The following is a 56,155-nucleotide window of genomic DNA, read 5'->3' as shown; positions in this document are numbered from 1 at the left end:
GTCAGCACGAACGGGTAGTTGCCGCCGATCGTGAACGTGGTGAACTGCTCCGGCTCGCCCACGTGCACGCAGTACGGCCGGCCCGAGACGTCGATCGCCGCGTGGGCCAGGGTTTCGTCCATCGGGATCCAGGCGTCGCCGAACCGGCGGATCCCGCTCTTGTCGCCCAGGGCCTGGCGGATCGCCTGCCCCAGCACGATCGCCGTGTCCTCCACCGTGTGGTGGGCGTCGATGTGGACGTCGCCGGTGGCCTCGACCTTCAGGTCCAGCGAGCCGTGGACGCCGAACGCCGTCAGCATGTGGTCGTAGAACGGGACGCCGGTCGAGATGTCGACCTCGCCCGTTCCGTCGAGGTCCAGCTGCACGAAGATCGAGGACTCCTTGGTGGTCCGTTCGACCTTGCCGATGCGGGTCATCGCGAGACTTCCTTAACCGCGTTGGGGGGTCCAGGGGGGCTTGCCCCCCGGCTGGGGTCTGGGGCTTGGCCCCAGGGGACAGAAGCCTCGAGGAAGGCGTCGTTCTCTTCCGGGGTGCCGATGCTCACGCGCAGGTGACCGGGGATGCCCGGGTCGCGGATCAGCACCCCGCGGTCCAAATAGGACTGCCAAGCGGCCGACGGCGTCGCGAACCGTCCGAAGAGGACGAAGTTGGAGTCGCTCGGGACCGGGTCGTACCCCAACCCCGCCAGCGCTTCCACGACCCGGTCGCGTTCCGCGGCCAGCTTGTGCACGCTGTCCAACGTGGCGTCCGCGTGGCGCAGGGCCGCCCGTGCCGCCGCCTGCGTCAGCCGCGACAGGTGGTACGGCAGGCGCACCAGCTGCAGCGCGTCGACCACCGCCGGCGCCGCCGCCAGGTAGCCGAGCCGGCCACCGGCGAAGGCGAACGCCTTGCTCATCGTGCGCGAGACGATCAGCCGCGACGGGTAGTCCGCCAGCAGCTCGACCGCGCTCGGCTGCGACGAGAACTCCGCGTACGCCTCGTCGACCACGACGATTCCGGTGGCCGCGTCGAGCAGCACCCGCAGCTCGGACAGCGGGATCGAACCACCCGTCGGGTTGTTCGGGCTCGTCACGAACACGACGTCCGGACGCCGTTCCGCGATGACCGCGGCCGCCGCGGCCGTGTCCAGGGTGAAGTCGGCGCGGCGCGGCGCCGGGATCCACTCGGTGCGGGTGCCGGAGGCGATGATCGGGTGCATCGAGTACGACGGCTCGAAGCCGAGCGCGCGGCGCCCGGGCCCGCCGAACGCCTGCAGGATCTGCTGCAGCACCTCGTTGGACCCGTTCGCCGCCCAGACGTTCGCCTCCGACAGCACCACCCGCGTCGACACGCTCAGGTAGTCCGCCAGGTCCTGGCGCAGCGCCACCGCGTCCCGGTCCGGGTAGCGGTGCAGCTCGGCGGCCTCGAGACGAACCGCCTCCGCCACGTCCGCGACGAGCTCGGGCGGCGGCGGGTACGGGTTCTCGTTCGTGTTGAGCCGGATCGGGACGTCCAGCTGCGGCGCACCGTACGGCGATTTGCCGCGCAGGTCTTCGCGCAGCGGCAGCTGGTCCAGGGTGACCTCTTCGCCGATCGTCATCGGATCGCACCTCCGAAGCGCGCGGTGACGGCCTCGCCGTGCGCGGGCAGGTCCTCGGCGTCGGCCAGCGCGACGACCCGGCCGGCGACCTCGCGCAGCGCGTCCTCGGTGTAGTCCACGACGTGGATGCCCTTGAGGAAGCTCTGCACGGACAGGCCCGAGGAGTGGCGGGCGAACCCGCCGGTGGGCAGCACGTGGTTGGACCCGGCGCAGTAGTCGCCGAGCGACACCGGGGCGTACGCGCCGACGAAGATCGCGCCCGCGTTGCGGATCCGGGCGGCGACCGCGCGCGCGTCCGCCGTCTGGATCTCCAGGTGCTCGGCCGCGTAGGCGTCGACGACCCGGACGCCGTCGTCCACTGTGGACACCAGAATGACGCCGGACTGCTTACCGCCCAGCGCTTCGGCAACCCGCGAAGCGTGCTTCGTCGCCGCGACGCGGTTCAGCAGTTCGTGGTCGACGGCGTCGGCCAGCTCCGCCGACGTCGTCACCAGGACGCTCGCCGCCAGTGGGTCGTGCTCGGCCTGGCTGATCAGGTCCGCGGCGACGTGCACCGGGTCGGCCGTCTCGTCGGCGAGGATGGCGATCTCGGTCGGCCCGGCCTCGGCGTCGATGCCGATCAGGCCGCGCAGGAGCCGCTTGGCCGCGGTGAGGTAGATGTTGCCGGGGCCGGTGACGACGTCGACCGGGGTCAGCTCGGCGCCGTCGGTGTCCGTGCCGCCGTACGCCAGCAGCGCGACGGCCTGCGCGCCGCCGGCCGCCCACACCTCGTCGACGCCGAGCAGCTCGGCCGCGGCGAGGATGGTCGGGTGCGGCAGCCCGCCGAACGCGGCCTGCGGCGGCGAGCAGACGACCAGTGAGCCGACGCCGGCGATCTGCGCCGGGACGACGTTCATCACCACCGTCGAGGGGTACACGGCCAGCCCTCCCGGCGCGTACAGCCCGACGCGCTCGACCGGCACCCACTTCTCGGTGACCGTGCCGCCCTCGACGACGGTGGTCGTGACGTCGGTGCGGACCTGCTCGGCGTGCACCTTCCGGGCGCGGGTGATCGACTCCTCGAGCGCGGCGCGGACGGCCGGGTCCAGCTCCCGCAGGGCCTGCGTCAGCTCGGGGCGCGGCACGCGCACGGCAGCCGGGCGGACCTTGTCGAACTTCTCGGTGTACTCGAGGACGGCTTCGACACCGCGGTCGCGGACCGCCTCGACCACCGGGCGCACGTGATGCAGCGCCGCGTCCACGTCGTATTCGGCGCGAGGGAGCGTGGCGCGCAGTTCGGCGGCGGTCGGGACCTGCCCGCGCAGGTCGGTGCGGTTCAACATGCCCTCAAGGGTACGAGGTCACACTGGGACGCCCGTCGGCGATACTCCCCGGTGACGGCCGATCCCAGCATGCAGGAGGCAGCGGTGGCGCGAATCGCGTTGTGCCAGGTCAACTCGGGTGACGATCCGGAGGCGAACCTGAAGCTGATTCGCTCCGGCGTCGAGGCGGCGGCCGCCGACGGCGCGCGGATCGTCGTGTTCCCCGAGGCGGCCATGGCGCGGTTCGGCCGGCCGCTGGACGCGATCGCGGAGCCCCTCGACGGCCCGTGGGCCTCGGCGGTGGCTTCGGTGGCCGCCGAGCACGACGTGGTCGTCGTCGCCGGGATGTTCACCCCGGCGGAGGACGGACGGGTCCGCAACACGCTGCTGATCACCGGCGGCGGGCACCACCGCGGCTACGACAAGATCCACCTCTACGACGCGTTCGGGTTCGCCGAGTCCGCCACGGTGGCGCCCGGCACCACGGCGACGACGTTCGAGCTGGACGGCGTCGTCTACGGCGTCGCGACCTGCTACGACGTGCGCTTCCCGGAACTGTTCCGCGCGCTCGCCGACGACGGCGCCGACGTCGTCCTGCTGCCGGCGTCGTGGGGCGCGGGCGAGGGCAAGCGCGACCAGTGGGAGGTCCTGGTGCGCGCGCGGGCGCTGGATTCGGGCTGCTGGGTGCTGGGCTGCGGCCAGGCCGACCCCGCGGCGACGGGCGTCACGGTCAACCCGAAGGCGCCGACCGGGATCGGGTACTCGCTGGTCGCGGACGGCTTCGGCCGGGTGGTCGCCGCCGCGGGCGCGGGCGCGGAGACGCTGCTGGTGGACGTGGACCCGGCGGTGTCGGCCCAGGCCCGCGCCGCCACGGGAGCCCTGGCCAACCGCCGCCTCTAGCGTCGGGTCCGGGCTAGCGGAGCAGGCCCTCGCGGATGGCGACGCGGACGAAGCCCGCGCGTCGCCGTTCGCCGGTCTTGTCGCGGATGCGGTCCAGGTACGAGCGGACCGTGCGGACGCTGATGTTGAGGATCTCCGCCACGTCGACGTCCCGCTCCCCCGCCGCCACCAGGCGCAGGACCTGCTTTTCCCGCTCCGACAACACGATCTTCGGGCCCGCGTGCCGCTCCTCGCTGTCCTGGATGATCATCCCGGCCAGCGTCGGCGACACGTACGCGTTGTCGTCGGCGATCGTGCGGATCGCGCGCAGCAGCTCGTCGCCGTCGACGTCCTTGGACAGGAAGCCCTTCGCGCCCGCCTGCATCGCGCCGAGCACCTCCGGCTGTTCCGCGTGCGCGGACACCACCAGCACCTTGTGCCCCATCTGCCCCACCTCCAGGACCGCGGCCGCGTCCTGGACACCGCGCAGCTTGAGGTCGAGGACGACGACGCTGCCCGCCGGCTGGTCCTGGACCGCGAACCGGGCCACCGAGTCGGCGACCGCGCCGAGCTCGATGTCCGGTGCCTCGGTGAGCACGCGGGTCAGCGCGTACCGGTAGAGCGGGTGGTCCTCGATCACGCCCACGGAGATGCGCCGCGCCGACTCGCTCATTTGCGGCCGCCGCGCCGGGGGCCCGCGCCGCCGATCAGGCCGCGGCGGATGGCCTCCTTGACCAGCCCCGGCCGCCGCCGTTCACCGGTCTTGTCGCGGATCCGGTCGAGGTAGCCGCGGACCGTCCGGACGCCGATGCCGAGGATCAGCGCGATGTCGACGTCCCGCTCCCCCGCCGCCACCAGCCGCAGCACCTGCTCCTCACGCGGCGACAGCTCGGCTTCGGCCGACACCGCGGGCCGGTCGGCGTTGTCCTTCATGATCATCCCGGCGACCACGGCCGAGACGTACGCGCCGCCGCCGGCGACCGTCTTGATCGCGATCAGCAGCTCGTCGGCGTCGACGTCCTTCGACAGGAACCCGCGCGCCCCCGCCGCGATCGCGCCGAGCACCACCTCCGGCTCGGCCTGTGCGGAGACCACGAGCACGTGGTGCCCGAGCTCGCACACCTCCAGCACGGCCGCCGCCCCCGCGACCCCGGGCAGTCCCAGGTCGAGCAGGACCACGCTGCCCGGCGGCTGCCGGTGCACGTGGAACCGGGCGACCGAGTCGACGACCGCCCCGAGCTCGACGAAGTCGGCCTCGGCCAGCACACGTTCCACGGAGACGCGGTACAGCGGGTGGTCTTCGATGACCGCGACCCGGACCCGCCCCTGGTCCAGCTCACCCTCGGTCGGACGCTCTTCTGTCATGTGCACGACTTTCACCCCGTTCCACCCGACGGAGCCGGCCGCCCGGCCGTGGCCGGGTCCAGCGCGGGGCCCGTCGGCACCAATGCCAGCAAACTACCTGCGATCGGCGGCTTGGCGACGCTTCCGTAGCCGAGCGAGGCCAGGGACTGCGCGTTCACCACCGGGTACTTCCGGCCGGTGTCGGTCACCAGGTAGGTCGTGACCGAACCGGCTTCGACGACGACCGCCCCACCCGAAGGGGGGACGTAAACCTCGTCCGCCACCCTTGCTTCGGTCCGGGTGGCGACCTGGATGGCCTTGGCGCCGGCGGGAAGCGGGAATTCGGCCGAAACGAGCAGCCGGCTGCCCTGAACGCACAGCGCCACGGCGTTCCCGGTGATCGGCGCCTTGCCGGGAATGCGGTCGGGGAAGGCGGCCGGATCGGCGCCGCCGGTCCGCGGCGCGGCGACCTTCGCCACGGCGGCGACGTCGGCCGCGCGGACCTGCACCGGCGCGGGCGGGCCCGGGTAGGCGGCGGCGTTGGCCTCCGTCGTCACCAGCAGGCTCGCCTCGGTCTGCCCGACCGGCTCGAGCCCGCCGACGCGGACCAGGTAGTACGACGTGGCGGTGCCGGGCGCGGCCATCGCGTCGACGACGGCGAGGACCTCGCCGACGCGGGTGCCGCGGCCGCCCACCGCCGGTCCCGCATCGCCGGCGCCGGCGACCGGCAGCGCGGTGAGGTCGCGCCCGGCCGGGACGGTGTCGATCCAGCGCGAGGACACCGCGATCGTCGGGTAGCTGTCGAACTGCAGCGCGGTGGCGGCTTCGTCGCTCAGCTTGTAGCGCCGCCCGCCGGCCAGCAGGAACCGGTCGCCCTGCGGCAGCCGGACGATCACGCCCTGGTCCCGCGGCAGTTCGACGCCGGAGGCGGGCGCGGCCAGCAGCACCGCGGTGCGCGGCTCGGCCGACGCGGGCGCGTCCTGGGTGGTCCGGCTGCAGCTCGTCCAGGGAACGCTCACGAGCGCGTTCGACGCCGGCAGCGAGTCGGGCGCGCCGGGGATGCCGATCTGGGTGCCGCGGCCGGCCTTGCCGAGGTTCTCCGGCGACACGGACACGGTCGCGTCGCCGTTGCCGCCGGCCAGCAGCCGCGCGGAGGCGTAGTTGAGCACCGGGTGCAGCACGCCGTCGGCGCCGAGCACGAACCGCGCGCCGGTGCCCTCCTCGACGATCACCTTGCCGCCGGTCAGCCAGTCCTTGCCGCCGGAGGGGTTCAGCAGCCCGATGATGCCGAAGACGGCGGTGACTCCGACGGCGGCCACGATCCCGAGCACCGTGCCCAGCACGAGCCGCCGGCTGGGCGAGACGGGGTGGTTGGCGTCGGCGGCGACGAGGGCGGAGACGAGCCTGCGGCGGAGGAACTGGTACGCCTGGATCTGGTCCCGCTGCGTCCACACGCTGCTGTGCCCCCGGCTGTGTGCGTCAACCCTCCGAGCCGCCGATGCTAGGCACCGGACTCCGGGTGCGGCGAGGGTAATTTTTACGCCCACGCCGCATCTGGGGAGGCAGTAGCGTCGGGGCCCGGGGAAAGGGGAGCCCGTGTCCGTCGATACCGCCGTCCACCTGGCACCGTCCCGGCCCGCGGCCACGCCGCTGCCCTGGCTGCTGCCGATCCGCCCGCTGCAGGCCGCGGTGTGGGAGCTCGCCGCCATCGCCGTCCTGCTCGCCTGGCTGGTCGACGGCGTCGCCCAGCCGGTCCGGCTCGGCGTCAGCGTCGGCGCGGGTCTGGTCGTGCTGCTGACTTCGGTGCGCTTCGCCGGACGGCACCCGGCGGGCTGGGCGCTGACGTGGACCGCGTTCCGCCTGCGCCGCCACGACACCCGCCGCGACAGCCCGGACCCGCTGCTGGCCGTGGCCGGCCCGGTGAAGGTGCGCCAGCACGTCGACCGCGCGGGCAACCGCTTCGGCGTCGCGGAGATCGACGGCGGCTGGAGCGCGCTGATCCGGCTGACGCCGGGACCGGGCGCGCCGGGACCGCTGGTCGACGCCCTGCGTTCGGCGTATGCGCGCGCGGACATCCCGCTGGCGTCGGCCCAGCTGCTGACGTGGGCGATCCCGCGGGGCGAGCAGGTGCTGCGGGTGCGGTGGCTGGCGGTCCGGTACCGGCCGGACCTGGCCCCGATCGCGGCCCTGGCCCGCGGCGGGGGTGAGCTGGGGGCGTTGCGGAGCACGGCGTCGGCTGCGTTGAGCCTGATGGGCGTGCTGGCCGAGGCCGGGTACCAGAGCACGGTGCTGGAGGCCGGGGAGCTGGCGAAGGAGCTTCGGGTGGCGCTGGGCGTCCAGGGGCCCGCATCGGGTGCGCCCGAGGGGTGGAAATCGTGGGTGTGGGGCGATTCCAGGCAGGTGTGCTTCGCGCCGCGATCGCCGCGGGTGCTGGATTTGGCGGTCCCGGGCGCGGCGTTCACGGCGACGTCGTACACGCTGACGCGGACCGCGGGCGGGCGCGAGAAGGCCGAGGTGACGGTCCGGGTGGGGGCGCGGGCGGGTGCCGCGGTGCCGGTGCCGCCCGGGGTGGTTCCGCTGCACGGGCGGCATGGGGCCGGCGTGCGCCGGACCCTGCCGCTCGCGCTGGACGGCTGAGGTCAGCCGATGACGAACGTCCGGATGCTCCGGGCGGGCAGCTGAGCGTTGAACGCTCCGTTCGAGACGGCAATGTCGGTGTACCGCGCGAGGTTCGCACTCGCGCTCGTCAGCCAGGTCTGCGCGGTCGCGGAACCGGTGTCCCGGATCGTGAACGCGAGGTCGGCCGCCGCGGTGTTCTTGTTGATCGCGACGATGACGACCTGGGCGCCGTTCTTGAACGCCGAGATGTAGACGTTCGACTGCGGGTTCGCGGTCGCGGTGATCCGCTGGTGGCCGGGGCGGACCCACTTCGCGAAGTGCGCCATGCAGGCGCCGCGCTTGCTGATCTGGCCGTCCTCGCGCATCGGGCCGTACGAGCGGCGGATGTACCACCACACGTAGGTCTGGAACCGGCCGTCCACCAGCGCGCGGTGCATGTGCTCGCCCACGTCCAGCGCCTGCGGCCAGAGGTCGGCCGAGTCCGTGCTGTTCGGGTAGTAGACCTCGGTCATCCACAGCTCCTTGCCCGCGCCCTTCTGCTGGAACAGCGGGTAGGGCAGGTTCGCGAACGAGGTGCCGTAGAGGTGCGTGCCGATGATGTCCACATTGGCCAGTGCGGTGGCGTCGTCGAGAATCGGGTCGGACATCGCCTTGCGGTACTGGAACGACTCGGGCGCGATGACCCGGGTGGTCAGCGAGCCGGCGTTCTCGCGCAGGAACCTGACGATCTCGGCGGGGGTCCACGCCGTCCACGCCGACGCGTAGTCCGGCTCGTTCTGGACCGAGATCCCGTACAGGTTCACGCCGTTGTTCGCCATGAAGGCGGTGAAGTCGTTCAGGTGCTGGGCGTAGGCGCCGTAGGAGCCGTACTTCAGCCGCTTGCCGCCGGAGAAGCTCTCGGTCATCGACGCGGGCGGGTTCCACGGCGAGGCGATCACCTTGGCCCCGAGCTCACTCGCCCGGCGGGCGGTGGCGACCTCGCGGCTCCAGTTGTTGCGGTCTTCGTGGACGGGGATGCGCAGCACGGTGAACCCCAGCTGGTTCGTGCCGTTGCCGAACGCCGTCTCGCGCTGGGCGGCGGTGAGGTCGCTGATCCAGACGGTGTGGTTCATCCCGCCGAAGCCCAGGATGGTCTGCTGCACGTTCGACGGCTCGACGACGACCGCGGTGGCCGCCGCGGCCGGTGTCGCGACCGCCGCCAGCACCGGCAGGGCGGCGCCCGCCGCCAGCACGGTGCGCCGGCTCAGCAGCGGCGAACCGGCGATTTCGGACTGCTCTGGACGTGGTGACATCGCATCTCCCTGGAGTCGGCTGGCGAACAACCTGGGAGCGCTCCCAAAACAAATCTTGACAGCGCCCGCGCGGCACCGTCAATGAAAGGTTCAGTCGAATACGTCGACGCCGGAAGACGGCTCAGCCGCGGACGGCTTCGTACACCCCCGCGATCATCGCCACCACCGGCACCAGCGACAGCAGCACCACGAACTCCGACACGTCCAGCAGCCGTGACCAGTACGGCGACCGCAGGCCCCGCGCCACTCGCGTCGCGTACACCAGGCAGACCACCGCCGCCAGCACCACCGCGCACCCGGCCGCGAACACCGCCGTGCGGTTGCCCGCGGCCACCAGCCACACCCCCGCGCACACCAGCGCCGGGACGCCGAAGCCGATCAGCACCAGCCGCTGGGCCCGTCCGGCGTACGACCGCGACCGCAGGATCCACGCCAGGCCCAGCAACGCGGCCAGCCCCGCCTCCCACGGGCCGCCCGACGAGAGCACGACCGACGACGCCAGCACGACCAGGCCCAGCGCCACCAGCAAGCCCGTCAGCACCGCCTGGGCCCGGGACGTCCGGCCGATCATCTCCGTTCCCAGCGACGGCTGCTCGTCCGCGCGGAACGCCTCCATGTCGTCCGGCACGCGCGGCAGCGGCAGGCGGGCCAGGCGCAACGCCAGCATCGGCGCCACCGCCGCCAACGCCGTGCACAGCACCGCCACCACGCCGGCGGCCGGCACCGCGGAGACACCGGCCAGCAGGACCACACCGGTCGTCAGCGCACCGAAGCCCGCCGCGCCCGTGATGGCCACGAACCAGGGCAGGCGATCCGCCACCGAGACCGCCGCCAGCACGCCGTACACCGTCACCGCGGCGAAGCCCGCCGCGAGGGGGCCCGCCGACAGCGAGAACAGCGGATGCGGCGGCAGCACCGACATCCCGGCCAGCAACGCCACGCCGACCCCGGCCAGCGAGCCCGCCGCCCCCGCCTCGGCGTCGCCGTAAGCCCGGCTCAGCGCGCCGCCGCCGAGCAGCAGCACCAGCGCCAGTAGCCCGGTCCCGATCGGCGCCAGGACGTTGCCCGACGCCGCCGCCTGCACCAGCAGGCCACCGGCCAGCAGCAGCACCACCGCGGCCACCAGGCCGGACCGGCGGGCCACCGACGGGCCCCAGCCGCCGTCGGAATCGGCGACGCTGGCGATCGAGTCGACGACGTCGTCGAACAGCAGCGGACCCCGCGGGCGCTCCCGCGGGGTCAGGTGCAGCACTTCGCCGTCCCGGATCTGGGCCGCCGCCACGCTCAGACCCAACGCCAGTGGCGCGCCGCCCAGGCGGGAGAGCACCCAGCCCGGGTGCTCGGCGGACGCCTGCCCGGACGCCCCGGCCAGCCGGACCAGCTGGGGCACGAGCTCGGCGAACGTCGACTGCTGCGGCAGGGCGACGTCGACGCGGGCCCTCGGCGTCACCACCGTGACCCGCCGGGTGGTGCCGGTCAGAGAAGCCGTCATCACACGTCTTTCGCGGCCGCGATCACCGGCGCGAACTTGGCGCTCGACGCTTCGGCCAGCTTCTGCAGCCCGGCGTTCACCGCTTCCAGGACGATCTCCGACAGGTTGCGGGCGTCGTACTCGCGGATCGCGCGGGGGTCGATGTCGATCGAGGTGAACCGGCCGTCGCCGCGGAGGGTGACGGTGACCTCGTTCTGCCGCGAGTGCGCCTTGACCTCCATCGCCTCGACCGTGCGCTGGATCCGCTGGACCTCTTCGGTCTGCTTGCGCACCTGCGCGAGCAGCTCGTCCATGTCCGGCACCGCGTACGGATCGGTCACTGTGCTTTCCCTTCGTGCTGGCGGACGTGGACGCTGCCCACGAACCGCTGGAAACCGGGTGAGAGCGCCCGGGCGGTCGCGGGTGCGGCCGTGCAGGCGAGCTCGAGCACCAGGCGCTCCGCCGGCGTGGCGCCGGGGATCGTCAGGTGCACCTGGGTCTGGATCAGCTCGGTGCCTTCGCCGGTGCGCAGGCGCAGCAGCTGCATGACACCGGGGGCGGCCGGCTCGCCGACGTCGCGGCGGCTCAGCACGTCGAGCCCGGCCAGCGTGCGCGAAAGGCGTTCGACGGCTTCGGCGGCGATGGCGTCGACCGACGCGTCGTCGGGCCGCTGCTGCACGCTCACGGTGATGTTCGGGACGAACTCGCCCGGTGGGGCGTCGTGCACGGCGACGAACACCGCGCCCGAGCCGCCCGGGTCGACGGCGGTCCAGCCGTCCGGGATGACGAAGTCGAGGGGAAGGGTCATCACAGCCCCACGTACGAAACGGCGTCGTCCCAGGCGGAACCGACGGCGTCGGCCGCGTCCGTAGCCGCGTGGCCGACGGCGTCGACCGCCGCGCCGCCGTACTCGCCGATCGTGTGGCCGAGCTTCGGCAGGTCGATGTCGATCTTCGCGCCGACGCCGAGGCCGAGCCCCAGCGCCGCGCCCGCCTTGAAGTTCACCTTGAGGTGCCCGGCGTCGTAGACGGCTTGCGCGTCCAGCTGCGCACCGACGCCGTACTGCAGGGTGCCGTTCGCGCCGACGCCGATGCCCGCGACGTCCGCGGCGACCTCGCCCTCGACCTTGCCGCCGACGAAGGCGTTCGCGTGCGCGCCGACGCCGTGCGCGCCGATCGTGCCGGATGCGCTCACTTCGCCGCCGGCGAACACCGTGCCCTTGGCGTGGGCTTCGGCGACGCCCCACTCCTTCTTGAGCTCGGCTTCGCCGTGCAGCGCCGCGAGTTCCGCGTGCCCGGACGCGCCGGCGTCCCAGCCCTTCGACGTGATCTTCCCGTCGTAGCCGGGGGAAAAGCCGTCCTGCTCGTGCTGGAACTTGTAGTAGGTGATCTCGGTGTTGCGGCCGATCTTGTTCTTCAGGCCCTCGGCTTCGGGCTGCCCGAACGGCGTGTCCGCCTTCTTCGGCGCGCGCGTGCCTTCGAGGCCGTCCCAGGTCAGCTTCTTCCAGCCCGAGTTGCCGAACCACGACGGCACGGTCCGCGGCCGCTTCCGGCCGTCGAGCGGTTCGCCGTTGAGCCAGTGCAGCGGGCCGCGCGCCCACTTGCCGAGCTCGTGTTCCAGCCGTCCGACGCCCTCGGGCGGGAACAGTTCGGCGAGCGCGTCGGAGAACTCGTCGACGACCTGGCGGGCCGCGGCGACGCTCTGTTCGCCGAGCTGCCGGGCGGCCTGGATGAAGGCGCCGACCGAAGCCGAGTTCACCGCGCGGGCCTGCGCGGTGAGCTGGGCGGCGTACTGGTCGAACTGCGCGAGCACCGAATCGACGGCTGCTTCCGCGGACTGCACCAGCCGGGCCGCGGTGCCGAGCCGCTTCGCCTGGTCGTCGAGCTTGGTGGCGACCTCGGTGAGGTTCGTGCCGAGCTCGCCCGCCGCGGTCGCGAAGGCGGTGTAGGCGTCGCCGTCCCAGTCCGCGTGCAGCGCCTTCGCGGACTCGCCGATTTCGCGCGCGCGGCCCGAGACCGCGGACGCCCGGCCGGCGACCCGCTGCGAGGCGGCGCTCAGCGCCGCGGGGTCCCCGGTGACGCGCCGCCGGCACTCGACGAGCACCCGCCGGTACCCGGACAGCACCGAGCTGACCACCCCGGACGCGTCGACGACCCCCGAGCCCGCCACGGGTCAGTTCCCGGCCGCGTCGTAGCCGACGTGCTGGCTGAAGTGCTTGCCGTTGTAGTCCAGCGCGATGTCGAGGTCGAAGTCCTGCCCACCGGGAGCCTCCACAGTGGACTCACCGGTGGTGAGGTTGGTGTGGATGACGACCTCGTCGGCGTGCCCGGCGACCGGCGCCGGAGCCGGCGCGGGGACGGGAGCGGGGGCCGGGGCGGGCGCGGGGACGACCGCCGGTGTCGTCGTGCCGGGGTGGTCGACCGGGATCCAGCTGTTCGCCGGGTTCGCCGTGCCGCTGGAACCGCCGCCGGTGGCGAGCGCGGGCGGGGTGTAGTCGGTGAACGAAGGCTGCTGCGGGATCCCCCCGCCGCTCCCGCCCGCCACCGCCTGCTGCCCCGACGGGCTCGCCACCGGCGGCGGGGTCTGTGGCGCGGTCACCGGGGTGGTCCCGATCGACGGCGTCGTGGCGCCCGAGCTGCCGGAGGAGTGGTGGAAGAGCTTCTCGATCTCGCCGATGACCTGCGCGAGCGTGGTGACCTGCTGGGCGAGGTCGACCGCGCCCAGCGCCTTGAGCAGCGCGCCGATCGCGGTGATGAACGCCCGCAGCGACGCGCTCGTCGCGGTCGACAAAGCGACCGCGGCCCCGTAGGTCCACCAGTTCGACATCAGCGCGGCGACCGTCGGGTTCACCGCGGCGACCACCGCGCGGTAGGCCTCCTGCGCGGTCTTGATCAGCGTGCCGGAGACGCCGAGCAGCTCGGCGCCCTTCTGCACGACGTTGATGATCTTCGTGAGCTGGTCGAGGGAGTCGCTGACCTTCTTCAGCGCCGACTCGCTCGCCGCGCCCGACCAGATCTTCCCGAGCTGGTCGGCGGCCTTGGTGAGCTCGTTGTACATGCTGAGGAACTGCTCGGCCTTCTTGACCAGGTCCACCACGTGCTTCGCGATCTGCTCCGGCTGGCCGGTGACGATCTGCGGCAGGATGGTGATCGGCCCGCCCGAGGACGCGGTCGCGTCCATCGCGCTGGAGTTCGGGAAAGTCAGCATCGGACCTCACAGAGATTCAAGGAGCGGACGATCAGGCGACGACGGAGGCGGGCCGGTAGACGCTGACCTTCGCCGGCCCGCCGATGCGGGCGTCGAGCAGCCCGTGGTTGTAGAGGCGGCCGCCGTCGCCGGCGACGCCGATGACCGGCTGGCGGTCGGAGAACAGCAGCGGCTCCACCACCACGACGTCCCCGCTGTGCACCCCGCCGGGCACGTCGGAGAACGTGCGCGCGGTGCCGGCGTAGACCTCGATCAGCCCGACCCGCGCCTGGTTGTCGGCGTCGCCGGCGAGCCAGTCGTTGAAGTCGGCGACCCCGTGGAAGCGCGTGTCGGTGATCGGGTGGTCGCCGAGCCGGCCGAGCCGCGCGTCGCCGAGGTAGCGCAGCACGTTCCCGACCGACGACGGCTCGCCGTGGGCGCCCGCGCTGTCGTTGATGGCCAGGGTGGCCAGCTCGGACGCGTGCGGGCTGCCCCAGATCGACGACGCGGGCGGCGAAGAGCCGCCGTGGTGGCCGCCGCCGTAGCCGGCGGCCGCGGCCTGGTCCGCCGCCTGGTAAGCATCGGCGCTGGCCTTGACGAGCCCGTTGATCTGCTGCAGGAGCTGCAGGAGGGTGCGCACGGCGGTGATCTGGCTGGAGTGCAGGGCCGCGTTCGCGGCGGCGACCGTGCTGCCGAAGGTCGCGAACGACATCGGCTGCACGACGAGCCGTTCGAGGTCGGCCACGGCGTTGATGCCGTGGGCGATGATGCCCCCGACGTTGCCCACGGCGGAGCGCATCGCCTCGGGCTCAGCCCGGTACTCGCCGGCCATGGGTCTCCTTCCGGGGGGTGTGCTCGGCTGAGCGTAAGTTCGGCCCCGGAAGCGAGCGGACGGCAAAAGTACCCACCGCGGTGTGGCGGCGAGTGGCCAAAATACCGGTCAGACCGCCCCCGAACAGGAGCAGCCTGACCTGATGAGCCTGCCGTCCGACCGACCGAGCGAAATCGTGCTGCAGTCCCCGCCGATGCTCCCGAAGAGCTCCTCGGGCGGCATGGTGCAGCTGATGATGTTCCTGCCGATGATGCTGGGCATGGGCGCGATGTCGTTCGTCTACATCGGACGCGACGGCGGCGTGATGACGTGGGTGTTCGGTGCTCTTTTCCTCTGCGCCATGGGCGGCATGGTGGTGATGTCGCTGGGCCGCGGCGGGATGGCGAAGAAAGCGCAGATCAACGACGAACGCCGGGACTACCAGCGGTACCTGTCCGGGCTGCGCGCCCAGGTCCGCGACATCGCCGACGGCCAGCGCGCGGCCATGATCGCCGTCCAGCCGGACCCGGCCGACCTGTGGGCCTACGTCGAGACCGGGAAGCTGTGGGACCGCCGGCGCACCGAGCCGCAGTTCGCGCAGGTGCGCGCGGGCACCGGGCCGCAGCGGCTCGCAACGCCGCTGAAGGCGCCGCAGACCGTGCCGCTGGAGGACCTGGACCCGGTGTCGTCCACCAGCCTCAAGCACTTCATCCGCACCTATTCGACGGTCGACGGCCTGCCGGTGGCGTTGTCGCTGCGGTCGTTCGCCGCGGTCACCGTGGCCGGACGGCGGCCCGACGTGCTCGGCCTGGTGCGGGCGCTGCTGTGCCAGCTCGTCACCTTCCACTCCCCCGCCGACCTGCGGGTCGCGGTGTGCGTGTCGCCGGACCGGCAGCACGACTGGGAATGGGCGAAGTGGCTGCCGCACGCGACCGCGGCCGGCGCGACCGACGCCGTCGGCTCGCGGCGGCTGGCCGCCGACACCGCGGCCGGTCTCGTCGAGCTGCTCGGCGCCGACCTCGGCGAACGTCCCGCGTTCAGCCGTCGGGCGGCGGCCGAACTCGACCTGCCGCACCTGGTGGTCGTCGTCGACGGCGGCACCGCGCACGGCGAGCCCCGGCTGATCGGCGAGGACGGCCGGCTCGGGGTCACGGTGCTCGAGGTCGGGCAGGAGCACCCGCGGGCGGCCTCGACCGAGCGGCTGCTGAGCCTGCACACCGCGCCGGCGTCGCTCGGCATGGTCGTCGGCGACGGCGGCGAGCAGCGCCTCGGCTTCCTCGGCCGCCCGGACGTCCTCGACCGGGGCGCCGCGGAAGCCCTGGCTCGGATGCTGACGCCGTTGCACACGCCCGCGGCGGTCGTCGGCGAGAAGCCGATGTCCTCGACGTTCGGCCTGGCCGGGCTGCTCGGCATCGGCGACCCGCGCGACACCGACACCGCCGTCACCTGGGCCCCGCGCGCGGCGCGGGACCGGCTGCGGATCCCGCTGGGCGTCAACCCCGAGGGCCGGCCGGTCGAGCTGGACCTCAAGGAGTCGGCCGAGGGCGGGATGGGCCCGCACGGCCTGGTCATCGGCGCGACCGGGTCCGGCAAGAGCGAGCTGCTGCGGACGCTGGTGACGGCGCTGGCCGTGATGCACTCGTCGGAGACGCTCAACCTGGCGCTCATCGACTTCAAGGGCGGCGCGACCTTCGCCGGGATGACCGGGCTGCCGCACACCTGCGCCGTCATCACGAACCTGTCCGACGACCTGGCCCTGGTCGACCGGATGGCCGACGCGCTCAACGGCGAGCTGCTGCGGCGGCAGGAACTGCTGCACGCGGCCGGGAACTACGCGTCGGTGCGCGACTACGAGAAGGCCCGCGCCGACGGCGCGCCGCTGGACCCGCTGCCGTCGCTGCTGGTGATCATCGACGAGTTCAGCGAACTGCTGTCGGCGCGCCCGGAGTTCATCGACCTGTTCGTCGCGATCGGCCGGCTCGGCCGCTCGCTGGGCATCCACCTGCTGCTGGCGTCGCAGCGGCTGGAGGAGGGCCGGCTGCGCGGCCTGGACTCGCACCTGTCGTACCGGATCGGGCTGCGCACGTTCTCCGCCGCGGAAAGCCGGGCCGTGCTGGGCGTGGCCGACGCCTACCACCTGCCGCCGGTGCCGGGGTCGGCGTATCTGAAGGCCGACACCGAGACGCTGATCCGGCTCAAGGCGGCCTACGTCTCCGGCGAGCTGCCGCCGCGGAGCACGGTCGTGCGCGAGGACGGCCAGGAACTGGGCGTACTGCCGTTTTCCCTGGCCCCGGTGGAGATCCCGGTGACGACCGAGGTGTCGCCGGTGCCCTCGGCCGAGGGCACCGGCGAGACGATCATCGGCGCGATGCTGTCTCGCCTGGAGGGCCGCGGGCCGGCCGCGCACCAGATCTGGCTGCCGCCGCTGGCCGAACCGCCGACGCTGGACCAGCTGCTGCCGCCGCTGGGCGAGGACGCGGCGCGCGGCCTGTGCCCGCTCGGCTGGGGCGGCAACGGCAAGCTGACGATCCCGGTGGCACTGGTGGACAAGCCGTTCGAGCAGCGCCGCGACCTGCACTGGGCCGACTTCTCCGGCGCGGCCGGGCACGCGCTGATCGTCGGCGCGCCGCAGAGCGGCAAGTCGACGCTGATGAAGGACATCGCGGGCATGCTGGCGCTGACGCACACGCCGGCCGAGGTCCAGCTGTTCGTGCTGGACATGGGCGGTGGCGCGCTGGCGCCGATCGCCGGCCTGCCGCACGTGTCGGGGTACGCGACCCGCCGGGACGCGCAGCGCTGCCGCCGGGTCGTCGCCGAGCTGACGACGTTGCTGGAGCAGCGCGAGGAGTTCTTCGCCGCACAGGGCATCGAGTCGATGGCGGCGTTCCGCGCCCGCCGGTCCGAGTTCACCGAAAGCACGGACGACCGCGAGTTCGGCGACGTGTTCCTGTTCGTGGACAACTGGACCACGATCCGCCAGGAGTACGAGCAGCTGGAGGAGCAGATCACCGGCTTGGCGGCGCGTGGCCTCGGCTTCGGCATCCACGTGATCGTTTCGCTCAACCAGTGGATCGGCGTCCGCGCCCAGCTGCGCGACGCGATCGGCACGCGCTTCGAGCTCCGCCTGGGCGACCCGATGGATTCCTCGATCGACCGCAAGGTCGCGGCCAACGTCCCCCCGGACCGCCCGGGCCGCGGCATCACGGCGGAGAAGCTCCACTTCCTGGCGGCCCTGCCCCGCATCGACACCGACCAGCGCCCGGAGACGGTCGGCGCGGGCGGCGTCAACCTGGTCCGGCGGATTTCGGAGGCGTGGCACGGGCCACGCGCCCCGCAGGTCCGGCTGCTGCCGCCGGAGGTGCCCCTGGACGGATTGCCGCCCGCGCCTTCGCGCCAGGTCACGCTGGGCATCGCGGAATCGACGTTGCGCCCGGTGTACCTGGACTTCGCGGCGGACCCGCACTTCGTGGCCTTCGGCGACGTGGAGTCGGGGAAGTCGTCGCTGCTGCGCGCGATCGCCCGCGGCATCACGTCGGCGTACTCGCCGGAGGAAGCGGCGATCATCGTGGCGGACTACCGCCGCGGCCTGCTCGGCGCGGTCCCGGAGCCGCACCTGCTGGGCTACGCGGGCGCGGAGGGCCAGCTGACGGACCTGATCGCGGAGTGCGCGCAGGGAATGCGCAACCGCCTGCCGGGGCCGTCGGTGACGCCGGAGCAGCTGCGGAACCGGTCCTGGTGGCGCGGCCCGGAGCTGTTCGTCCTGGTGGACGACTACGAGCTGGTGGCCACGGTGGGCCGGAACCCGCTGCAGCCGCTGCTGGAGTTCCTGCCGCAGGCGCGGGACATCGGTCTGCACGTGATCATCGCCCGCGGTTCGGGCGGCGCGGGCCGGGCGTTGTTCGAGCCGGTGCTGCAGAGGTTGCGCGAGCTGGGCTCGCCGGGCTTGGTGATGTCGGGCGCGAAGGAGGAGGGGACGCTGCTGGGCGAGGTGAAGCCGGCACCGCAGCCGCCGGGCCGGGGAACGCTGGTCTCGCGGCGGCACGGGACGGGGCTGGTCCAGGTGGCGTGGACGAAACCGGTGGAGTCCTGAGCGGTGCGGGACAACCGGTCCCGGCCCCGCCTCGAAACCGTCGAAGGTGGCGGCCCTGCGCCACCGCCCGCCGGTTACCGACTTCGGTAGGTTCCGAAAATCCTTCACGGCTCATACGTTGGGCGGACCGTCCCGTTCGGGACGGATATCCGGATCACCTGGGCCGAAGGGCATTTTCATGCGAATGTCGAGGGCTGTAGCCGCGGTCGGAGCGGCCGCCGCGGCGCTGAGCCTGGTCTCAGCGGGGGTTGCGGACGCCCAGCAGGACATCATCGGCGGGAGCACCGTCTCCTCCGCGCCGTGGGGCGCCCAGATCTACTGGAACAACGTCACCACCTACGGCGGCTTCGAGTGCTCGGGGACGATCATCGCCCCGCAGTGGGTGCTCACCGCGCGGCACTGCCTGAACTCGCCGGGCATGCACGTCAAGGTCGGCAACGTGACGCTCCAGCAGGGCACCAACGCCGCCGTCGACCAGCAGAAGGCGTCCCCCAACGGGGACATCGCCCTGCTGCACCTGACGACGGCGGTCAGCACCACCTACATGAAGCTCGGCACGGGCAACCCGCCGACCGGCTCCACCAACCAGATCTACGGCTGGGGCCGCACGCAGGGCAGCAGCCCGCCCTCGAGCACCCTCAAGACCGCCAACGTCCGCGTCACGGGCCTCAGCTCGGACGCCTTCGGCGGCACGGCCATCGCCAGCCAGGGCGTCAACGGCTCGGCGTGGCACGGCGACTCGGGCGGCCCGCAGCTCTACAACGGCGCCCAGGTCGGCGTGTGCTCCACCGGGAACAACTCCGGTTCGAACCCGCAGGGCACGCAGAACTACGCGAGCATCGCGTCCAGCCGCAGCTGGATCCGCACCACCGCCGGCGTCTGATGGACGCGAGTATGCCGCGCGCGCGGCATACTCGCTCCATGAAGTTCCGCACGAACGTGCTGCTCGGCGGCAAGACCGCGACCGGGCTGCCGGTGCCGGCCGACGTCGTCGAGGCGCTCGGCGGCGGTAAGAAGCCCGCGGTCACCGTGACGCTGCGCGGGCACACCTACCGCACGACGGTCGCGAGCCGCGGCGGGCAGTTCCTGGTGCCGCTCAGCGCGGAGAACCGGGCGGCGGCCGGCGTCGCCGCCGGGGACGACGTCGAGGTCGGGATCGCCCTCGACACCGCCCCTCGCGAACTCGACGTCCCCGCCGATCTGGCGGAGGCGCTCGCCGCCGACGACACCGCGCGGGCCCGGTTCGAGAGCCTCTCCTACAGCGCGAAGCAGCGGTTCGTGCTGCCCATCGGCCAGGCGAAGACGGCGGAGACCCGGCGACGGCGGGTCGCCAAGGTGATCACCGACCTGCGCGCCAGGCTATGATCAGTCCACAATGGACGCCCGGAGCGCCGCCTTGTCCGGTTTCCCCGACGGCGCCACCGGAACCGCGCCCACGAAGCTGAACCGCGCCGGCACCGCCGCCTCGCCCAGCTCGGCCGCCACCGCCTTGCGCACCTCGGCCAGGTCCGGCTCGCGGCCGGGGGCCGGCACCAGGAACGCGTGCGCCGCCTCGCCGGTGCGCTCGTCGGGCACCGCCACGACGTACGCCTGGTCGACGTCCGGGCACGCGGCCATCGCCCGCTCGATCGGGCCGGTGTAGTGGATGACCGCGTTGACGATCACCACGTCCCGCGCGCGGCCGGACAGGTGCAGGTAGCCGTCGCCGTCCACGAACCCGAGGTCCTGCGTGCGCACCCAGCCGTCGCGCAGCACCTCGGCCGTGGCCGCCTCGTCGCGCCAGTAACCGGCGAACGCCGACGGCGTGCGCACCCAGATCTCGCCGTCCCGCTCCGCGATCTCCACCGTGTCGCAGGCTTTCCCGACCGAACCCCGGCCCTCGCCGGCACGGCAGATCGTCAGCATCCCCGTCTCGGTCTGGCCGTACGCGTGGTGCATCGCGGGCCCGATCCGCTCGGCCGCCTCGGCCAGCTTGTGCGGCGGCACCGGCGAGCCGGCCACGATCAACGTCCGCAACGCGCTCAGGTCGACGTCCGAGGTCCGCAGCACGTCCAGGAGCTGGTTCAGCCGCGGCACCGTCGTCAGCGCCGCCGTGATCCGCAACCCCGGCAGCACCTGCGCGAAGTCGGGATTCCCCTCCGGGACCACCGCCGTGCCGCCCGCGAGCAGGCACACGCCCAGCTGCTCGACCATCACCGCGCTGGCCAGCGTCCCGAACAGCAGGTACCGCCCGAACCCGGCGCCCAGCCGCTCGTGGGCCGAACCGGGCACCGGCGGCCGCCACACCCGGCCCTCGGTCAGCGCGCGGTAGCTGTAGGCCACGCCCTTGGGGACGCCGGTGCTGCCGCTGGTGAACACCACCGTCGCGACGTCGCCGGGCCGGCCCTGCGGCACCGGCTCGGCGTAGGCACCGAGCAGGTCCGCCATCCGCAGCACCGGGACCCCCGCGGCCACCGGCTCGCCGTCGGTGACCAGCACGGCGACGTCGCCGAGGATGTGGCGCAGCTGGGCTTCCGGCAGCCCGGGCCGCACCGCGACCGCGCGGCCGCCGAGCACGTGCACCGCGACCAGGGCCGCGAACCCCGCCGGCGTGACGCCGGTGGCGAGCCCGACGCCGTCGCCCGGGCCCAGCCCGGCCGCCCGCAGGCCCGCGGCGAGCCGGCCGATCAGGTCCCGCAGCTCACCGCGGGTGGTCACCCGCGAACCGTGCTCGAACGCGGGAACTCCCGGGGCGCGCTGCAGCTCGTCCAGCAAAGCCTGCGGGTGGACCATCTCGACCGCCTTTCGCCCGGGAGGTCCCGGTCTACCGGGCGGATCTCAGAATTTCGGCAGAAACGGTCTCCGGCCGGGGAACCGACCGCAGCGAAAGCGTCCCCGCGACGGCGACGGCCGCGACCAGGCCGGTGGCGGCGGCGAGCGTCCAGAAGTCCGGGTGCACGATCGACTGGCCGCGCTGGGCCTGCCAGGTGAGCAGCACGAGCAGGCCCGCGTAGCCCGCGCCCGCGGTCCGGACCAGCCGGCGGCGGACGACGTCGGATTCGAGCACCCGGTACCGGCGGGCCAGCAGGAGCAGCCCGAACGCGACCAGGGGCAGCGCCTGCAGGCCGTGGATGCCGACGAAGTGCGGGATCCGCATGTCCCCGCCGACCGTGCTCCAGCCGGTGACCGGCAGGCCGGGGCCGCCGTCCTCGAGGCCGACGGAATGCGCACCGAACGTCGAGAGCTCGCCGCCCGCGTCGAGGACCTGCTGCTGGGCGGGCGACGGCGTGAACATCATGGTGGCGACGTACATCCCGGCGACCGCCAGCGCCCCGCCCCAGCGCAGCGCCGAGTTCAGGGCGCAGTCGGGCAGGCGCTGGAACAGCAGCAGGACGACGACGGCGGCCGTCATCAGCCACGCCGTGTACGCGCCGCCGGCGACGAGGCTGTTGATCGCGACGTCGGCCGGGGTCGCCTGGTTGAAGTGCAGCGCGCGGCCGCGGACGATCGTCTGCCACACGAGCAGCCCGACGTCCATGCCGATGCCGAGAGCGAAGAACGTGCCGAACCACCAGCCGGTGCGCCGGGCGCGGTGCACGTGGGTCAGCAGCCACGCCAGCGTCAGCGCGTACAGGCCGATGGAAACCGAGAACTTGAACGGCTTGAGCCAGATCGCCGCGTTGACCAGCGTGCGATCATCGAGCAGCAGCCCGAGCAGCGAGACCGCGCACAGCACCCCCATCGCCCCGGCGAGCACCACCAGCGGGCGGTGCCACGCGCGGACCGTGACCAGCGGATTTCCCTTGTCTGCCATGCCACCAAGCCTGGCGGGCGGGTCGCAGGGGGTCACTGGAGCGCGCCACCGTCCCGGGGTATGGCGGGCCCTACCGCCGGGGGTGTGGGTAATAGTGCCGTCAGTGCGACCGGCAGTTGTGCCGTTTGACCACACAGGCCTCTTTTCTAGCGTGACTTTCACACCGCGCGGACCACCGCGCCCGGGGAATTCGCTTCAGGAAGGAGGTGGCCCGTCGATGTCCAGTCCGGGATTCCAGGCAGATTCCGCTGCCATGACGCGCGCCGTCCAGGGTTTCGAGGAAACCGCGACGAACGCCAAGTCCACGATGGCCAGCTTGGAGTCCGAGCTGACCGAGGCCCTGCGCAACTACAAGGGTGACCAGGCCGTGGCCTTCTGGGACCTCCAGCGGCGGCTGCAGGAGAAGATGACGGCGGCGGTGAAGGAGCTCGACACGATGTCCCAGCTCGTGCACACCAGCCACGCGAACTACGGCCGCGGCGACGCCGACGTCCACCAGAGCTTCCAGGGGGTCGGCAACACCCTCGAGGGCTCGGGCGTGCTCCCCCGCCTCAACCCCTGACCCGAGAGGACGCCCACCATGGCCGACGTCGTCGAGATCAACTTCGCCGCGCTGCAGCACAGCTCGGCTTCCCTGGCCGCCAAGGCCAAGGCGCTCACCTCGCAGCTGGAGCAGCTGCACCAGAACCTGCAGCCGATCACCGCGACCTGGTACGCCTCCGGCAGCTCCGCCGGTGACGCCGCCCGCCAGGCCGAGACGCGCCTGCGCCAGGCCACCGCGGACATCGTCGCGATCATCGCGCAGTTCGGCGGCAAGGTCGGCGAGGCGCACGACCTCCAGCAGTCGCTGGAGAACCGCAACCAGGGGCTGTTCGCGGGCTGATCCGCGCCAAGACGTCGGTCGGCCGGTGCGGGAAACCCCCCGCTCGCACCGGCCGACCGGCTTTCCGTACCGCGACCAGAGAGCCGGGACCCGATGCACGACCAGTCGTACTACGTCCACCTGGAATCGCTGAAGGACTTCGTGCGGGAGCTGGAGACCCAGATCCACGCGATGTCGAAACCGAACGACTTCCTGCTCACCCTGGGCGAAGAGCCGCTGTTGTTCGGCGAGTTCGGCGAGGCCGGGTCGCTGGCCGACGCCCACCGCGCCGCCGTCTCGGAGATGCAGGGCCTGCTCGACCAGGTCCGCAGCGCGATCGGGTTCGCCCAGGACGTCACCACCACGGTCGCCGACGGTTACGCGAGCGCCGACCAGTCGGTGGCCGGGGACCTGCACGCTTCGGGCGCCGTGACCGGCCTGCTCGACCCGCTGCTCGGCCTGCTGGGCGCCGGGGACTCGGACGGGAGCCGCAAGGGATGACGAAGAACACCGCGCACACGAACTTCGCCGCGTACAGCCACCAGCAGCTCTACGCGATGCTGCAGGCCGGCGACCCGAACAGCGCGCGGCACGCCGCCGACAAGTGGAAGTCCGCCTCGCTGCACCTGCACGAGCAGGCCCACAACCTGAACTCGGAGCTGACCGAGTTCAAGGACCAGTGGACCGGTGGCGCGGCCGAGCAGTACCAGCACATGATCATCGACCTCGCGAACGGCATCTCCAAGGTGGCGCAGACCGCGGAGGCGATGAACGTGATGCTCGGCGACGCCGCCGACGCGCTGGTGAAGGCCAAGAAGGAGATGCCGCCGCCGGTTTCGGTGCCGGACGTCGCCCCCGCCGACGTCGCGCTCGCGGTGAACCCGCCGCTGCTGCCGCCGGACGCCTCCCCCGCCGTCGTGCAGGCCGCGGCGCAGCAGCGCCAGCAGGCCATCGCGAACGTCGAAGCCCAGCAGGCCGCCGCGAACGCCGCCGGGTCGGCGCACGGCGAGGCCATCGTCGTGATGACCCAGCTGGCCGGCGAGTACACCGTCGCCGAGGAGTCGATCCCGGCGTCGCCGAACGCCGTCCAGACGCCCACGACGCCGCCGGCCGGCGGCGGTGCGGGCAGCGGCGGCGGAGCACCGGGCCTGGTCGGCAACGGCATGAACGGGCCCGGCGTCATCGTCACGCCGACGGACGGGCACCCGCTGCCCGGGGCCGGCGGCACCCAGCCGGGGACGACCGTGCCGACGTCGAACCCGCTGTTCGGCGACATGTTCACCGCCGGGCTCGCCGCGGCTTCGGCCGCCGCGTTCGGCCGGTTCGGCTCGATCATGCCGAAGGTGCCGTCGTGGGCCACCGGCAAGGATCCCAAGGACAAGAAGGACGAACCGGCCGGCACGAAGCTCGGCGGGGGCGGCGCCGGCGTCGAAGGCGGCACCGGCGGCGGCATCCCGATCGGCGGCGGTGACGCGCCTTCGCTCGGCGGCGGCGGGGTTTCGGTCGGCGGCGGCGGGCTCTCCGGGCCCGGCGAGGTGCCGGCGGCGCACTCCGGCCTGGCCGGCGACGGCGGGGCGGGCAACGCGCTGAGCGGGCTCGCCGGTGGCGCGGCCGGGGCCGCGGCCGCGTCGGCGGCCAAGGGCGCGATGCCGATGATGCCCATGATGCCGATGGGCATGGGCGGCGGCGGGGACATGGGCTCCGGGCGGCGGATCCCGGCGTGGCTGGTCGAGACGGAGAACGTCTGGGGCCAGTCGGCGCCGGTCGCGCCGCCGGTCATCGGCGAAGACGGCTCCTGATGACGGCGGCGGGCTATCGCGTGGCCCCGGCGCGCCTCGACGCGGAGGCCGGCGAGTCCGGTTCCCGCGCCGAGGCACTGGCGGCGGCGCAGTCGGCGGTGGCGGGCGAGAAGCTGCCCGCCACCGCGTTCGGCCAGTTGAGCGAGTCCGCCGCCGCGGCCAAGACGTTCGAGAAGACCATGACGGAGCTGGGCGGGAAGCTCGGCTCGCACGTCTCCCGGCTGCGGACCATCCAAAGTGGACTGACCGCGTCGGCCGCGGGGTACCGGCGGGCGGACGCGCAGGTCGCGGCGATGTACCGGGCGCTGCTGCCCGAGGACCCGTTGCCGCGGGCGGGAAATCCCGCCGGGATCGGCGGCGCGGCCGACACCGGAGCGTGGGCGCACGCGATCGCGGGCAACCGCGTCAAGGTCGCCGAAGCGCTGACGGCCGAGCGGGCGCGGCTGGCCGCGTCGGCCGATCCGGGCGAAATCGCGCGGTCGCAGGCGCGGATCAAGCTGTACGAGGACATCCTCGCGAACGACCGGCAGATCCTGCGGTTCGATCCCTCGGGCAACGGGCGGATCGCCGAGCTGGTCGGGCACATCGAGCCGGGGACGCGCAACGTCGGGCTGTTCGTGCCCGGCGTCAACACGCAGCTGTCGAACTTCGACGCCTACGCCGGTCTCGGGCGCAGCCTGGTGGCCGCGGACCCGGCCGGGCGCACCGCGGTCGTCGTCTGGGCCGACGGGGTGTTCCCGCAGGGCCCGGTGGCGCAGGGGCCGGACGCGGGCTACGCGCAGGCGATGGCGCCGGAGCTCAAGCACTTCGCCGACGACCTGCGCGGCGAAATCGCGGGCCACGCCGGCTCCGGCGTCACGCTCACCGCGATCGGGCACAGCTACGGCGGCGCGACGGTCGGGCTGGCCGAGGCGCACGGCCTCGACGTCGACCGCGTCCTGCACGTCGAGTCGGCCGGGATGGGCCACGGCGTGTGGTCGCCGGCCGACCTGCCGCCGAGCCAGGCGGGCGTCCAGCGGTACTCGATGACGGCCCCGCTCGACCCGATCGTGCTCGCCCAGGGCAACGCATGGGGCCTGGAGTGGACCGGCATCGGCCACGGCGCGGACCCGGACGTCTTCCCCGGCGTCACCGAGCTGGCGACGGGCCACGACGCGGCCGGTTCGGCGCTGTGGGGCGTGTCGTCGCACAATGACGTGCTGAAGCCGGGTTCGGATTCGTGGACGAACATGTACCGCGTGCTCACCGGCGACGGGAGCGTGCTGCGGTGACCCCGGAACTGACCCGCCTGGCGGGCGAGCTGACCTCGGTGATCGACGACGTCGCGGCGGCCTTCGGCGGCCCGGCGGACCGGACCCTCGACGGTGAGCTGGACTGCGACCCGACCCAACCGGGGCACCTGCTGTGCTGGCAGTACGGCGTCCGCCTCGCGGACCCGGCGTCCCCGGAAACCAGCCTGGCGTCGCTCGTCCCGGCCCTGCGCCGCGACGGCTGGGAGGCCCAGGACCGCAGCACGTCCCGCGAGCACATCACCCGCTTCTCCCGCGACGGCGCGGACTTCACGATCCACGTCACCCGAGCCGGCCACGCGGTGGCGATCATCGGCTCGACCCGCCCCGTCCCCGCCTGATACCCCTCCACTCACGCGTGATGCCTCCCCAGTCACGCGAGATCCCCCGCCAATCACGCGAGTCCCGTCCCCAATCACGCGAGTCCCGTCCCCAATCACGCGAGTCCCGGCCCGGATCACGCCAACCGACCGTCTAGGTACGCGAGTCGACCCTCCGGGTACGCAAGTTCGCCGTTCCGGTACACCGAACTCGCGTGATCAGAGCCGGAACTCGCGTGATTGAAGCCGGAACTCATGTGCTGGAACGGGCATCTCGCGTGTCTGGAGGGTCGGGTCGCGTACCGGGGGGGCGGTTACGGGGTGAAGCGGGAGGGGCGCCAGCCCCGGCGGCGGGCCCGGCGGACGGCCGCGACCGTCACGCCGGCGGCCGCGGCCAAGGCGACCCCGGCCAGCGCGATCGTGGCCGCCGCGACGTCCGGGCGGTGGGGTGCGGGGGCCGCGGCCGGGACCACGGTGGGGGCCGAGGCCGGTCCGGGAGCCGCGCCGGGCGGTGCGATGTCGGCCGGCAGCGTCGAGGACACCGCCGCGTACGCGTCCAGGACTCCCCAGCCCAGCCGGGGGTCGTGGCTGCCCGACGGCGGGCGGTGGGCCGTCAGCGTCAGCCGCGTGACGACCTGGTCGCCGGTGAGCGCCGGGTGGTACGCCCGCACCAACGCCGCCACGCCGGCCACGTACGCCGCCGCGAGGCCGGGGTCGGTCACCGGCCAGCGGTGCGCGACCGCGCCGCCCGCCCCGGCCGACGTGCTCACCAGGTCCGCGCCCGGCGCCGCCACGCCGACGTGGTCCCCCGCCTCCGTCTGCACCGGCTCGCCCGCCGGGTTCACCGAGCCGACGGCCAGGACCCCGGACGTCGCCGTCGGGTACGTCCGCGCGCCCTGCTGGGTCGCCGACGCCGCCGAAACAACCACCGCCCCTGCCGAACGCGCCCGCGAAACCGCCGCCGACAACGCCGGGCTGTCGGCCACTGCGGGCACCGCGATCAGGATCACGCCGGCCTTGCGGTCCACGGCCGTGTCGATCGCCCCGGCCAGCGCGCCGGGGTCGCCGCCGTCGGATGCCGTGTAGCGCAACGGGAGCAGCCGCGCGCCGGGCGCGATGCCGGCGAACGTCGTCGACGGATCCGGTTGCGCGCCGACGATCCCGGCCGCGATCGTGCCGCGGCCGTCGCAGTCGGTGCGCTCGGTGCCCGCGCCGCCTTCGAGCTGACCGGGCGCGAACTGCGCGTTCTGCCCGTCGACGCCGGTGCCGACCACGGCCACCAGCTGACCGTCGCCGCGGGTCAGCGGCCACAGCCGCGCCGGGTCGACCAGGCGCTGGCCCCACGGCACTTCACCGGTGTACGTGCCGGACGGGTTCGCGCACCCCTCGGCCGAGGCCGCCGGCGCGCCGGACACACCGGAAACGACCGAAGCGGCCACCAGGCCGGCCACCGCGAGCACCGCCGGTATCCGCACCCCAACCCCCGAACGAAAGACGGTGGCGGACAAGGATTCCGCCACCGCCAGTCTAGCCCGGAACACTCCTTCAGCGAAGGTCCATCCCGAGGTCCAGCGCGGGCGACGAATGGGTCAGCCCGCCCACCGACAGGTAGTCCACACCGGACCGGGCGTACGCCTTACCACGGCCGAGCGTGAGGCCACCAGAGGATTCCAGCCGCGTCTTCGGCGAGACTTCGTCGCGGCGCGCCACCGCCCGCCGGCATTCCTCGGGCGTGAAGTTGTCCAGCAGCACCTCGTCCGCCCCGGCGGACAGGGCCTCTTCGAGCTGGTCCAGCGTGTCGACCTCGACCTCGCAGGCCAGTTCCGGCGCGTGCGCCCGGGCGGCGGCCAGCGCCGCGGTCACCGAACCCGCGGCGACGACGTGGTTGTCCTTGATCAGCACCGCGTCGCCGAGGCCCAGCCGGTGGTTGACCCCGCCGCCGCAGCGCACGGCGTACTTCTGCAGCAGCCGCAGCCCCGGCAACGTCTTGCGGGAGTCCCGGATGGCGCAGCCGGTACCGTCTACTTCGGACACCCAGGCGGCGGTCGCGGTGGCGACGCCGGAGAGGTGGCAGAGCAGGTTCAGCGCGGTGCGCTCGGCGGTGAGCAGCCCGCGCACCGGGCCGGCCAGCACCAGCGCGGGCTCGCCCGCGACGAGCCGGGCGCCGTCCTCGCGCCGGGCCAGCACTTCGTAGCCGTCGCCCAGCACCATGTCGAACACCGCCAGCGCCGCCGGCAGCCCGGCGATCACGCCGTCGACGCGCGGGGTCAGCTCCGCGACCGCGACGGCGGATTCGGGCACCGTCGACGCCGTCGTCGCGTCCGGGCCGTACCGCAGGTCCTCGCCCAGCGCCGTGGAAACCACGCGCTCGACGTCTTCGACGTCCAGCCCGGCCGCGGCGATCAGCTCGCGGACCGGTGCGGAGATGGGGAACGTCATGCCGCGCCCTCCAGGGGGATCGGGTCGGCCAGCACCGGCTGGCCGGACGGGCTGAGCCGGATGAGCTGGCTGCGCCGCCAGCCCTCGTCGGGCCCCGGGAAGTCGGACCGCACGTGGCAGCCGCGCGACTCGGTGCGCCGCACGGCCGCCGCGAGCAACGCCTGCGCGACCACGGTGAGCGCCGCGTCCTCGACGCCGGCGTGCGTCCACAACGGAGTGTCCGAAAGCGACAGATCGAGCACCGACCCGGCGGCCGCGAGGCCGTCGGCGTCCCGGCCGATGGCCGCGTAGCGGCTCATCACCCGCTGCAGGGAGTCGCGCTCCGCCGCCGGCGCGGTGGTCCGCGACGGCAGCCGCCCGCGCGCCGGGTCGGCCAGCAGCCCGGCCGCGAGGTCCGCCGCGACGGCCTCCGCGACGCGCTGTCCGACGACCAGTCCTTCGAGCAGGCTGTTGGAGGCCAGCCGGTTGGCGCCGTGCAGCCCGGTCCGCGCGACCTCGCCGGCCGCGTAGAGGCCGGGCACCGACGACCGTCCGTCCACAGTGGTCACCACGCCGCCGCACGAGAAGTGCGCCGCCGGGGTCACCGGGATCGGGTCCACGGCGGGGTCGAGCCCCAGCGCCGCGCAGGCCGCGAACACCGTCGGGAACCGCCGCGCGAAGCCCGCGACCGAAGTCGCGTCGAGGAAAACGTGGTCGCCGACGCCGCCGGGCGCGGTCGCCATCCGCCGCGTGATCGCCGCCGAGACGACGTCGCGCGGCGCCAGGTCGCCGAGGGGGTGCACGCCCCGCATCACCGGCAGGCCGACGCCGTCGACCAGGGTGGCCCCCTCGCCGCGCACCGCTTCGGTGACCAGCGGGCAGCGGCCGCGCGCGCCCGGGGTGTAGAGGACGGTCGGGTGGAACTGCACGAACTCGACGTCCGCCACGGCCGCGCCGGCCCGCAGCGCGAGGGCGAGCCCGTCGCCGGTGGCGATCTCCGGGTTCGACGTCGCCTGGTAGAGCTGACCGAGACCGCCGCTGGCCACCAGCACGGCCGACGCGCGGACGGCGCCGGGCACGCCGTGGCGGTCGAGCACCGTGACGCCGGCGACCCGGCCGCCGGGGGTGAGGAGCGCGTCGACGGCGATGTGGTGCTCCAGCACCGGCACGCCCGTCTGCCCGGCCTGCGCGACCAAGGCGCGTTCGACCTCGGCGCCGGTCGCGTCGCCGCCCGCGTGGATCACGCGGAACGCGCTGTGCCCGCCCTCGCGGCCCAGCGCGAGCACCCCGGACGCCGCGACGTCGAACTTCGCGCCGTCCGCCCGCAGCCGGGCGACCGCGGCCGGGCCGCCGTCGACGATCGAGCGCACGGCCGCCTCGTCGCACAGGCCGGCGCCCGCGGTGAGGGTGTCCTCCGCGTGCTTGGCGACCGAGTCGTCGAGGTCGTGCTCGTTTTCCAGCACCACGGCGACGCCGCCCTGGGCCCAGCGCGTGTTGCCGTCCGCGACGGCGGCCTTGGTGACCACCAGGACGTGCAGCCCGAGCGCCTGGGCCCGCAGCGCGGCGGTCAGCCCCGCGACGCCGCTGCCGATCACGACCAGGTCGGCACGAGCTTCCCAGACCGGGGTTTTCGCCTGTGGGTCATTAACCGGCGTGGTCATTCGCCGCCGCCGGGCTGCCCGATTTCGATCATCCGCTGCACCGAAGCCCGCGCCTTCGACGCCGTTTTGACGTCGACGTGCACCTCGTCGAGGCCGTCACGCAGGCAGCGCAGCAGGGCCGCGGGCGTGATCATCTTCATGTACCGGCAGGACGCGCGGTCGTTCACCGCGCGGAAGTCGATGTCCGGCGCGGCCTTGCGCAGCTGGTGGATCATGCCGATCTCGGTGGCCACCAGCACGGTCTTGGCCTTCGTGTCGCGGGCCTCGTGGACCATGTCGCCGGTCGAGAGGATCTTGACCCGCTCCGGCGCCACCGCCCCCTCGCCGGCCAGGTAGAGCGCCGACGTCGCGCACCCGCACTCGGGGTGGATGAACAGGTCGGCGCTCGGCTCCTCGGCCGCGCGCTCGGCCAGCTCCGCGCCGTTGATCCCGGCGTGGACGTGGCACTCCCCGGCCCAGATGTGCATCTTCTCCCGGCCGGTCACGCGCTTGACGTGCGCGCCGAGGAACTGGTCCGGCAGGAAGAGAACCTCCTGGTCAGCGGGGATGCCGGCGACCACGTCGACCGCGTTCGACGACGTGCAGCAGATGTCGGTTTCGGCCTTCACCTCGGCCGTGGTGTTGACGTAGGAGACGACCACCGCGCCCGGGTGCTCGGCCTTCCAGGCCCGCAGCTGGTCGCCGGTGATGGAGTCGGCCAGCGAGCAGCCGGCCCGCGCGTCCGGGATCAGGACCGTCTTCTCCGGCGCGAGGATCTTCGCGGTCTCGGCCATGAAGTGGACGCCGCAGAAGACGATGGTGGACGCGTCGCTGCTCGCCGCGATGCGGCTCAGCGCCAGCGAGTCGCCGGTGTGGTCGGCGATGTCCTGGATCTCCGGGAGCTGGTAGTTGTGCGCGAGCAGGACCGCGTCCCGCTGCTTCGCCAGGCGCCGCACCTCCTCCGCCCAGGCCGCGTTCGCCTCGACCCCGCCGAACGGGGTGAGACCTTCCGGAACCAACGTGGTGGTCATCGGGCCCTCCTGGACCTGTTTCCGGTTTTCGCCTTACAATCGAAAACCGTGCGAAGTCATCTTAACACCCAGGCCCCCCTGGCCCACGAGGTTTTGGGCGCGGTCCTTCAAGTGCGCTCGGACACACTGCGGGTGCTGCTGTGGCGCCGCGCGCTCGACCCGCACCTCGGCCGCTGGTCGCTGCCGGGCGGGCGGCTGCGGCCCGACGAAGACGTCGAGACGTCGATCCGGCGCCAGCTCGCCGAGAAGGTCGACGTCCGCCAGCTCAAGCACGTCGAGCAGCTCGCGGTGTTCAGCGACCCGGACCGGGTGCCGGGGCCGCGCGTGGTGGCGACGGCGTTCCTCGGCCTGGTCCCCTCCGACGTCGACCCGGAGGTGCCGGAGGACACCGAGTGGCACGACGTCGCGAAGCTGCCGCGCACGGCTTTCGACCACGAAGCGATCGTGCTGCGCGCCCGCGACCGGCTGCGCTCGAAGCTCTCCTACACGAACCTCGGGTTCGCGCTGGCGCCGGACGAGTTCACGATTTCCGCCCTGCGCGGGCTGTATTCGGCGGCGCTGGGCTACCGCGTCTCCGCGACCAACCTGCAGCGGGTGCTTTCCCGGCGTGGCCTGCTGGTCCCCACCGGCCACACGGCCGCCCCCGGCCGGGCCGGCGGACGCCCGGCCGCGTTGTTCTCCTTCGCCGGCAATGGCATGCAGATCACCGATCCGTTCGCGGTGTTCAAGCCGCCGTCCCGGTGACCCACGGTCTTTTCAGGGGTCCGGGTGGCGAAGCCCCCGGCTCCGGGGCGAAGCCCCGGTTGTCACCGTACTGCGCCGGACGCGTTCTCCCCTTACGGTGGACGCGTGACCGAGCCGGAATCGGAAAGTGACGCGACGACGACGATCCTGCCGTTGTTCCCGCTCCAGACCGTGCTGCTGCCCGGCACCAAGCTTCCGCTGCACATCTTCGAACCGCGGTACCGGCAGCTGATGACGGACCTGGTGAAGGGGACCGTGCCGGACCGCGAGTTCGGCGTGGTCGCCCTGCGGTCGTCGCTGACGCGTGAAGTTCGTGGTCTGGACCAGTTGTACGAGGTGGGCTGCAGCACGGTGCTGCGCGAGGCGAAGCGCCTGCCGGACGGCCGGTTCGACGTCGTGACGCAGGCCCGGCGCCGGTTCCGCCTGCGCGAGCTCGACTGCGTCTCGGCGCCGTACCTGATCGCGACGGTGGACTGGGTCGACGACGACCCGGTGTCGCCGGCCGGCGACATGACGGAGCGGCTGGCGACGGTCGCGCGGGCGGCGCACCAGCGGTACTGCGAAACGGCGTGGCGCAGCGACGACTGGCACCCCCCGGAGCCGGGCACCTCGATCGGCGACCTGGCCTACGCGCTGGCCGCCGACTGCCTGCTCCCGCTGGAGGACCGCCAGCGGCTCCTGGAGGAACGCCACCCGCTGCGCCGGCTCCGCATCGCCTGCCGGCTGCTGACCCGGGAAACCGGCTTCCTGAACACCCTGGGCGCGGTGCCGCTGCCCCCGGGCGAGCTCACCGACCTGAGCCGCCCGGCAAGCCTCAACTGACGCGGCTCAGGAGCCGTTGCCGAACTTGTTCCACACCTTGCCGGCGGCGCCCGAAACCGCTTCGCCGACGTCGCTGAACACCTTCGTCAGCGGGTCGGTGGACGAGCTCCACGAGTCCTTGTACGACTGGGCGGCCGACTTCAGGTCATCCTTCCAGTCCGACGCCGGCTTGTCCCCGTCGCGGCGCGGGTAGTCGCCGGCGAGGATCGCGCGGTACTCCTCCGAAGCCGCCCACTTCTGCAGCTGGGCCGCCCGGACCACGGCGAACGGGTGCGACTCGGTCTCGACGAACTTGAGCTTGAGGAAGCTGTCGCGCACGTCCTCGACCGACTCGTATTCGGTGGCCTGCTGCAGGAACGACGGCACGTCGATGCGTGCCGGGTCGATCCCGCCGGCGATCTGGATCTGGGCCCGCAGCGCGGCGGTCGGGTTCTGGCTGCACAGCAGCCCGGCGCGGTCACACGAGAGCTCGGCCTTGCGGAACCACTCGCGCAGCGCCGCGATGATCGCCCGGATCCCGAGCGCGCTGACCGGCGTCCACGACATCGCCATCTGCAGGCCGATCAGGCGGACCATGATCGTGCGGTAGACCGCGTGCCCGGACAGCACGTGCCCCATCTCGTGGCCGATGGCGAACCGGAGCGACTCCAGGTTCATCAGCTCGACGAGCCCGGAGCTCACCCGGATGAACGGCTCGTCCATGCCGACGGCCGACGCCTGGATGCGCGGGTCCTGGTAGACGAACAGGTTCGGCACCGAGGGCAGGTCCAGCGTCTCGGCGCATTCGTGGCGCAGCCGGTCGAGCTCCGGGTACTGCTTCGGCCCGACGCGGATCGACGACGCGAGCGCCATCAGCCGCTCGCCGCGTTCGTTGTAGAAGCCCGAAACGGCCTTGACGACCTGGGCGAACCCGGGCACGGCCCGCAGCGTGGCGAGCGCGCCGCGGTCCACCGGGTGTTCGTACGCGCGCGGGCTGATGCCCGGGAAGCGGACGGCGTTGTGCCGCGAAACTTCGATGTCCTCGGTCACTGTCGGTTCCCCCCTGTAGGTGACGCCGACCACCTTAGGGGGAAAGCCGTCAGCCGAGTCGGCGGCCCAGGTCGTCGCGGCCGTTCCAGGTGGCGAGCAGGCTGTAGGCGATCGACACGCCGAGCGGGCCGGTCAGCAGCACCCACCACGACTCCAGGCGGGGCGCGAGCTCGATCACCGAACCGAGCGCGGGCGGGCTCGACACGGCGTAGTGGCTGTTCGCCCAGCCGACGCCGAGCAGCATGGCGAGCGCCCCGGCCAGTGCGATCCCGAGCACGGCGGCGAGGAACACGACCGGCCCGCGGCGTTCGCGCAGCAGCCAGACGACGACGCCGACGACGATTCCCAGCCCGAGCAGGAGGAACCCGAAGACGGCGAGGTCGTCGAAGCGGTGCCAGCTCTCCAGCTCCAGGGCACCCTGGGTGCCGTCGGCGGCGACGATGCGCACGCGCTCCGGCGGCGCCAGCCGCGACCAGGCGAAGGCGAGCGGGAAGCTCAGCAGGCTCAGGGTGCCGAGCACGCTCACGGCGGGCAGCAGGTCGGCCTTGACGACGACCCGCGGCCGCCGTTCCCGGAACAGCACGGGCACCGACCACGGCCCGGCCACGGCCGACGGCCGGTGCGCGGGTCCCGACGACTCACTCACCCGGACTCCCTCCTGCGACTGTGCCCACCGAGCGTAACCGGTCGGTGCGTGACCGCGGTGAGCCGCACACCGTGTCGCCCCGGTTCGTCAGCCGCTCGCCGTCTCCCCGTGGCGGCTGCAGCGGGCCGTCCAGCCGAGCGGGCTGACCTGCACCACCAGCCGGCGCGCGCAGAACGTGCAGTAGCGCGGGGGCTCCAGCGCCGTCCGCGGGTTGTGGCACGCCGGGTGGTCCGCCCCACCCGGCGCCGGCTGTCCACAGTGGACACAGAAGGCGGGTGCGTCAGAGGCTGTCACTGAGGGCCTTGATGGGCATCTTGAGCTCGTCCAGCATCTCCAGGTCGGCCGAAGCCGGCCGGCCCAGGTTGGTCAGGTAGTTGCCGACGATGATCGCGTTGATGCCGCCGAGCATGCCCTGTTCCGCGCCGAGGTCGCCGAGGGTCAGCTCGCGGCCGCCGGCGAAGCGCAGCATCGTGCGCGGCATGGCGAGCCGGAACGCCGCGACCGTCCGCAGCGCGTCGCGGCCCTCGACGATTTCGTAGTGCTCGTACGGCGTGCCGGGCTGCGGGATGAGGAAGTTCATCGGCACTTCGTGCGGGTTCAGCTCGGCCAGCTGCACGGCGAACTCCGCGCGCTGCTCGACCGTCTCCCCCATCCCGATGATGCCGCCGCAGCAGACCTCCATGCCGGCCTCGGCGACCATCCGGAGGGTGTCCCAGCGCTCTTCCCACGTGTGCGTGGTGACCACGGCCGGGAAGTGCGAGCGCGCCGTCTCGAGGTTGTGGTTGTAGCGGTGCACGCCCATGTCGACGAGCTCGTCGACCTGCTCCTGCGTCAGCATGCCGAGCGAGCAGGCGATCTGGATGTCGTTGCCGTCCTCGCGGATCGCCTTCACGCCTTCGCGGACCTGCGAAAGCAGCCGCTTGTCGGGCCCGCGGACGGCGGCGACGATGCAGAACTCCGTCGCGCCGGTCTCCGCGGTCTGCCGGGCGGCCTTGACGAGGTTCGGGATGTCGAGCCACGCCGAGCGCACCGGCGTCGGGAAGCGGCCGGACTGGGAGCAGAAGTGGCAGTCCTCGGGGCAGCCGCCGGTCTTCAGGCTGATGATGCCTTCGACCTCCACCTCGGGCCCGCACCAGCGCATCCGCACCTCGTGCGCCAGGGCGAGCAGGTCGGGCAGCCGGTCGTCGGGGAGCCGGAGCACGTCGAGGACCTGCTGTTCGCCGAGGCCGACGCCGTTTTCGAGGACCTGCTCGCGCGCCTGGGCGAGGACATCGGTGTCCGGGACTGCGGTCACGTCGGCTCCTTGATCGAGGTGGTGCGGAAAGCGTCCCTCATCGTGCACGAAGGGGCGGCGAGGCAACAGCGACGCAGGTCACTTCCCGGCGGAAGCGCACCCGGCGAACAGCTCGGGGTCGAACTCCCCGCCGAACCACGGCGAGAGCCCGGCCCGGGCGGCGGCCAGGAAGTCCTCCCGGGAGGCCTGACCGATGTCGGCGGGGAGCACGCCCAGCAGCGGCGCCCCCGCGGCGACCGGCAGGTCTTCGAGGTTGGAGAGGGCGGCGAGGTCCGGTTCGGCCGGCCAGGCCCCGATGATGACCCCGGCGACGGTGAGCCCCCGCTTGGTGGCGACCTCGGCGGTGAGCGCGGTGGCGTTGAGCGTCCCGAGCCCGGCCTCGGCCACGATGATGACGAGCGACCCGAGCGACCAGGCGACGTCGGCGAGGCTCGCCCCGGCGCTGTCGAAGCGCACGAGCAGCCCGCCCGCGCCTTCGATGAGGGTGAGGTCGTGCCCGGTGTCGAGGTCGGACGCGGCCTGCGCGATTTCCCCGGGATCGAGCGTGGGCAGCCCGCTGCGCCGCGCGGCGGCCTCGGGCGAGAGCGGATCGGGGTAGCGCCGCAGCTCGCGGGTGGTGACGTCCGGCCCGGCGAGCCGGGCGACGTCCTGCAGGTCACCGGCCTCGTCCGGCCGCACCCCGGTCTGCGCGGGCTTCAGCACGGCCACCCGCTGCCCACCGGCCACCGCCACGGCCGCGATCGCCGCCGTGGTGATCGTCTTGCCGACCCCGGTCCCGGTCCCCGTCATCACCAGCATCGTCACGAACCATCAACTTAGTGACTCACCCACCGCACTCGCACGCGGGCCGTGGTCAGCGGGCTCCCGCCGTCGGCCGTCGTGAGGAAAAGGGCGGTGGGAACCGTCCTCGCCACTCACGAGGGCCGGGCCGGACCCGCGAACCTGCGGGCCCGGCCCGGCGGATCAGGCGCCCGGCACCACCACCGGCGCCCCGGCCGGCCGGAACGTCCGCTCCGCGGGATCGAACAGGTACACCTGGGCGTCGCCGACGTGGAAGTACATCCCGGTCAGCTGCAGCTTCCCCGCCGACTCCGCCGCCATCACCGACGGGTACTCCCGCAGGTGCTCCAGCTGCTGCAGCACGTTGTGCAGCGCCAGCCGGTCACCCTCCCGGTCCGGGACCGCGCCCTCCACCGTGGCCGAGCCCGTCCGGTGGGCGCTCGGCTCGGCGTGGTGCAGCCACTCCGCCAGCGGGCCCGGCGGCGGGCCGTCCGCCAGGGCCGCCATCGCGCCACAGCTCGAATGGCCGCACACCACGATCTCCTCGACCCCGAGGACCCCCACCGCGTACTCGATCGAGGCGTTCATCGAAGCGTCCGCCTGGCCCGGCGGGACCAGGTTGCCGATGTTGCGGATCGTGAACAGGTCACCCGGCCCGCTGGTGGTGATCAGGTTGGGCACGATCCGGGAGTCGCCGCAGGTGATGAACAGCGTGCGGGGGCGCTGGCCGTCCGCCAAGCCCGACAGCGTGTCGCGCAGCAGGGGCGCCGCGCGGCGGTGGAACTCCGTCGCGCCGCGGCGGGTCTGCTGGGCCGGGATCCCTTCGACGGCCTGCCACTCCGACCACGGGGCCAGCCAGCGCGGGACCGCCCGGCTCGCCGCGCTCCGGGTCCGCGTCGGGCGGCCGGCCTTGCCTTCGCCGAACCACGGGTGGCCGACCTCGTCAACCTCCACCGTGCCGCCCGCGCGCTCGTGCGCCTGCTGCCAGGTGTGCAGGCTCTCGAACGCGGCGTGGTCGAGGTAGTCGACGACCAGCTCCAGCCGCACCACCACCCCGCCCGGGACGCTCCCGAGCACCTTCGACAGCCGCGGCACCGACAGGAACGTCAGGACGCCTTCGACGACGACGCGCCAGTCGTCGCCTTCCCGTCCGACGTGGATGCCCGACCAGGCCGTGCGGCGCAGCATCAGCACCAGGGACAGCGCGATCCCGGCCAGCACGCCGGTGAGCAGGTCGAACACGACCACCCCGGCGAGGGTGAGCAGGTACACCGGCAGGTCGCCGTGGGCGAGGACGGTCCGCATGTGCCCCGGGTTGACCAGCTTCGCGCCGACGTGCACCAGCAGCCCGGCCAGCGCGGCGAGCGGGATGCTCTGGATCAGCCCGGCGAGCAGGACGACGAACAGCAGCACCCAGATGCCGTGCAGCACCGCCGACACCCGGGACTTCGCCCCGGCGGCAACGTTGGTGGAGCTGCGGACGATGACGCCGGTGACGGGCAGGCCGCCGAGCGCGCCGGAGAGCATGTTGGCCGCGCCCTGGCCGACCAGCTCGCGGTCGAGGTCGGCGCGCGGCCCGGTGTGCATGCGGTCGACCGCGACCGCCGAGAGCAGGCTTTCCACGCTGGCGATCAGCGCGATCGTGACGACGGCGAGCGCGAACCCGCCCCAGCCGCCGTCCGGCAGCTGCGGGACGAGGTGGACGTTCAGCAGGTCCCCGGGCAGTTCGACGCGCGGCAGCGTCATCCCGAAGGCCACCGACACCACCGTGGCGGCCGCGATCGCGGCGAGCGGCCCCGGCGCCTTCCGCACCGCTTCCGGCAGCTTCGGCCAGAGCAGCAGGACGCCGATGGTGAGCAGGCCGACGATGGCGGCGGAGTCGTGGTGGGCGACGAGCTGGCCGGGCAGCTCGGCGATGTTTCCGAGCGCGGAGCTCTGGGCCTTGCCGCCGAGGATGACGTGCAGCTGGCCGAGCACGATCGTGACGCCGATGCCGGCCAGCATGCCGTGCACGATCGCCGGCGAGATGGCCAGCGCGGCCCGCGCGATCCGGCTCAGCCCCAGCAGGACCTGGAGCGCGCCCGCGGCGACGGTGATCGCGCAGGTGACGACCCAGCCGAAGGTCTGGATGGTTTCCGCCATCACCACGGTCAGGCCGGCGGCGGGCCCGCTGACCTGGAGCGCGGAGCCACCGAGCGCACCGGCGACGATGCCGCCGACGACGGCGGCGACGAGCCCGGCGGCGACCGGGGCGCCCGAAGCGAGGGCGATGCCGAGGGACAGGGGAACAGCTACGAGGAAGACGACCAGTGAGGCCGGCAGGTCGTGTCGGAGCACGGCGAGGGGTCTCATGAGCGCCATGCAACCGGAAACCGAGTGAAATGTCCGCTATGTACCACCCGATCGAGTGAACAACTGGCCACAATTAGCCTGAATGTCACATATCGGACAAACCGTTAACGCCCCGTTCACGGGCCCAAATTCTGTCAAGCGACAGTTGAATCCCGTACCACACAACGGTTCCCGGACGACCCCAATGTGGCGTTCGGTGCGTCCGACGCACCGAACGCCACATTGGGGTACTCGTGGTCAGTGCTCCAGCGCGCCCGCGGGGACGAAGCCGCGGGTGGCACCGTCCAAAAGGGACACCTGGGCCGCGCCGACGTCGAAGTACATCCCGGTGAGCCGCAGCGCGCCGCGGTCCAGGGCCGCGGCGACCACCGGGTAGCCGCGCAGGGTTTCCAGCTGCTGCACCACGTTCTGGAGCGCGAGCTGGTCGGCCTCGGCGGCCGGCCGCTCGCCGCCGAGCAGCAGCGGCGCCTCGCGGGCGCGCCGCCGCAGCGTCGCTTCGCCGTGGCGCAGCCAGCTGCCGAGCTGTTCGAGCCCGTCCGGTGCCCGCCCGAGCAGCGCCTTCATCGCGCCGCAGCCGGAATGCCCGCACACCACGATCTCGGCGACGTCCAGCACCCCGACGGCGTACTCGATGGCCGCGCCGACCGAGGAGTCGGTGCCGTCGGCCGGCGGCACGAGGTTGCCGATGTTCCGGACCGTGAACAGGTCCCCCGGCCCGCTCGTGGTGATCAGGTTCGGCACGATCCGCGCGTCGCCGCAGGTGATGAACAGGGTGTGCGGCTGCTGGCCGTGCGCCAGCCCGCTCCACGTGTCCCGCAGCAGCGGCGCCGTGCGGCGCTGGAACTCCGAAGCACCGCGGCAGAGCAGCGAGCTCGCGGTGCGCTGGGCGGGCAGCACGACGTGCTCGGCCTGCCACTGCGACCACGGCGCGAGCCACCGCGGCACGACCCGCGCGGCGACGCTGCGGCGCACGGTCGGCGCGCCCGAGCGGCCGCGTTCGAACCACGGGTGCCCGATCTCGTCGACCGTGACCGGCCCGGCGTGCGCCTGCTGCCAGCCGCGCAGGCAGTCGAACGCGGCGTGGTCGAGGTAGTCGACGAGGAGTTCGAGGGTCACTTCGGCGTCCGGCGGGAGTTCGGCAAGCACGCGGGTCAGCCGCGGCACGGACAGGAACGTCAGCGCGCCTTCGATGACGACGCGGTGGCGGTCGCCGTCGGTTTCGACGTGGATGCCGGAGAAGATCATCCGCCGCAGCATCAGCGCGAGGGCCAGCAGGATCCCCGCCGCGACCCCGGTGAGCAGGTTGACGGCGATCGCGCCGGCCAGCGTGACGACGTACACCGGCAGGTCGCCGTGGCGGCGGACTTCCTTGAGCCCGTTGAGGTTCACCAGTTTCGTGCCGACGTAGACGAGCAGGGCGGCCAGTGCGGCCAGCGGGATCGATCGCAGCAGCCCGGTGAACAGCAGGCAGGCGGCGAGGATCCAGACGCAGTGCAGCATCGCCGACGCCCGGGTGCGCGCGCCCGCCTCGAAGTTGGTCATGCTGCGCACGATGACGCCGGTGACCGGGAACCCGCCGAGCGCGCCGGCGGCGACGTTCGCCGCGCCCTGCCCGATGAGCTCGCGGTCGAGGTCGGTGCGCGGGCCGCCGCGCAGCTTGTCCACCGAGACCGCGGACAGCAGGCTCTCCAGGCCGGCGATGAGCGCGATGGTGAGCGCGGCGAGCGCGAAGCCGGCCCAGCCGCCGTCCGGCAGCCGCGGCACGACGTGCAGCGCGGGCAGCCCGGCCGGGAGGTCGACGCGCGGCAGGGACAGGCCGGCCAGGACGGACAGGCCGGTGGCCAGTGTGACGGCGGCCAGCGGCGCGGGCACGCGGCGCACCACCTTCGGCAGCCGCGGCCAGGCCAGCAGCACGCCGAGGGTGACGACGCCGATCAGCACGGCCTGGTCGTGGTGCGCGGCGACCTGCCCGGGCAGCGCCAGCACGTTGGCGAGCGCGGAACCCTGCGCCGAGCCGCCGAGGACGACGTGCAGCTGGCCGAGCACGAGCGTGACGCCGATGCCGGCGAGCAGGCCGTGCACGATGGCCGGCGACACGGCGAGCGCGGCACGGGCCAGGCGCGTCAGGCCGAAGAGGATCTGGAGCAGGCCCGCAGCGACGGTGATCGCGCAGGTGACGGGCCAGCCGTGGGTGGCGATCGTGTCGGCCAGCACCACGGTGAGGGCGGCGGACGGGCCGCTGACCTGCAGCGGCGATCCGCCGAAGAGACTCGCGACCAGCCCGCCGACGACGGCGGAGATCAGGCCGGACAGCAGCGGCGCCCCGGCGGCGAAGGCCACGCCGAGGGACAGGGGGACGGCGACGAGGAAGACGACTATGGAGGCGAAGAAATCGTGCTTGAGGTTCTTCAGGTGCGCGAAGGGCTTCGGGGGTCCGGTGTCGTGCTCGCCACGAACGATCTCGATCATGGGGGCAGGATCGCCGAAACCGGGCGGAAAGTCTGCTACGCAAGCATTTCTCGCGTTCGCCCGCGCACTGTTCGGCGGCCCGGACGGCCGGTTTCACACTTATCGTCTCCGCCGTTCGCGTGGTTTCGATCCGGGCCTGCCACACACGGCGACGATGAGGGACATTCGGGTCTCGCTGTGCCGGCGGTCACACCCGATGTGCTGAATTCAGGCCTTTTCGGCGACGGCCAGCATCGCGCGGGTGATCACGGCCAGATCGTCCTCGGTCGAAACGTACGGCGGCATGGCGTAGACGAGGTCCCGGAACGGCCGCAGCCAGGCCCCGTGCCCGGTGGCGACGTCCGTGGCGACGGCCATGTCGACGGGGTGGTCGAGCTGCAGCACCCCGATTCCGCCGAGCACCCGCACATCGGCGACGGCGGGCAGGTCGCGCGCCGGGGCCAGGCCGTCGAGCAGGCCCTTCTCGAGCCGGGTGACATCGGTTCGCCAGCCGCCGCCGGAGAGCAGCCCGAGCGAGGCGTTGGCGACGGCCGAGGCCAGCGGATTGCCCATGAACGTCGGCCCGTGCGCGAGGACGGGCAGCTCGCCGCGCGCGATGCCGGCGGCCACCTCCGGGGTGCACAGGGCCGCGGCCATGCTGAGGTAGCCGCCGGTGAGCGCCTTGCCGACGCACAGGACATCCGGCGTGACACCGGCGTGTTCGGCGGCGAAGAGCGCACCGGTGCGGCCGAAGCCGGTGGCGATCTCGTCGAAGATCAGCAGCACGTCGTGCGCTTCGGTGAGTTCCCGCAGGGCGCGCAGGTAGGCGGGGTGGTGGAACCGCATCCCGCCGGCGCCCTGCACGACGGGTTCGACGACGACCGCGGCGAGTTCGCCGTGGTGCCGCTCGATCCCGGCGGCCAGGATGTCCACATAGGACGGATCCGGCGGGGTGTCGAACCCGGACGGCGGCGCGGGGACGAAGACCTGCTCGGGCAGCACACCGCGCCACAGCGCGTGCATGCCACCGTCGGGATCGCAGACGCTCATCGGGGTGAACGTGTCGCCGTGGTAGCCGCCACGCCAGGTGAGCAGCTTGTGTTTCCCGGTGCGCCCGCGAGAACGCTGGTACTGCAGGCACATCTTGACGGCGACCTCGACGGAGACCGAGCCGGAGTCGCAGAGGAAGACGTGCTCGAGCCCCTCGGGCGTGAGGTCGACGAGGGTCTTGGCGAGGGTGATGGCGGGTTCGTGCGTGAGCCCGCCGAACATGACGTGGCTCATCCGCCCGGCCTGGGCGGCGAGCGCGGCATCGAGCACGGGGTGCCGGTAGCCGTGGACGGCGGACCACCACGAGGACATCCCGTCGACGAGTTCCCGCCCGTCGGCCAGCTTCAGCCGGACGCCGGCGGCCTCGGTGACCAGCAGCGACGGCACCTTCGCCGGCATGGGGGCATAGGGGTGCCAGACGTGCCGGGCATCGAGGGCGAGCAGGTCGGCGGGGTCCATGGCTGCATTAAAACAGGACCCCGCGCGACCTGGCCGAGGGCGCCACCTTCGGGCAGCGCGACCCTCACAACCGGACCGGCAACGCCTCCAGCCCGTGCACGAGCGAGCTCGTCCGGTACACGAGCTCGTCCGGCTTCGCGTCCAACGCGATGTCCGGGAACCGCGCCAGCAGCCCGCCGAGCGCGATCTCCGCCTCCAGCCGGGCCAGCGGCGCGCCCACGCAGTAGTGGATCCCGTGCCCGAAGGCCAGGTGCCCGCCGGCCGGGCGCGTGATGTCCAGGCGGTCCGGCTCCGGGAACCGCTGCGCGTCGCGGTTCGCCCCGAGCAGCGAGACCAGCACGAACTCGCCCTCCGGGATCGTCACGCCGTCGACCTCCACCGGCTCCGCCGTGAACCGCAGCGTGGCGAGGTGGATCGGGCCGTCGAAGCGCAGGAACTCCTCCACCGCGCCCGGGAGCAGCTCCGGCTCCGCACGCAGGCGGGCCAGCTGCTCCGGCTCGCGCAGCAGCGCCAGCACGCCGTTGGCGATCAGGTTGACCGTCGTCTCGTGGCCGGCGACGAGCAGCAGGAACGCCATCGACACCAGCTCGGGCTCGGACAGCGAATCGCCGTCGTCGCTCGCGTGGACCAGGTCCGACAGCAGGTCTTCGGCCGGCTGGGCGCGCTTCTGCGCGATCAACCCGGTGAGGTAGCCGAACATGCTCTGCGCCGCCGCCTGCACCGCCTCCGGCTGCACCAGGCCGCTCAGCAACGTGCGGGACCAGCCCGAGAACTCCGTGCGGTCCTCCTCGCGGACCCCGAGCAGCTCGCAGATCACCGTGATCGGCAGCGGCGCGGCGAACGACGGCACCAGGTCGGCGCGCTCCTGCCCGGCGAGCGCGTCGAGCAGCTCCGTGGTGATCTCCTCGACCCGCGGCCGCAGCCGCGCCACCGTGCGCGCGGTGAACGCCTTGTTCACCAGCTTCCGCAGCCGCGTGTGGTCCGGCGGGTCCGAGTTGAGCATGTGCCGGCTCAGGTCCGGCGCCAGCCCGCTCTGCGGCGCCTCCGGCGGCAGCTTCGCCTCGAACAGCGCCCGGATCCCCGCGGTGTTCTTCTGCAGCCGCGGATCGGCCAGCAGCGCCCGCGCCTGCGCGAACCCGGTGACCACGTAGCACGGCAGCCCGCGCGGCATCCGCACCAGACGCACCGGGCCGCCCGCGCGCAGCAGCTCCGAGAGCACGTGCGCGTCCTGCGCGAAGTCCTCCGCGACCTCGTAGATCTCGCCGGTCGTCATGTCATCCCCCAAGCCTCACCGCGTCAGCGTTCGGCGAGAGCCGCCACGACGCGCTCGGTCACGTCCTGCCAGTATGCCCGCTGTTCTTCGCGTTCTTCCGCGCCCGAAAGCCATTCCTGGTGAAACCTCAGGGTCGTCTTGGCCCCGGCGCCGCTCAGCCGCACCTGAACGGTCGAGTCGTGGTCCCAGTCGCTCGGCCGCCACGTGAGCCGCACGCGGTCGCCGTCGACGTAGCTGCGGATCTCGCCCACCGTGCCGTTGGCCGTTTCGTACTCCGCGCCCGGTTCCCGCGGCAGCTCGACGCCGGGACCGAGCCAGATCGCGACGCCTTCGCGGCTGACCAGGAAGTCCCACACCGCTTCGGCCGGGTACGGCAAGGTCCGCGAAACGCCGATGTTCCACCCCACATCGGCCGTCTTCCCCACTGAAGAAGTCATGTCCTCATCCTCGCACCGGGGTACGACAAAACCGGCGGGCGGCCCGGGTGGAGGATGGGAACCCGTGCGCTACCGCCCGATTTCCCCCGCCGTCCTGACCGGCGAACTCACCGATCGCATCGACGCGCTCACCCCGCGGCGGATCGCGGTCGCCATCGACGGCGCGGCGGGCGCGACGGGCACCGCGGACCTCGCGGACGCCCTGGTCGACCCGCTGCGCCTGCGCGGCCGCGCGACCCTGCGCGTGTCCGCGCGCGATTTTCTGCGCCCGGCGTCCCTGCGCTTCGAGCACGGCCGCACGAATCCCGACGCCCGTTACAGCGATTGGCTCGACCTGGGCGCCCTGCGCCGCGAAGTGCTGGAGCCGCTGAAGGGGTCCGGCGAAGTCCTGCCGTCGCTGTGGGACGCCGAACGCGACCGCGCGACCCGCGCCGGCCGCGTGCCGCTGCCCGAAGGCGCGGTCGTGCTCGTCGACGGCGAGCTGCTGCTGGGGGCCGGGCTGGCCTTCGACCTGGCCGTGCACCTGTGGCTCTCCCCCGCGGCCCTGCGCCGCCGCGTGCCGGACGCCTGGGCCGTCCCGGCCTACGAGCGGTACGAGGAAGAGGTGGACCCGGGTTCGCTCGCCGAGGTCGTCGTCCGCGTCGACGATCCGCGGCACCCGGCGCTGTACACGCCTTAGCGGACGACGGCCACCGGATCGCCGTCCAGCAGGCCGGACAGCCGCTGCGCCATGACGTCCCAGCGCCAGTTCGCCGTCACCCACTGGCGGCCGGCCTCGCCCATCCGGCGGGCGCGCACGGGGTCGGCCAGCAGGCTGGCGAGCGTCTCGGCCAGCTGCGTGACGTCGCGGCCGTCGACGACGTGCCCGGTGACCTCGTCGAGCACCGCCTCGGGGGCGCCGCCGGAGTTGCCCGCGACCACCGGCAGGCCGGTCGCCGACGCCTCCAGGTAGACGATGCCGAGCGCCTCGACGTCCAGGCCCTTGCCGCGGGTGCGGGCCGGCATCGCGAAGACGTCGCCCGCCGCGTAGTGCGCCGGCAGCTCGGCCCACGGCACCGACCCGGTGAACACGACGTCGCGCTCCAGGCCCAGCTCGGCGACCAGGCCGGCGAGGGTCTTGCGGTACGGGCCGCCGCCGACGACCAGCAGCACCGCGTCCGGCACCTGCTCGCGGATCTGCGGCAGCGCGCGGATCAGCTGGTCCTGGCCCTTGCGCGGGACCAGCCGCGACACGCACACGACGGTCGGCCGGTCGCCGAGCCCGTGCCGCGCGCGGATTTCGGCCCGGCCGGCCGGGTCCGGCCGATACAGCTCGGTGTCCACCCCGGACGGCAGCAGCTCCAGCCCGGCCATCGGGCCGAACGCCGCGGCGAAGCGGCCGCGGGTGTACCGGCTGACGTAGGTGAGGACGTCCGCGGTGTCGCCGATGCGCCGCAGCGCCTGGCGCGACCCCGGGAGCATGGACCAGCCGACCTCGTGGCCGTGCGTCGAGGCGACGACGCGGCGGGCCCCGGCCCGGCGCAGCGGGTGCCCCAGCAGGGCGAGCGGGGCGGCCGCGCCGAACCAGACGGCTTCGCAGTCCCGCGCGCGCATGATCTGCTTCGCGCGGCGGAGCACGTCCGGCGTCGGCAGCATCAGCGACGTCGGGTGCCGGACGACCTCGAACGGCGCCTCGGCGTCGAACTCCTCGTGCGACCCCGTCCGCGATTCCCACGACGGCGCGTAGACGACCAGGTCGTCCGCCGGCAGCCGGGTGGCGAGGGAGTTCAGGTAGTTCTGGATGCCCCCGGGCCGCGGCGGGAAGTCGTTGGTCACGAGCAGGGTCTTGAGCACGCTTAGAGGCTAGCCACCGACGAACCAGGGGCGGCACCGCGTCCGCGGTACCGCCCCTGGAGGGTGCTGCGAAGGGTCACGCCGTCGGGCGGCGCGCTCCCGCGTACTGGCTCTGCAGCGGCGAGATCTTCACGACGTCACCGGTGTCGGGCGCGTGCACCATCTTGCCGTCGCCGATGTACATGCCGACGTGCGAAACGGGCGAGTAGTAGAACACGAGGTCGCCCGGTTGGAGCTGGTCCCGCGGCACCGCGGCGCCGAAGGTGGACTGCTCGCGGCTGGTCCGCGGCAGGGTGATGCCGGCCTGCTTGTAGGCCCACATCGTCAGGCCCGAACAGTCGAAGTTGGTCGGTCCGGTCGCGCCGTAGACGTAGGCGCTGCCGAGCTTGCCCAGCGCCGCGTTCAGCGCTGCCTGCGCGGCCGCGGTCGGCGCCTTGATGTTGGCGGGCGGCGCCGAGCCGGTGTCCCGCCGGGCGGCCTTGTCCCCGGCGCTCAGGTTCTTGTTGGCCGCTTCGAGCTGGTCGATCTGGTCCTGCAGCGTCTTCTGCTTGGCCTGGATGTCCTGGGTCAGCTTGGCCGCGGCGTCCCGCGCGTCCTGCGCGCGCTTCGCGGCGTCGCTGGCCTTGGCGGCCGCGTCGGTCGCCTCCTGGACGGCGCCGGTGAGGTTGCCCATCGCGGCGTTCTTGCCGGTCGCGATGACCTCGAGCGCGGACGAACGGTCCAGGAAGTCCTGGGTGGACGTCCCGGCCAGCAGCGCCGACAGCTTGTTCAGCTGGACACCGCTGGTGAACGACGCACCGGCGAACTTGTCGACCTCGGTCTGGTACTTCTTCTGGCTCTCGGACGCCTTCGTGGCCTGTTCCTTGGCCGCGTTGACATCGCCGGTGGCCTTGTCGAGCTCGCCCTGCTTCTTCTTCAGGTCGTCCTGGGCGGACAGCAGGTCTTCATTGAGCTTTTCGGCCTGGGCCGCGAGGTCGCGGTACCGGGCGAGGGCGTCCGAACCGGCTGGCGGGGTCTGGAGAACGGGGACGGGGGCGGCGGTGGCCGTCGGCTGGGCCACGGTGACGAGGGTGATCACCGCAACCGCGGCGAGGGCTCCTGACACCACGCGCCTGACTGGATGCGACTGCACGGTCGCGCGGGTCTCCTTTGCGTCTCGGCCGCCGACGGGGACCGGGCCGCGAAGAGGCCGGGGAGTCCTCTTCGCCGTTGTCCCCCCACGCGTGCGGGCTGCGTCGCCAGGGCAACACGAGCCGCAACAGGGAAAAGCACGCGGTGGTGGTTCCGGTTCCCAGCTTCCCGACAAAGCTGCGCCCGGCGGCGATCTCGCGTCGCCGCCTCATCGACGGCCGGGGGCCACGAGATCTCGGACAGGTTACGAAAAGACCGCCACCACGTCCACCACCCGTCGGCCAAAAACTCTGCGTGACGCCGATAAACACCATCGGACCTGCAAAGAGGAAAAGCTGTGATGGGCGTTACACGCTGGGGTTTCTCCGGCGAGCTTTCGACTACTGACCGTTCACCGATTCAATCGACCATTCGGCGCGCCGACACGAAACGGGCAAAAGTCAGGCGGTGCGCCGGGCCGGTTCCTCGACCAGGCGTAGCCGCGGCACCATCCCGGCCTCCGCCAGCGCGTCGACGGCCCGCCGCTCGTCGGCGTCCCACACCACCGCCGGTGGCGCGCCGAGCAGCACGCTCACCACGCAGTCGTGGCAGGAGATGCCGCGTACGACGCAGCGGTCGCAATCGACCACCAGGTTCTCGATGTCCGGAACGGCGATGTGCGAGACGTCCACTTCGGACAGCTCGGGGATGCCGGTCATGGGTCCTCCTCACGCGGGAACTGCTGTTCCGCACACGGTAGGGGCCACCACCGACAGTTTCGGTGCGGTCACACCCTCGACAGGCGGCTGACCAGCACGGACGCCGGCGCCGGATGGGCGCCGCGGCCTCGCACCGAGTCCGCGACGGCGCGGTCGGACGTCGCGACGACCATCGGCCGCCCGGCGGGCTCGGCCGCGACGAGGTTGCGGATCACGTCGTCGGCCAGCACCCCGCGGTCGGAGAACAGCACCCGCACCCCGCGCGGCACCGATGCGGGCACGGAGAGCACGCCGGCGCCGTCGAAGACGACGGTGACCTCGGCGGAGGTACGCGCGGCCAGCGCGGACAGCTGGTGGACCAGCCGGTCGCGCTGGTCGGCGAGGGCCAGTTCGGGGTAGCCGGTCTTGGTGACGTTGTAGCCGTCGACGATCAGGTGCACGTTGGGCAGCGCGAGGTAGCGGTCCAGCGCGGTGACGTCGGCGATCTTGCCGCCCTGGCCGGTGCCGGAGCTGGCGCCGCGGACCATGTCGGCCGGGCGGGCGCCCCGCGCGCCGAGGGCGAGTTCGCGGCGCAGGCCGGTGACGGCGCCGTCGATGGTGTCGATGAGCAGGGCGAGCCGCACCTCGTCGGCCTGGCGGGCCTCGCGCGCGGACTGGCGGGCGATTTCGGCGTCGGCGACGGCGCGTTCGGCCCGGGCGCGTTCGCCGGCGACGCGCTGGCGTTCGCGTTCGAGCTGGCTGGTGAGGGTGGCGATCTCGTCGACGTGGGCGGCCGAGCCGCGCCGGGCGTTGGCGGAGGCCGCTTCGACCGCGTCGCGGGCTTGGCGCAGCTGGACGCCCTGCTCGCGAAGGCGCTTCAGGAGCTTCTCGACTTCGCCCTCACGCTCGCCCCGGGCGCTTTCGGCGGCTTGCTTCGCTTCGGCGAGTTCGGCGCGGACCTGGGCGAGTTCGGCTTCGAGCCGCTGGGTCCGGGCGAGCGCGGCGTCGCGTTCGGCGCGCAGGGCGTTTTCCTCGGCGTTCTTGGCGACCAGCCGCACCCGTCCGGCGGCCCCGGACTCCCCGAGCAGCACGGCGGCGGCCGCCGCGGCGACGGAGTCGATGGCGTTGGGGTCGAGCACGTCGGTGCGGTGTTCGCGCAGCCATTCGATGACGGCGGTCCGGAACTGCGAAGACTCCCCGAGCGCGGCGAGCAGCGCGGCGCCCCCGAGCTTGGCCCGCTTGGCGGGCGCGAACTTGGCGACGGGCCGCAGCTGCCGGGGCACATCGGTGGCGGGCAGCTTGGCCACGGCGGCCGCGGCGAGCTCGGCAATGCGGTCGCGAACCGGTTCCGGCAGCGCGGGCCAGGTGGCGGGTTCGGGCTGTCCGGCCTGGTCAGGGGACTCTTCGGCCGGCTCGGCACGCGACGCGACACCCGAGGGACCGACGGGGTCCCCGGGCGGCTCCGGCACGAGCGGCTGCGGGTGCATTGGTCCAGGGTAGGCCCCGCCCCCGCATCCCGCCCCGCGCGCCACACGGAGGCCACACCGGGCGAGGGTCGAGGGGTGCGGCCGGTGCGGGCGAGCCCAGCGGGCGGGTCTTCGGCGGCGGCCGGCTTCCGACCGGGCCGCGGCCGGTGGGCGGCGATGCGGTCCGAACCGGCGAACGAAACCCGCCCGCGACCCCGGGGCCGTTCCGGGCCCGTGAGCAGCGGGGCGGCCAAAACTGTCGGGGGTCGCCTCTAGTGTCTCGCCCATGCGTCCGGTCCAGGCACAGCTCGCCTTCGACGAGCTCGGAACTCCGTTGCGGGACACGACTTTCGTCGTCTTCGACCTCGAAACGACCGGGGCACCGCCAGGGGCGTCGGAGATCACCGAGATCGGGGCCGTGAAGGTGCGCGCCGGTGAGGTGCTCGGCGAGTTCGCGACGCTGATCAACCCGGGCCGGGTGATCCCGCCGCAGATCGTCTCCCTGACCGGCATCACCCAGGCGATGGTGTACGACGCCCCGCCGATCGAGGAGGTGCTGCCCGCCTTCCTCGAGTTCATCGGCGGTTCGGTGCTGGTCGCGCACAATTCGGGCTTCGACACGTCGCACATGCGGGCCGCCTGCGAGGGGCACGGGTACGTCTGGCCGAAGCTCACCGTGGTCTGCACGGTGCGGCTGGCGCGGCGCGTCGTCCCCCGGGACGAGGTCGGCCGCTACAACCTGACGGCGCTGGCGTTGCTGTTCGGGGCGAAGACGCGGCCGACGCACCGGGCGCTGGACGACGCGCGCGCGACCGTGGACGTCCTGCACGGCCTGCTGGAGCGGGTCGGCAACCTGGGTGTGCACTCGCTGGAAGAGCTGATGGGGTACCTGCCGGAGGTGACGGTCGCCCAGCGGGCGAAGCGGCACCTGGCGGCGGACCTGCCCGCGGCGCCGGGGGTCTACCTCTTCAAGGGTCCGAAGGACGAGGTCCTGTACGTCGGCACGGCGAAGGACCTGCGGCGGCGCGTGCGCACCTACTTCACGGGTTCGGAGGGGCGGAGCCGGATCCGGGAGATGGTCGCCCTGGCGGAGCGCGTCGACCACGTCGTGTGCGCGCACGCGCTCGAGGCGGAGGTCCGCGAGCTGCGGCTGATCGGGGCGCACCGGCCGGCGTACAACCGGCGGTCGAAGAACCGCCACCAGGGCTGGTGGATCGGCCTGACGGACGAGGCGTTCCCGCGGCTGTCGGTGGTCCGCCTGCCGCGGCCGGGGGTGCTGGGCCCGTTCCGCAACCAGGCGGACGCCCGCACGACGGCCGACACCCTGGCCGGCGCGTCGGGCCTGCGGACGTGCACCCAGCGGATCTCGCCGCGCTCGGCGAACGGGACCCCGTGCGTGCTGGCGGAACTGGGCCGCTGCGGCGCACCGTGCGCGGGCCGGCAGAGCGTGGAGGCGTACAGCCCGGCGGTCGAGTCGGTGTCGGGCCTGATCGCGGGCCTGGACGGCCGCCCCCTGCACACGGCGGCCGCGCACGTGGAGCGGCTGGCGGAGGGCCGGCACTACGAGCAGGCGGCCCGCCACCGCGACGAGCTGGCCGGCCTGATCCGGACCCTGGGCCGCGCCCACCGCCAGGCATCGTTGGCCTCGATCGGCGAACTGATCGCAGCCGGCCCCGACGGCGCGGGCGGCTGGGAACTGGCGGTGATCCGCTACGGCCGTTTGGCATCGGCGGGCGTGGCCCGCCGCGGGGTGCCGCCGATGCCGGTGGTGGAGGCCCTGGTGGCCTCGGCGGAGACGGTCCTCCCGGACCCGGGCCCCCTGCACGGGGCACCACCGGAGGAGGTCGGGGTCCTGTTGCGCTGGCTGGCCCGCCCGGGGGTGCGGCTGGTCCGCACCACGCGCCCCTGGGCCGAGCCGGCCGCGGTGGCGGGCTGGCAGGGCTGGCTGAGCCTGGTAACGGAGGCCCACTCCCTGGAACACGTCGGCTGACACCCGCCGGGAGGGTCGGCTCGCGTATCCAGCGGATCGGTTCGCTCCCGACCGGCTCAGGCACACCGGCCGACCGCCCGGGCACGCCGCCGACCCGCCGGGTACGCCAGCCGACCGCCCAGGTACGCGAGCCGACCCTCCGGGTACGCCAGCCGACCGGCCAGGTACGCGAACCGACCGGCCAGGTACGCGAGCCCACCCTCCGGGTACGCCAACCGGCCGGCCAGGTGCGGGAGGCGACCCCTGTGGCCGGTGAGGCGGGATGGCGGGGGGCGGGGTCAGGCGACTGAGGTGTCCAGGGCGTCCAGCAGCCACGTGTGGGTTACCCCCATCGGCGCCGCCTCGCCCGTCACCTCGCCCGTCAGGTGCCAGTAGCGGCGCAGCCGCGAATCGCGGTCCGGCGCCGTCCGGCGGTTCAACGCGCGTCGGAACGACAAGCTGTCCGGAACACCCCACGCCGTCGCATGAGCCGCCACAAAACGATCGAGCGCCGCCCCCGGAGATGGCCGCTTCCCCGCCGCCACCGACGGTGCCGCCAGCGTGCACGCCTCGCCGACCTCCGCGTGGAGTGCGCCCAGGTCCGGGATGCGTTCGTGGCCCACCAGCGTGCTCGACTTCAGGTCCGTTGCCAGCCGGGCGTCCGCCGCGAGGAGGACCAGCTCCGCGTACGCCACCACCTGGGCCGTCGTCGGCTGGGGTGGTGGCTCGGGGGCGCTGATGTCCAGGAACATCCGGGCCGTCTCCGGGGGGATCGGGCCCGTCGTCATCGGGCGCCACAGGCGCACCAGCGTCTCGTGCGCCGAACACCCGTCCTGGACCGCGGACAGCAGCTCCAGGCGCGCCTCGCGGTCGGCCGGTGCGACCTCCGAGACCGCGTGGAGCACCGAGCGCCGCCACGCCAGGGTTGCCAGCTCGCGGTCGAGGGCCGTCCGCTCGGCCGCCACCGCGTCGTCGAGGGACCGGCGGCCCGCCAGGACGTCGGTGATCGGGCGCAGGCCCAGGCCCAGGCCACGCAGCCGGCGCACCAGCGTCAGCCGGTCGATCGCCGCGCCGTCGAAGCGGCGGTGGCCGCCTGCGCTGCGGACCGGCTCCAGCACGCCCTCGTCGCAGTAGAAGCGGATCGTGCGCACGGGCACGCCCGTTCGCCGCGCCAGCTCGCCGATGCCGAGTGTGTCTCCGGTCACCTTCCGTGGAACCTCCAGCCGGGTGGAATTCCTACGGTACGGCCATGGACAACGCCAGACTCGCCGAAGGGCTCCACGAACACACCGCCGGGTTGGCCAGAGCCGTCGAGGCCGCCGATCCCGACCAGCCGGTGCCCACCTGCCCGGAGTGGCCGCTGCGGGTGCTCGTCGGCCACATCGGCCAGGCCCACCGCTGGGCCGCGAGCATCGTCCGGGACGGCCCGTCGCCGGTCCCGGACCCGTTCGACGAAGACCCCGGCTCCCCGGACGAGTGGTCCGGCTGGCTGGACCGAGGCGCCGCCGACCTCGAAGCCGCCGTGCGGGCCGCCGGCGACAGCCCCGTGTGGACGTTCTTCGGCCCGCAGCCCGCCCGGTTCTGGCTGCGCCGCATGCTCCACGACACCACCATCCACCACGCCGACGCCGCGCTGGCCACCGGCAACGGCTTCACCGTGGCCCCCGACCTCGCGGCCGACGCGATCAGCGAGTGGCTGGAGGTGCTGTCCGACCCCGTCACGGCGAGCCTCAAGCCCGCCTTCGCCGAGCTCCGCGGCACCGGCCAGACCCTCCACCTGCAGCCGAGCGGCAACGGCGAGGGCCCGGGCTGGCTGATCACCCGCACCCCCGGCGGCGTCCGGTGGACCCGGGACGGCACCACCACCGCGGACGTGACACTGGCCGGCCCCCTCGAAGACCTCCTGCTCGTCCTGACCCGGCGCCGGCCCGCGGACCGCGTCACGCTCACCGGCGACCGCGCACTGGCCGCCCACTGGCTGGCGCACACCGCGGCCTAGGGCTCACTAGGATCGCGGGCGACCCCGCAGACGAGTCTTGGAGGACCCAGGTGATCACCGCGATCGTGTTGATCCAGGCAGAGGCGGACGCGATCCCGGACGCCGCGCAGGCGATCGCCGACATCGAGGGTGTCGGCGAGGTCTACTCGTGCGCCGGGGACGTCGACCTCATCGCCACCGTGCAGGTGTCGACGCACGAGGAGCTGGCCGACCTGATCCCCGGCCGGATCGGGAAGGTGCCGGGCGTGCTGGACACCGTCACGCACATCGCGTTCCGGTCCTACTCGCGCGCGGACACCGAGTCGGCCTTCTCGATCGGCGTCGAAGACTGACCGGACCCGGAACGGACGAAGGCCACCTCCCGCGGGAGGTGGCCTTCGTCGTGGCTGAACCTAGTGGTCCGACTGCTTGGCGGCCGCGGCCGTCTCCGCGGAGTCGAACTCGCCGTGCTGGCCGTGCTGGCCGTTCTCGCCGCCGTGGCCGTTGCCGTGGGCGCGCTGCAGCGCCACCGTCTCGTCGGCCGGGTCCGGCGACCAGAACGTGCCCGGCACCGCCTGCCCGGCGGAACCCAGCTTGTTCATCTTCTTCGGCACGGACGCGCCCTGGTACTCGAGCGGGAGCGCGTGGCCGTGGCCGTCGACGCCGCCGAGCGGCTGGTGGATCTCGATGAACTCACCGTGCGGCAGCCGCTTGATGATGCCGGTTTCGACGCCGTGCTCCAGCACCTCGCGGTCGGCCCGCTGCAGGCCCAGGCAGATGCGGTACGTGAAGTAGTACGCCAGCGGCGGCACGATCAGCACGCCGATGCGGCCGGCCCAGGTCGTCGCGTTCAGCGAGATGTCGAAGCTGTCGGCGATGATGTCGTTGAAGCCGGACAGTTCGATGACCATGAAGAAGCCCAGCGCCATCGCGCCCAGCGCCGTGCGGACCGGGACGTCCCGCGGCCGCTGGAGCAGGTTGTGGTGCGCGGTGTCCTTGGACAGCTTCCGCTCGATGAACGGGTAGCCCAGCAGGAGCCCGAACAGGATCGGCATGCCGATCGCGCCGGGGAAGAACACCGCCGGGATCGTGTAGTTCCCGAGGTAGACCTCCCACGCCGGCCAGATCCGGAGCATGCCGTCGGCCCAGGCCATGTACCAGTCGGGCTGGGACCCGGCCGAGACCTGTGCCGGGTTGTACGGGCCGAAGTTCCACACCGGGTTGATCTGGAACAGCCCCGACATCAACGCCAGCACCCCCACCACCAGGGTGAAGAACGCGCCGCCCTTGAGCGCGAAGTACGGCATGATCCGCACCCCGACCACGTTGGACTCCTTGCGCCGCACCCCCGGGAACTGCGTGTGCTTCTGATACCACACCAACGCCAGGTGCACCCCCACCAGCGCCAGCATGATGCCCGGCAGCAACAGGATGTGCAGCGTGTACAACCGCGGGATGATCTGATCCCCCGGGAACTCCCCACCGAACAACGCCCAGTGGATCCACGTCCCCGCCACCGGCACCGACAACACGATCCCCGACAGCGTCGCCCGGATCCCGGTACCCGAAAGCAGGTCATCCGGCAGCGAATAACCGAAGAAGCCTTCGAAGCAGCCCAGGATCAGCAGCAGCCCGCCGATCACCCAGTTCGCCTCACGCGGACGCCGGAACGCGCCGGTGAAGAAGATCCGCAGCATGTGCACGGCCATCGACGCCACGAAGATCAGCGCCGCCCAGTGGTGCAGCTGCCGCATGAACAGCCCGCCACGGACGTCGAAGGAGAGGTCCAGCGTCGTGCGGAACGCCTGCGACATCTCCATGCCCTGCAGGTTCTTGAAGCTGCCGTGGTAGACGACCTCCTGCATGGAGGGGTCGAAGAACAGCGTCAGGTACACCCCCGTCAGCAGCAGGATGATGAAGCTGTAGAGCGCGATCTCGCCCAGCAGGAACGACCAGTGGGTCGGGAACACCTTGTTCATCTGGTGCCGCAGACCCTTGGCCAGCTGGTACCGCTGGTCGGCGTTGTTCGCGGCCTCGCCCAGG

General features: G+C 73.1%; 52 protein-coding genes (1 of these 52 cut by a window edge). 17 read left to right on the top strand and 35 right to left on the bottom strand.

Annotated features, from left to right (window positions below; all coding sequences use genetic code 11):
• The 3 genes in view from hisB to hisD are tightly spaced (each overlapping or abutting the next) and all read right to left on the bottom strand, a layout consistent with a single transcriptional unit that may run on beyond the window.
• Window positions 1–416: the 5' portion of an imidazoleglycerol-phosphate dehydratase HisB gene (gene hisB, locus C2L59_RS22330; protein WP_103351458.1), read on the bottom strand. 184 nt of this gene lie to the left of the window's left edge; only the first 416 of its 600 coding nucleotides appear in the window; the start codon lies at window positions 414–416; its stop codon lies off the left edge, out of view.
• Complete coding sequence (locus tag C2L59_RS22325) at window positions 413–1,579, bottom strand: histidinol-phosphate transaminase (RefSeq protein ID WP_233223634.1); 1,167 nt, start codon at window positions 1,577–1,579, stop codon at window positions 413–415. Before C2L59_RS22325 ends, hisB begins: the two co-directional genes overlap by 4 nt.
• On the bottom strand, window positions 1,576–2,901 hold the full coding sequence (gene hisD / locus C2L59_RS22320; RefSeq protein WP_103351457.1) for a histidinol dehydrogenase: 1,326 nt from the start codon (window positions 2,899–2,901) through the stop codon (window positions 1,576–1,578). Before hisD ends, C2L59_RS22325 begins: the two co-directional genes overlap by 4 nt.
• Before the next feature lie 84 nt (window positions 2,902–2,985).
• Here hisD and C2L59_RS22315 point away from each other — a divergent pair, with 84 nt between their 5' ends.
• On the top strand, window positions 2,986–3,780 hold the full coding sequence (locus C2L59_RS22315; RefSeq protein WP_103351456.1) for a carbon-nitrogen hydrolase family protein: 795 nt from the start codon (window positions 2,986–2,988) through the stop codon (window positions 3,778–3,780).
• Window positions 3,781–3,793: 13 nt separating this feature from the next.
• Here C2L59_RS22315 and C2L59_RS22310 read toward each other — a convergent pair whose 3' ends face one another.
• The 3 genes from C2L59_RS22310 to eccB are packed head-to-tail and all read right to left on the bottom strand — an operon-like array spanning window position 3,794 to window position 6,557.
• The gene (locus tag C2L59_RS22310; RefSeq protein ID WP_103351455.1) at window positions 3,794–4,432 is read right to left on the bottom strand and encodes a response regulator transcription factor; all 639 of its coding nucleotides are present in this window, start codon (window positions 4,430–4,432) and stop codon (window positions 3,794–3,796) included.
• Entirely contained in the window at window positions 4,429–5,124 is a 696-nt protein-coding gene (locus C2L59_RS22305; protein ID WP_199199193.1) for a response regulator transcription factor, read from the bottom strand. The genes C2L59_RS22310 and C2L59_RS22305 overlap by 4 nt, the downstream gene beginning before the upstream one ends.
• A gap of 11 nt (window positions 5,125–5,135) precedes the next feature.
• Window positions 5,136–6,557, bottom strand: coding sequence for a type VII secretion protein EccB (gene eccB / locus C2L59_RS22300; protein ID WP_103351453.1), 1,422 nt, complete (start codon window positions 6,555–6,557; stop codon window positions 5,136–5,138).
• 142 nt (window positions 6,558–6,699) lie between these two features.
• On the opposite strand from eccB, the gene C2L59_RS22295 reads away from it, so the two are divergent.
• The gene (locus C2L59_RS22295) at window positions 6,700–7,740 is read left to right on the top strand and encodes a type VII secretion protein EccE (protein ID WP_103351452.1); all 1,041 of its coding nucleotides are present in this window, start codon (window positions 6,700–6,702) and stop codon (window positions 7,738–7,740) included.
• Window positions 7,741–7,742: 2 nt separating this feature from the next.
• Here C2L59_RS22295 and C2L59_RS22290 read toward each other — a convergent pair whose 3' ends face one another.
• From C2L59_RS22290 to C2L59_RS22260, 7 genes are all read right to left on the bottom strand, one after another.
• Window positions 7,743–9,014, bottom strand: a complete 1,272-nt coding sequence (locus C2L59_RS22290) for a glycoside hydrolase family 30 beta sandwich domain-containing protein (protein ID WP_103351451.1) — start codon at window positions 9,012–9,014, stop codon at window positions 7,743–7,745.
• Window positions 9,015–9,135: 121 nt separating this feature from the next.
• Window positions 9,136–10,506, bottom strand: coding sequence for a type VII secretion integral membrane protein EccD (gene eccD, locus C2L59_RS22285; protein WP_103351450.1), 1,371 nt, complete (start codon window positions 10,504–10,506; stop codon window positions 9,136–9,138).
• Window positions 10,506–10,826 carry a YbaB/EbfC family nucleoid-associated protein gene (locus tag C2L59_RS22280; protein ID WP_004558471.1) on the bottom strand — a complete coding sequence of 107 codons (321 nt, stop codon included), beginning with the start codon at window positions 10,824–10,826 and terminating at the stop codon, window positions 10,506–10,508. Before C2L59_RS22280 ends, eccD begins: the two co-directional genes overlap by 1 nt.
• Window positions 10,823–11,293, bottom strand: coding sequence for a hypothetical protein (locus C2L59_RS22275; protein WP_199199192.1), 471 nt, complete (start codon window positions 11,291–11,293; stop codon window positions 10,823–10,825). The genes C2L59_RS22280 and C2L59_RS22275 overlap by 4 nt, the downstream gene beginning before the upstream one ends.
• Window positions 11,293–12,654, bottom strand: a complete 1,362-nt coding sequence (locus tag C2L59_RS22270; RefSeq protein WP_103351448.1) for a WXG100 family type VII secretion target — start codon at window positions 12,652–12,654, stop codon at window positions 11,293–11,295. The genes C2L59_RS22275 and C2L59_RS22270 overlap by 1 nt, the downstream gene beginning before the upstream one ends.
• A 3-nt stretch (window positions 12,655–12,657) precedes the next feature.
• Window positions 12,658–13,692, bottom strand: a complete 1,035-nt coding sequence (locus C2L59_RS22265) for a WXG100 family type VII secretion target (RefSeq protein ID WP_103351447.1) — start codon at window positions 13,690–13,692, stop codon at window positions 12,658–12,660.
• Between the two features lie 31 nt (window positions 13,693–13,723).
• The gene (locus C2L59_RS22260; protein WP_103351446.1) at window positions 13,724–14,503 is read right to left on the bottom strand and encodes a hypothetical protein; all 780 of its coding nucleotides are present in this window, start codon (window positions 14,501–14,503) and stop codon (window positions 13,724–13,726) included.
• A 142-nt stretch (window positions 14,504–14,645) separates the two neighbouring features.
• Between C2L59_RS22260 and eccCa the strand changes: the two genes are divergently transcribed.
• From eccCa to C2L59_RS22245, 3 genes are all read left to right on the top strand, one after another.
• Complete coding sequence (gene eccCa, locus C2L59_RS22255; protein ID WP_103351445.1) at window positions 14,646–18,572, top strand: type VII secretion protein EccCa; 3,927 nt, start codon at window positions 14,646–14,648, stop codon at window positions 18,570–18,572.
• 178 nt (window positions 18,573–18,750) lie between these two features.
• Window positions 18,751–19,455 (top strand): trypsin-like serine protease, encoded by a 705-nt coding sequence (locus C2L59_RS22250; protein ID WP_370444763.1) that lies wholly within the window; start codon window positions 18,751–18,753, stop codon window positions 19,453–19,455.
• Window positions 19,456–19,493: 38 nt separating this feature from the next.
• The gene (locus C2L59_RS22245) at window positions 19,494–19,937 is read left to right on the top strand and encodes a YdeI/OmpD-associated family protein (RefSeq protein ID WP_103351443.1); all 444 of its coding nucleotides are present in this window, start codon (window positions 19,494–19,496) and stop codon (window positions 19,935–19,937) included.
• Here the strand turns inward: C2L59_RS22245 and C2L59_RS22240 are convergent, their stop codons facing one another.
• Together C2L59_RS22240 and C2L59_RS22235 are read right to left on the bottom strand one after the other, a co-directional pair.
• Window positions 19,938–21,344: a class I adenylate-forming enzyme family protein gene (locus tag C2L59_RS22240; RefSeq protein WP_103351442.1), complete on the bottom strand. Its 1,407-nt coding sequence runs from the start codon at window positions 21,342–21,344 to the stop codon at window positions 19,938–19,940.
• Between the two features lie 31 nt (window positions 21,345–21,375).
• On the bottom strand, window positions 21,376–22,365 hold the full coding sequence (locus tag C2L59_RS22235; protein WP_103351441.1) for a hypothetical protein: 990 nt from the start codon (window positions 22,363–22,365) through the stop codon (window positions 21,376–21,378).
• A gap of 217 nt (window positions 22,366–22,582) precedes the next feature.
• Between C2L59_RS22235 and C2L59_RS22230 the strand changes: the two genes are divergently transcribed.
• The 6 genes from C2L59_RS22230 to C2L59_RS22205 all read left to right on the top strand — a co-directional run bounded on the left by C2L59_RS22230 (window position 22,583) and on the right by C2L59_RS22205 (window position 26,656).
• On the top strand, window positions 22,583–22,927 hold the full coding sequence (locus tag C2L59_RS22230) for a WXG100 family type VII secretion target (protein WP_143264192.1): 345 nt from the start codon (window positions 22,583–22,585) through the stop codon (window positions 22,925–22,927).
• An 18-nt stretch (window positions 22,928–22,945) separates the two neighbouring features.
• Window positions 22,946–23,248, top strand: a complete 303-nt coding sequence (locus C2L59_RS22225) for a hypothetical protein (protein ID WP_003057455.1) — start codon at window positions 22,946–22,948, stop codon at window positions 23,246–23,248.
• 93 nt (window positions 23,249–23,341) lie between these two features.
• Window positions 23,342–23,728, top strand: coding sequence for a hypothetical protein (locus tag C2L59_RS22220; protein WP_103351440.1), 387 nt, complete (start codon window positions 23,342–23,344; stop codon window positions 23,726–23,728).
• A complete protein-coding gene (locus C2L59_RS22215; RefSeq protein ID WP_103351439.1) occupies window positions 23,725–25,026 on the top strand; it encodes a WXG100 family type VII secretion target in 1,302 nt (433 codons plus the stop codon). Before C2L59_RS22220 ends, C2L59_RS22215 begins: the two co-directional genes overlap by 4 nt.
• On the top strand, window positions 25,026–26,297 hold the full coding sequence (locus C2L59_RS22210; RefSeq protein WP_103351438.1) for an alpha/beta hydrolase: 1,272 nt from the start codon (window positions 25,026–25,028) through the stop codon (window positions 26,295–26,297). Before C2L59_RS22215 ends, C2L59_RS22210 begins: the two co-directional genes overlap by 1 nt.
• Window positions 26,294–26,656 carry a hypothetical protein gene (locus tag C2L59_RS22205; protein ID WP_103351437.1) on the top strand — a complete coding sequence of 121 codons (363 nt, stop codon included), beginning with the start codon at window positions 26,294–26,296 and terminating at the stop codon, window positions 26,654–26,656. The genes C2L59_RS22210 and C2L59_RS22205 overlap by 4 nt, the downstream gene beginning before the upstream one ends.
• 293 nt (window positions 26,657–26,949) lie before the next feature.
• Here C2L59_RS22205 and C2L59_RS22200 read toward each other — a convergent pair whose 3' ends face one another.
• The 4 genes from C2L59_RS22200 to nadA all read right to left on the bottom strand — a co-directional run bounded on the left by C2L59_RS22200 (window position 26,950) and on the right by nadA (window position 31,724).
• The gene (locus tag C2L59_RS22200; RefSeq protein ID WP_103351436.1) at window positions 26,950–28,095 is read right to left on the bottom strand and encodes a S8 family serine peptidase; all 1,146 of its coding nucleotides are present in this window, start codon (window positions 28,093–28,095) and stop codon (window positions 26,950–26,952) included.
• 85 nt (window positions 28,096–28,180) lie between these two features.
• A complete protein-coding gene (gene nadC / locus C2L59_RS22195) occupies window positions 28,181–29,074 on the bottom strand; it encodes a carboxylating nicotinate-nucleotide diphosphorylase (RefSeq protein WP_103351435.1) in 894 nt (297 codons plus the stop codon).
• Complete coding sequence (locus C2L59_RS22190; RefSeq protein WP_103351434.1) at window positions 29,071–30,714, bottom strand: L-aspartate oxidase; 1,644 nt, start codon at window positions 30,712–30,714, stop codon at window positions 29,071–29,073. The genes nadC and C2L59_RS22190 overlap by 4 nt, the downstream gene beginning before the upstream one ends.
• Window positions 30,711–31,724 carry a quinolinate synthase NadA gene (gene nadA / locus C2L59_RS22185; RefSeq protein ID WP_103351433.1) on the bottom strand — a complete coding sequence of 338 codons (1,014 nt, stop codon included), beginning with the start codon at window positions 31,722–31,724 and terminating at the stop codon, window positions 30,711–30,713. Before nadA ends, C2L59_RS22190 begins: the two co-directional genes overlap by 4 nt.
• Window positions 31,725–31,835: 111 nt before the next feature.
• Between nadA and C2L59_RS22180 the strand changes: the two genes are divergently transcribed.
• Together C2L59_RS22180 and C2L59_RS22175 are read left to right on the top strand one after the other, a co-directional pair.
• Window positions 31,836–32,468, top strand: a complete 633-nt coding sequence (locus C2L59_RS22180; protein WP_103351432.1) for an NUDIX domain-containing protein — start codon at window positions 31,836–31,838, stop codon at window positions 32,466–32,468.
• A gap of 105 nt (window positions 32,469–32,573) precedes the next feature.
• The gene (locus C2L59_RS22175) at window positions 32,574–33,290 is read left to right on the top strand and encodes an LON peptidase substrate-binding domain-containing protein (RefSeq protein WP_103351431.1); all 717 of its coding nucleotides are present in this window, start codon (window positions 32,574–32,576) and stop codon (window positions 33,288–33,290) included.
• A gap of 6 nt (window positions 33,291–33,296) precedes the next feature.
• On the opposite strand, the gene C2L59_RS22170 is transcribed toward C2L59_RS22175, so the two are convergent.
• From C2L59_RS22170 to C2L59_RS22125, 10 genes are all read right to left on the bottom strand, one after another.
• Window positions 33,297–34,319 carry a M48 family metallopeptidase gene (locus C2L59_RS22170; protein WP_103351430.1) on the bottom strand — a complete coding sequence of 341 codons (1,023 nt, stop codon included), beginning with the start codon at window positions 34,317–34,319 and terminating at the stop codon, window positions 33,297–33,299.
• A 49-nt stretch (window positions 34,320–34,368) separates the two neighbouring features.
• Window positions 34,369–34,965, bottom strand: coding sequence for a DUF2567 domain-containing protein (locus C2L59_RS22165; protein ID WP_103351429.1), 597 nt, complete (start codon window positions 34,963–34,965; stop codon window positions 34,369–34,371).
• Window positions 34,966–35,052: 87 nt separating this feature from the next.
• Window positions 35,053–35,259 (bottom strand): hypothetical protein, encoded by a 207-nt coding sequence (locus tag C2L59_RS22160; protein WP_103351428.1) that lies wholly within the window; start codon window positions 35,257–35,259, stop codon window positions 35,053–35,055.
• Window positions 35,246–36,259 carry a biotin synthase BioB gene (bioB, locus tag C2L59_RS22155; RefSeq protein ID WP_103351427.1) on the bottom strand — a complete coding sequence of 338 codons (1,014 nt, stop codon included), beginning with the start codon at window positions 36,257–36,259 and terminating at the stop codon, window positions 35,246–35,248. Before bioB ends, C2L59_RS22160 begins: the two co-directional genes overlap by 14 nt.
• A gap of 78 nt (window positions 36,260–36,337) precedes the next feature.
• Window positions 36,338–37,057 carry a dethiobiotin synthase gene (gene bioD, locus C2L59_RS22150; protein WP_370444765.1) on the bottom strand — a complete coding sequence of 240 codons (720 nt, stop codon included), beginning with the start codon at window positions 37,055–37,057 and terminating at the stop codon, window positions 36,338–36,340.
• A gap of 165 nt (window positions 37,058–37,222) precedes the next feature.
• On the bottom strand, window positions 37,223–39,400 hold the full coding sequence (locus C2L59_RS22145; protein WP_103351425.1) for a bifunctional SulP family inorganic anion transporter/carbonic anhydrase: 2,178 nt from the start codon (window positions 39,398–39,400) through the stop codon (window positions 37,223–37,225).
• Window positions 39,401–39,628: 228 nt separating this feature from the next.
• On the bottom strand, window positions 39,629–41,860 hold the full coding sequence (locus C2L59_RS22140; RefSeq protein ID WP_103351424.1) for a bifunctional SulP family inorganic anion transporter/carbonic anhydrase: 2,232 nt from the start codon (window positions 41,858–41,860) through the stop codon (window positions 39,629–39,631).
• Window positions 41,861–42,067: 207 nt separating this feature from the next.
• Window positions 42,068–43,348, bottom strand: a complete 1,281-nt coding sequence (locus C2L59_RS22135) for an adenosylmethionine--8-amino-7-oxononanoate transaminase (RefSeq protein WP_103351423.1) — start codon at window positions 43,346–43,348, stop codon at window positions 42,068–42,070.
• Window positions 43,349–43,412: 64 nt separating this feature from the next.
• Entirely contained in the window at window positions 43,413–44,621 is a 1,209-nt protein-coding gene (locus C2L59_RS22130; RefSeq protein WP_103351422.1) for a cytochrome P450, read from the bottom strand.
• Window positions 44,622–44,644: 23 nt separating this feature from the next.
• Window positions 44,645–45,058, bottom strand: coding sequence for an SRPBCC domain-containing protein (locus C2L59_RS22125; protein WP_199199191.1), 414 nt, complete (start codon window positions 45,056–45,058; stop codon window positions 44,645–44,647).
• Between the two features lie 64 nt (window positions 45,059–45,122).
• Between C2L59_RS22125 and C2L59_RS22120 the strand changes: the two genes are divergently transcribed.
• Window positions 45,123–45,737 carry a uridine kinase gene (locus C2L59_RS22120; protein WP_103351420.1) on the top strand — a complete coding sequence of 205 codons (615 nt, stop codon included), beginning with the start codon at window positions 45,123–45,125 and terminating at the stop codon, window positions 45,735–45,737.
• Here the strand turns inward: C2L59_RS22120 and C2L59_RS22115 are convergent.
• The 4 genes from C2L59_RS22115 to C2L59_RS22100 all read right to left on the bottom strand — a co-directional run bounded on the left by C2L59_RS22115 (window position 45,734) and on the right by C2L59_RS22100 (window position 50,186).
• The gene (locus tag C2L59_RS22115; RefSeq protein WP_199199190.1) at window positions 45,734–46,891 is read right to left on the bottom strand and encodes a glycosyltransferase family 4 protein; all 1,158 of its coding nucleotides are present in this window, start codon (window positions 46,889–46,891) and stop codon (window positions 45,734–45,736) included. The genes C2L59_RS22120 and C2L59_RS22115 overlap by 4 nt on opposite strands.
• A gap of 76 nt (window positions 46,892–46,967) precedes the next feature.
• Complete coding sequence (locus C2L59_RS22110; protein ID WP_199199189.1) at window positions 46,968–48,023, bottom strand: NlpC/P60 family protein; 1,056 nt, start codon at window positions 48,021–48,023, stop codon at window positions 46,968–46,970.
• 439 nt (window positions 48,024–48,462) lie between these two features.
• Window positions 48,463–48,720 carry a hypothetical protein gene (locus C2L59_RS22105; protein WP_103351418.1) on the bottom strand — a complete coding sequence of 86 codons (258 nt, stop codon included), beginning with the start codon at window positions 48,718–48,720 and terminating at the stop codon, window positions 48,463–48,465.
• A 68-nt stretch (window positions 48,721–48,788) separates the two neighbouring features.
• The gene (locus tag C2L59_RS22100; RefSeq protein WP_103351417.1) at window positions 48,789–50,186 is read right to left on the bottom strand and encodes an NYN domain-containing protein; all 1,398 of its coding nucleotides are present in this window, start codon (window positions 50,184–50,186) and stop codon (window positions 48,789–48,791) included.
• A 265-nt stretch (window positions 50,187–50,451) separates the two neighbouring features.
• Between C2L59_RS22100 and C2L59_RS22095 the strand changes: the two genes are divergently transcribed.
• Window positions 50,452–52,155 carry a DEDD exonuclease domain-containing protein gene (locus C2L59_RS22095; protein WP_103351416.1) on the top strand — a complete coding sequence of 568 codons (1,704 nt, stop codon included), beginning with the start codon at window positions 50,452–50,454 and terminating at the stop codon, window positions 52,153–52,155.
• A 278-nt stretch (window positions 52,156–52,433) separates the two neighbouring features.
• Here C2L59_RS22095 and C2L59_RS22090 read toward each other — a convergent pair whose 3' ends face one another.
• Window positions 52,434–53,339, bottom strand: coding sequence for a MerR family transcriptional regulator (locus C2L59_RS22090; protein WP_103351415.1), 906 nt, complete (start codon window positions 53,337–53,339; stop codon window positions 52,434–52,436).
• A gap of 44 nt (window positions 53,340–53,383) precedes the next feature.
• On the opposite strand from C2L59_RS22090, the gene C2L59_RS22085 reads away from it, so the two are divergent.
• Window positions 53,384–54,133 carry a maleylpyruvate isomerase family mycothiol-dependent enzyme gene (locus C2L59_RS22085; RefSeq protein WP_103351414.1) on the top strand — a complete coding sequence of 250 codons (750 nt, stop codon included), beginning with the start codon at window positions 53,384–53,386 and terminating at the stop codon, window positions 54,131–54,133.
• 50 nt (window positions 54,134–54,183) lie between these two features.
• Window positions 54,184–54,465 (top strand): Lrp/AsnC family transcriptional regulator, encoded by a 282-nt coding sequence (locus C2L59_RS22080; RefSeq protein WP_003062426.1) that lies wholly within the window; start codon window positions 54,184–54,186, stop codon window positions 54,463–54,465.
• A gap of 60 nt (window positions 54,466–54,525) precedes the next feature.
• Here the strand turns inward: C2L59_RS22080 and C2L59_RS22075 are convergent, their stop codons facing one another.
• Window positions 54,526–56,154, bottom strand: a complete 1,629-nt coding sequence (locus C2L59_RS22075) for a cytochrome bc complex cytochrome b subunit (RefSeq protein ID WP_233223632.1) — start codon at window positions 56,152–56,154, stop codon at window positions 54,526–54,528.
• Window position 56,155: the final 1 nt, after the last annotated feature.

Origin of the sequence: Amycolatopsis sp. CA-128772 (assembly GCF_002904295.1) — a bacterium.
In the GTDB taxonomy this organism is placed as follows: domain Bacteria; phylum Actinomycetota; class Actinomycetes; order Mycobacteriales; family Pseudonocardiaceae; genus Amycolatopsis.
Note: the sequence above shows the minus strand (reverse complement) of the source record. Positions and strands in the feature narration are given on the sequence as shown.

Coding starts and splice junctions, on each gene's coding strand:
- C2L59_RS22325 (WP_233223634.1), bottom strand. CDS start 1,579: ATGACGATCGGCGAAGAGGTCACCCTGGACCAGCTGCCGCTGCGCGAA.
- hisD (WP_103351457.1), bottom strand. CDS start 2,901: ATGTTGAACCGCACCGACCTGCGCGGGCAGGTCCCGACCGCCGCCGAA.
- C2L59_RS22310 (WP_103351455.1), bottom strand. CDS start 4,432: ATGAGCGAGTCGGCGCGGCGCATCTCCGTGGGCGTGATCGAGGACCAC.
- C2L59_RS22305 (WP_199199193.1), bottom strand. CDS start 5,124: ATGACAGAAGAGCGTCCGACCGAGGGTGAGCTGGACCAGGGGCGGGTC.
- C2L59_RS22290 (WP_103351451.1), bottom strand. CDS start 9,014: ATGTCACCACGTCCAGAGCAGTCCGAAATCGCCGGTTCGCCGCTGCTG.
- eccD (WP_103351450.1), bottom strand. CDS start 10,506: ATGACGGCTTCTCTGACCGGCACCACCCGGCGGGTCACGGTGGTGACG.
- C2L59_RS22275 (WP_199199192.1), bottom strand. CDS start 11,293: ATGACCCTTCCCCTCGACTTCGTCATCCCGGACGGCTGGACCGCCGTC.
- C2L59_RS22265 (WP_103351447.1), bottom strand. CDS start 13,692: ATGCTGACTTTCCCGAACTCCAGCGCGATGGACGCGACCGCGTCCTCG.
- C2L59_RS22260 (WP_103351446.1), bottom strand. CDS start 14,503: ATGGCCGGCGAGTACCGGGCTGAGCCCGAGGCGATGCGCTCCGCCGTG.
- eccCa (WP_103351445.1), top strand. CDS start 14,646: ATGAGCCTGCCGTCCGACCGACCGAGCGAAATCGTGCTGCAGTCCCCG.
- C2L59_RS22250 (WP_370444763.1), top strand. CDS start 18,751: ATGCGAATGTCGAGGGCTGTAGCCGCGGTCGGAGCGGCCGCCGCGGCG.
- C2L59_RS22245 (WP_103351443.1), top strand. CDS start 19,494: ATGAAGTTCCGCACGAACGTGCTGCTCGGCGGCAAGACCGCGACCGGG.
- C2L59_RS22240 (WP_103351442.1), bottom strand. CDS start 21,344: ATGGTCCACCCGCAGGCTTTGCTGGACGAGCTGCAGCGCGCCCCGGGA.
- C2L59_RS22235 (WP_103351441.1), bottom strand. CDS start 22,365: ATGGCAGACAAGGGAAATCCGCTGGTCACGGTCCGCGCGTGGCACCGC.
- C2L59_RS22230 (WP_143264192.1), top strand. CDS start 22,583: ATGTCCAGTCCGGGATTCCAGGCAGATTCCGCTGCCATGACGCGCGCC.
- C2L59_RS22225 (WP_003057455.1), top strand. CDS start 22,946: ATGGCCGACGTCGTCGAGATCAACTTCGCCGCGCTGCAGCACAGCTCG.
- C2L59_RS22220 (WP_103351440.1), top strand. CDS start 23,342: ATGCACGACCAGTCGTACTACGTCCACCTGGAATCGCTGAAGGACTTC.
- C2L59_RS22215 (WP_103351439.1), top strand. CDS start 23,725: ATGACGAAGAACACCGCGCACACGAACTTCGCCGCGTACAGCCACCAG.
- C2L59_RS22210 (WP_103351438.1), top strand. CDS start 25,026: ATGACGGCGGCGGGCTATCGCGTGGCCCCGGCGCGCCTCGACGCGGAG.
- nadC (WP_103351435.1), bottom strand. CDS start 29,074: ATGACGTTCCCCATCTCCGCACCGGTCCGCGAGCTGATCGCCGCGGCC.
- C2L59_RS22190 (WP_103351434.1), bottom strand. CDS start 30,714: ATGACCACGCCGGTTAATGACCCACAGGCGAAAACCCCGGTCTGGGAA.
- nadA (WP_103351433.1), bottom strand. CDS start 31,724: ATGACCACCACGTTGGTTCCGGAAGGTCTCACCCCGTTCGGCGGGGTC.
- bioD (WP_370444765.1), bottom strand. CDS start 37,057: ATGCTGGTGATGACGGGGACCGGGACCGGGGTCGGCAAGACGATCACC.
- C2L59_RS22145 (WP_103351425.1), bottom strand. CDS start 39,400: ATGGCGCTCATGAGACCCCTCGCCGTGCTCCGACACGACCTGCCGGCC.
- C2L59_RS22140 (WP_103351424.1), bottom strand. CDS start 41,860: ATGATCGAGATCGTTCGTGGCGAGCACGACACCGGACCCCCGAAGCCC.
- C2L59_RS22135 (WP_103351423.1), bottom strand. CDS start 43,348: ATGGACCCCGCCGACCTGCTCGCCCTCGATGCCCGGCACGTCTGGCAC.
- C2L59_RS22130 (WP_103351422.1), bottom strand. CDS start 44,621: ATGACGACCGGCGAGATCTACGAGGTCGCGGAGGACTTCGCGCAGGAC.
- C2L59_RS22125 (WP_199199191.1), bottom strand. CDS start 45,058: ATGACTTCTTCAGTGGGGAAGACGGCCGATGTGGGGTGGAACATCGGC.
- C2L59_RS22105 (WP_103351418.1), bottom strand. CDS start 48,720: ATGACCGGCATCCCCGAGCTGTCCGAAGTGGACGTCTCGCACATCGCC.
- C2L59_RS22100 (WP_103351417.1), bottom strand. CDS start 50,186: ATGCACCCGCAGCCGCTCGTGCCGGAGCCGCCCGGGGACCCCGTCGGT.
- C2L59_RS22095 (WP_103351416.1), top strand. CDS start 50,452: ATGCGTCCGGTCCAGGCACAGCTCGCCTTCGACGAGCTCGGAACTCCG.
- C2L59_RS22085 (WP_103351414.1), top strand. CDS start 53,384: ATGGACAACGCCAGACTCGCCGAAGGGCTCCACGAACACACCGCCGGG.